Here is a 57671-nt window from a genome sequence, read left to right as displayed (position 1 = left end):
GTGATCACGAGACCGCGGGTACGGGGGCTCAGCCGGTGCTGTGCGGGCTTGTCCCGAGGTGCGCTCTCCGGCGGAGCCGGAGGCTGGAGGCGCAGCAGGCTACGGCACGCGAGGGCGGTGACGAGCAGGCCGATCCCGGCGAGGCCGAGCAGGTGTTGCGTGGGAGACAGCGTCCCGGCGACAAGGCCGCCGAGCCCGGCGCCCAGGGCGATGCTGAGGGAGAGGAGGACGGCGCAGGCGACGGTGACCTGGTGGTTGCCGTAGCGGCGGCAGAGGCGGCCGGTGAGCATCATCGTGATGACAGCGCCGGCGGAGACGCCGAGGAGGGCGAGGCCCAGGGTGGTGGCGGAGGCGCCTGTCTGTTCCTTGATGGCGGGGATGCGGACGACCCAGTCGGCGAAGATGAAGCCGTCGAGGGCGAAGAAGGTGGTCAGCGCGATGCGGAGTTGGGTGAGGGTGTTGCCCGGCACGGCGTTGTGCGTTCGGGTTTTGTTTATTGGCGGCACAAAGTCAGGCTAGGTGCGTGCGACGGAGAGGGCAAGGAGTTGGCCGAACCGTGGGTCGCGGCCGATGCGGCGCTGTGCCTGAGTGCGATCGCCTACGTCCTTCGGCTTCACGTGCCAGGGCCTGGGTCGCTCACGGCGACCACCTGCGGTGGGTGGACTCCGGCGCTGTGGGCACGGGCGCGGATCCCCTCGTTCGAGCAGTAGCCGTTTCCGTCTCGCTTCAGGCAGAGCAGCCCCAGTAGTCGACCGAAATCATCGACCACCGCCAACCGGCGTCGCGCCTTATTTTTCATCGCTGATGTCGCGGCATCGAGCGGGTACGACGCCGGCACCGTTCTGCCGACGAGAGTCCCGAACTCTGTGACTGCCGCGGAATGCGAGGCGGCTTCGTGGATGTCGGGTCGCTCGATTGTCGTGATGAGCCGTCCGTCGGCGGCGACGACAAGGGCCATGTGGACGTGGTCGTCGTCGAAAAGGGATCGGAGGTCTTCCACCCTTGAGTCCGGCTCCAAGGTTTTGGGGCAAGTGACCATTACCTCTGCAACGCGATTCTGAACGGTGGTTTCACAGGTCGGGGTGCCCATGGCGCTGCTCACTGCAGGTACCTGTCCTCGTTTCGGGAGACGCGGCGCTGATCATCCGCCGCTGATCGGTGGCAGCACGGCGATCTCGTCGTCTGCCTCGCACGGTGCGCCGCGCATGTCGTCGTACAACATCTCTCCGTTGAGCCACACCCGGGAGTTCGCCAGCACTTGGGCGAACTCGGCGCCGTAGCGCCGTAGTGCCTCGTCGAGCACCTCGCCGAGTGTGCTGCCGGGGATCATGTCGCACGCTCGGCCTGCCGCATCCCGCGCGGTCGCGAACAGAAGCATGGTGGGCATGAGCCGATCCACCTTTCGGTCCAGGTCATCCGCCGATGTAGGACATCTCCACCCGATCGCTGCTCGATCGTGTGCGGCGCCCGCGCAACTCCGAATAGCGGTCCTCCCGGGCGCCCCAGAGTGCGCGGACGGCCGAGTGCAGTTCCTCGTCGGAGGCGCCTGCTCGCAGCAATGCCCGCAGGTCGGTCCCGCCGGAGGAGAACAGGCACGTGTGCACCTTTCCGTCGGCTGACAACCGGGCTCGCGTGCAGTCCCCGCAGAACGGCCGCGTCACCGAGCCGATGACACCGATCTCCCCGGCGCCGTCCCTGTAGCGGTAGCGGGTGGCCACCTCGCCGGCGGCGGTCGCGCCGAGCGGTTCGAGCGGGTGACGGTCGTCGATCAGGCGCACGATCTCGGCGGCGGGCAGCACCTCACCGAGCTGCCATTCGTTTGTGGCCCCCACGTCCATGTACTCGATGAAGCGGACGATGTGGCCGCTGCCCCGGAACCGCTCGACCATCGGCAGCACGCACCCGTCGTTGACTCCCCGCTTCACCACCATGTTCACCTTGACGGGAGTCAGGCCGGCGCGTGCCGCTGCGTCGATCCCGTCGAGGACCCGGCGCACCGGAACCGCCGTGTCGGCGATGGCCCGGAACACGGTGTCGTCGAGCGAGTCCAGGCTCACCGTCACCCGGCGCAGCCCGGCCTCAGCGAGTCCTTCCGCCATAGCCGGCAGCAGCAGACCGTTGGTCGTCATCGCGAGATCGAGCCCGGGTATCGCGGCGAGCTGCGTCACGAGGTCCGCGACGCCGCGCCGCAGCAGCGGCTCGCCCCCGGTGAGCCGGATCTTGCGCACGCCGAGGGAGGCGAACACCCGAGCCAGGCGCGCGATTTCGTCGAAGGTCAGCAGGACGGCGGGCTCCAGGTAGGGGTGTCCCGGGCCGAAGTGCTCGCGCGGCATGCAGTACCGGCAGCGGAGGTTGCACCGGTCGGTGACGGAGATCCGCAGGTCGCGCAGGTGACGGTACCGGCGGTCGACGAGAGGCTGGATCATCACGCCCCACTTTCCGGGGTCCGGGTGAGGTCCCAGCGGTGCGCCGCGGCGGTGACGTCGTCGATCTGGTTCCCGGTCGCCACCCAGCCGTTCATGCCGTCCCCGCTGTGTTCACGCTTCCACACCGGAACGGACGTCTTGAGCACGTCGATGCAGAAGCGGGCGGCCGTGAACGCCTCGCTGCGGTGGGGTGCGGACACCACGACCAGGACGCTCGCCTCGGTGACCGGCACCGGCCCGATGCGGTGGAACAACGCCACGCGCCCGAGGGCGGGCCACCGGTCGTGGGCGGCGCGGGCGATCTGGCGAAGTCGCGGTTCGACGTGCCGGTCGTACGCCTCGTAGTCGATCCCGATGATCCCGGTACGGCGACCCGCCAAGTCGTCGTTGCTGTCGCGCACCATGCCGGTGAACGTGACAACCGCGCCGCAGTACGGCACGGTCACCCACTCGATCGCCTCGGCAACCGGGACGCGGTCGCGGGTGAGGCCCACTCGGACGTCCTCGCCCCGTTCCTCCGGTTCTTCCGGACAGCGGATCTGATCATTCACGGTGGCAATCACGATGCGTTCCCTCGGATTCTGGATCTTCGGCACTGGCATTCATCCTCACGGGCCTGGGCCCGCGACCACAGGGGCCTTCGCGACAGGCATTTGACCGGCGGCGACGGAATGCACCGCGGAATCGGAGTTTTCCGGCTTTTTACATGGCGACAACGATCCGCCTATGGAGATGGCCCAAGAATGCGCGAACGAGCACTCCTCCAACGCCGGGTGGGCACGGGATTCGAGCGAGGTACGGTCATGACAGGGGCGGGGTTGAGCGAGACGATCACCAGTCGGCGGGAGAGCTGGCGGGACCTCCTTCGGGACCATTTCGTCAGCCTCGACGTGGACGTCGAACGGGACTGCGGCATGTTCGACGGTGCCGTGCGCAGCGGCTTCCTCGGCCACCTGAGGGTGTCGGGAGTCCGCTCCGTGGACCAGGACGTCATCCGCACGCAGCAACTGCTGCGGCGCGACGGCGAGCGCTACTTCCAGGTCTGCCTGGTCCGCCGGGGTGAGGCACGCGCCGCGCAGGACGGGCACGAAGCGACCCTTCGCCCCGGCGACTTCGTCGTTTACGAGACAGATCGCCCCTTTCACTGGTGGCTGCGTTCGGATGCCGCCTCTCCCCACTGGGACCTCGCCGTCTTCACCTGGCCCCGCGACACGATCAAGCTCAGCGACAGCGAGTCGGCCTCGCTCACCTGCCGGACCCTGGACGGCGCCAGCGGCATCACCGGCGTGCTGAGCAGGATGCTGACGGACCTGCTCGTCGAGAAGCCGGCCGTCAGTGAGGGCGGCGCCACCCGGATCGCAGACGAGATCGGCGATCTGGTGGCGACCATCGCGACAGAGGCGCACGGCCTCGGTGCCGACACTGATCGCCACGCGGGCCTGTTGCGGCAGATCGACACCTACATCGACGAGCATCTCGGTGATCCGGACCTGTCCCCGGAACGCGTCGCGCAGGCGCACTTCGTGTCGACGCGCCAGCTCCAGCGCATGTTCGCCCGCCGGGGACAGACGGTGTCCCAAGTGATCCGGCGTCAGCGGCTGGAGCGGTGCCGACGTGACCTGCTGACGCTCCGGGGAGGCGACGCCACCCTCACCGAGATCTGCGTCCGCTGGGGGTTCACCGACCTCGCCGTGTTCAGCCGCGCGTTCCGCGAGGCCTACGGCACCTCGCCCACCGTCTACCGCTCGCGGGCCCGGGCGTAGGACCCTGCGTCACAGGCCGTCGCTGGAGTGTCCCGGCACCGCGCCCAGCGTGGGGTCGACCAGGGGGGCGAGATTGTTCACCGCGAGTGCGGCCTCGCCGAAACCGACCGCGATCAGCGCGACCTTGCCGTCGTAGTCGGCGATGTCGCCCGCTGCGTACACGCCCGGCCGGCTCGTGCGCATCCTGCGGTCGACCACGATGTGCCGGCCCCGCATGTCGAGCCCCCACGTCGCGAGCGGGCCGAGGTTCGCGACGAAGCCGAGCGCGGCCACCACGGCGTCCGCCCGCAGACTCTCGGTCGCCCCGGTCTCCAGGCTCCTCAACTCCACCTGTTCGACGCGGGGTTCGCCGCTGATGCCATGCACCTCGTGCGGGGTGTACAGCCGCACGGACGAGGCGCGCAGCAGCGCCACACTGTGTTCGTGCGCGCGGAAGCGGGGCCGGCGGTGGACGAGCGAGACGGTGCGGGCGAGGGGTTCGAGCGCCAGCGCCCAGTCCACCGCGGAGTCCCCGCCGCCTACGATCACCACGTCGGCGCCGGTGAGTTCGGCCGGCTTCGGCACGAAGTAGCGCAGGCCGCGGTCCTCGTACTCGGAGCCCGCAGGCAGCGGGCGCGGCGTGAAACTGCCGATTCCGCCGGTGACCAGCACGGCCTTCGCCGTGACCACCGTGCCCCGGTGGGTGGTGACGGCGATGCCGTGCGCGGTGTCCTCAAGGGTCTGCGCGGTGTGGCCGAGCAGGTACCTGGGCTTTGCCTGCGATGCCTGCTCGACCAGGGCGTCGACGAGGTCCTGCGCCTTCACGGCGGGGAATCCGGCGACGTCGTAGACCTTCTTCTCCGGATACAGCGCCGCCAACTGGCCACCGGGCTGGTCGAGGGCGTCGATCAGCGTGACCGACATGCCGCGGAACCCGGCGTAGTAGGCCGCGTAGAGACCGACCGGCCCGGCGCCGACGATCAGCAGGTCGCTGTCGTACGCACCCTCGGTCTCAGCCCTCACCACTGCCGCGCCTTTCCCCCAGCAGGGGATGGTCGACACCGACCGGTCCGCGCGCGGCCGCACCACCGGCCGCGTCCTCGTGCGTCTCGAAGAACTCGACGGCGGCTGTGGTGAACGGGGCCAGTTCCACCGGGATTTTGTGTTCCCAGTGGATCGCGTCGCTCGGGCAGACGGTCATGCATTTCCCGCAGTCGACGCATTCGTCGGGGTGGATGTACATCATCCGGTCCCCTTGGTAGATGCAGTCCACCGGGCATTCCTCGACACAGGACTGGTCGAGGATGTCCGCGCAGGCATCGGTGACGACGTACGTCATGTGTCAGGCCTTCTCTATCTGGACGAGGGTGTCGGAGAAAGTGGGTGCGTTGCCCAGGTCGGCGAAGACGGTGGGGTTCAGGGCCGCCATCGTGGACAGCGACTTCGTGTGCATGCGCCAGCCGCCGTACGCCGACACGGCGACGCCCGCCAGGACGGACTTGTCCACCTTCGCCTTGACCACGAACGAGCCGCGGTCGTTGAACACCCGCACGTCGTCGCCGGTCGCGATGGAGCGCTCGGCGGCGTCGTCGGGGTGGACGAGGACGGTGGGCTCCCCCTGCACGCGCCGGTGCATCGGAAGGTTGGCGCTGCTGGAGTTCAGGTAGGCGTGCGGCTTCGGGGTGATGAGGCTGAGCGGGTGCCGTGCGGCCAGCTCGGGGTTGGTGCGCGCGGACTCGCGGGGCTGGACGTAGTGCGGCAGCGGATCGACCGGGGTGCCGGGCTGGTGGTCGTTGGAGCCCTGCCGGAACAGCGGAACGACGAAGTTCCCGACGGTCTCGGCGATGGAGGACTTGAGCTCGACCTTGCCGGACGGGGTGGGGAAGTTGCCCTGCGCGTACGGGGCGTACTGGTCCGGGGGCGGCACGGTCAGCCGCTGCCAGCCCTTCTCCTTCAGCGAGTCGAGGGTGATGCCCTGCATGGCGGGCGCCGACCAGTCGAACGCCTCCGCGATCATCTCCTCGTCCGTGCGCCGGAACACCGGCTCAGTGAAGCCCATCCGTGCCGCCAGCCGCCGGAACATCTCCGTGTTGGGGACGGCCTCACCGAGCGGTGTGATCGAGCGGTGGTTGTAGGTGACGTAGAGGTGGCCCCAGGAGAACATGATGTCGTCCTGCTCCAGCTGGGTGGTGGCGGGCAGCACGATGTCGGCGAACTGGGCGGTGTCGGTCATGAACTGCTCACTGACCACAGTGAACAGGTCCTCCCGCTTCAGCCCCTCGATCAGCTTGTCCTGATCGGGGCAGACGACCACGGGGTTGGAGTTGTACACGACCAGCGCCTTGATGGGCGGATCGAGGTCGAGGCCGCCGGTGAGGGCTTGTCCCAGGAGGTACTGGTTCACGACCCGCTTGCCGGGCTGCAGCATCTCCGGATGCATCATCGCGCCCCAGTTGACCGGGAACGCCCACAGCGGCAACTGCAGAATCCCGCCACCGGGGTTGCGCCACGCGCCGACCAGCGCGGGCAGACAGGCCAGCGCCCGGACGGCCTGGCCACCGCCGGCGTGCCGCTCCACCGCCACCCCGATACGGATCACCGACGGCTGCGCGGCGGCGTAGCCGCGGGCGAGCCGGCGGATGTCCTCGGCGGGGACACCGGTCTCCTCGGCGGCCCATTCGGGGGTGTACTGCCGTACGCGTTCGACGAGTTCGTCGTAGCCGACCGTGTATTCGGCGATGTAGTCGTCGTCGGTGAGTCCCTCTTCGATGATCACGTTCATCATCGCCAGCGCGAGAGCTCCATCGGTGCCCGGCCGGATCGGGATGTGCCAGTCTGCGGCCCGCGCGGTACGGGTCTTCACCGGGTCCACCACGACCACTGTGGCGCCCCGCTTGCGGGCTTCGGCGATGAACGGCCACAGGTGAAGGTTGGTGCTCATGACATTGCAGGCCCAGATCAGGATGAACTTCGAGTGGACCAGGCTTTCAGGGTCCACACCCGCGCAGTCGCCGATCGTCATCGTGTACGCCGTGCACGAACCGGAGTCGCAGTAGGTGCGCTCGGCGATGGTGGCGCCGAGCCTGGCGAAGAACGGGTCGCCGACGTTGAGCCCGTTGAGGATTCCCTGGGTACCCAAGTAGCTGCACGGCATGACGGCTTCGGGTCCGAACTCCGCGGAGATCGCACGGAACCGGTCCGCGATCTCGTCCAGCGCCTGATCCCAGGTGATCCGCTCGAACCGCCCACTGCCCTTCGGCCCGGTGCGCCGCATCGGGTACAGCACACGGTCCGGGCTGTACACCCGGTCCAGGTAGTTGTCGACCTTCACACACAGGCCACCGTTGGTGTACGGATGCTCCCGGTCGCCTGTCACGCTGACGGCCTTTCCGTCCGTGACGGTGATTCTCATCGCGCAGGTATCGGGGCAGTCGTGCGGACACGCACCCTGCACCACGACAGTGCCGGTCGCCGCTGTTGCGCTCATCTGTCTTCCCCTCGGATCGTTCCTGCCTCGATCGTCGAAGGTCCGACAGCCAACTGGTGGGCAACAGGCGACAGGCTCTTGACCATCTGCGACAGACCCGGGTCACGTGTCTGCGCGCCGGTCTGTCTGCGGCCGCAGGGCGATGCTGAGGGAGAGGAGGACGGCGCAGGCGACGGTGACCTGGTGGTTGCCGTAGCGGCGGCAGAGGCGGCCGGTGAGCATCATCGTGATGACGGCGCCGGCGGAGACGCCGAGGAGGGCCAGGCCGAGGGTGCTGGCGGAGGCGTTGGTCTGCTCTTTGATCGCGGGGATGCGTACGACCCAGCCTGCGAATGGGAAGCCGTCCAGGGCGAAGAAGACGGTGAGGACGACGCGGAGTCGGGTGAGGGTGTTGCCCGGCACGGCGTTGTACGTTCGGGCTTTGTTTATTAGCGGCACAGAGTCGGGCTAGAAGGCGGACCAGTGTGAAGCAAGGGTGCGCATTGGTATGGACCTGTCCATGATCAACGGCTAGGCTCTGCTGCGCCACAACACTGAGAGCGCTCTCAGAGAACTCTGCTGTTCCACCCACCCAGTTGGAACGACGAAGGGCAATCTCTCCATGAGACGCACCAGATTCACACGCGCGGGCTTGGCCGTGCTGCTCGTGCTCGGCGCCGGCGTCACCGCGGGCACCCTGCCCGCAACCGCCGCCGACGAGGCATCCGCTACCGCCGCACCCGCCTCCGCCGGGCTCCTCTCGGCGATGCAGCGGGACCTCCATCTGTCCAAGGAGGACGCCGAGGCAAGGCTCGCCGCCGAGCAGCGGGCCACGGCCCTGGAGCCCAAGGCGCGCCGGTCCGCCGGGGCTTCCTTCGGCGGTTCCTGGTTCGACGCCTCCAGCGGCACGCTGACCGTAGGCGTCACCCCGGACACGTCCGCCGCCACCCTCCAGGAGATACGGGCCACGGGCGCGACCGTTCGAACCGTCGGGCACAGCGCCCGCGAACTCGCCGCCACCCAGGCGCGACTCGACGAGCTCACGGCCCCGGACGGCGTCAGCAGCTGGCACGTCGACCCCAAGGCCAGCACGGTGGTCGTGAACATCGTCGGTGGCAAGCAGAGCGACAACGATGTCCAACGCTTCGTCGCCCGCGCCCGTGAGACGGGCCCCGTCACCGTGAAACAGGCGGCCGGAGCACCGACGACCCTCGCCGCCGGAACCGTCGGCGGCGACCCCTACTACACCGGCAACGTCCGCTGCTCGATCGGCTTCTCCGTGTACGGCGGCTTCGTCACCGCCGGGCACTGCGGACAGGCCGGCGCCGGTGTCAGCGGCTGGGACGGAAGCTACATCGGCAACTTCCAGGGCTCATCGTTCCCGGACAACGACTACGCCTGGGTCAACGTGGGCAGCGGCTGGTGGACGGTTCCGGTCGTGCTCGGCTGGGGCACCGTCTCCGACCAACTCGTGCGCGGCTCGAACGTCGCTCCCGTCGGCGCGTCCATCTGCCGTTCGGGATCGACCACCCACTGGCACTGCGGCACGGTCCTCGCCATGAACGAGACCGTCAACTACAGCCAGGGCGCGGTCCGTCAGATGACCAAGACGAGTGTCTGCGCCGAACCCGGTGACTCCGGCGGCTCGTTCATCAGCGGCGACCAGGCCCAGGGGGTCACCTCCGGCGGCTGGGGCAACTGCAGCAGCGGCGGCGAGACCTGGTTCCAGCCCATAAACGAGATCCTGGGCCGCTACGGCCTGACACTCCACACCGCCTGAACACCGGTGTGGGCCCGGTCGACCGGCCGGGCCCACACCCCTGTCACTTCGGCAGACCGGCCGGGTCGGTCGCCCACGCGGTGTTCGGCTGCTCGGCGAGCCGGAAGGTCAGGGTGCCTCCCGAACGGATCAGACCGGCGTCCGTCCAGGACCTCTGATACGCCCGCCCGTCGAGCCGTACGGCGTCCACGTAGACGTGCGTGTCGTCGGCGTCGGGCGCGCTGATCGTGATGTCCCTCCGGCCGGGCCTGTCCACCACCGCAGTGGGGAAGACCGGCGCTCCCAGCAGCAGGTTCGCGCTGCCCGGGGTCTGCGGATACAGGCCCAGGGCGGAGAAGACGTACCAGGCGGACATGGTGCCCAGGTCGTCGTTGCCGGGCAGGCCCGAAGGACCGGTGCCGTACACGGTGTCGAGGATCTGGCGCACGGTCGCCTGGGTCTTCCAGGGCTGTCCGAGGGCGTTGTAGAGCCAAGGGGCGTGGATGCCGGGCTCGTTGGTCGGGTCGTAGCGGAGCGCGTCGCCGCCGCGGACCGACCAGGAGCCGTCCGCCTTGTGGAAGAAGCCGTCCAGCCGGGCGGCGGCCACGTCCCGGCCGCCCATCGCCTCCGCCAGGCCCTGTACGTCCTGCGGGACCATCCAGGTGTAGGTGGCGCTGGTGCCCTGGGCGAAGCCGACGTCACTGGCGGGGTTGAAGGGAGTGACCCAGGAGCCGTCGAGCTTGCGGGCCTGGATGTAGCCGGTGTCGGGGTTGAAGACATTGCGCCAGTACGCGGCGCGCTCGGTGAAGACCTCGGCCTCCGTCGCCCGGCCCAGCAGCTCCGCCCACTTGGCGAGCGCGGAGTCGGCCACGGCGTCCTCCAGCGTCTCGGTGGCACCGCCCCAGCAGTGGCACACGTCCTGGGCGGCGTAGTGCGAGCTCAAGTACTGGGCCAGATTGGGGCGTTGGCCCACGCACTGGCCGGGGCAGCCGGCGTCCGAGAGACCGTCGGGATGGGGCACGGTGGCCTGCCGGACGAGCGAGTCGAAGGCACCCTCGTAGTCGAAGTTGCGTACGCCCATGGCGTAGAACGTGGCCAGCGTCGCCGCGGACGGGTCGCCGGTCATGACATGGGTGGCACCGCTGATGTGCACCCAGCGGTCCCACACCCCGCCGTTCTGCTGCGCGAAGTTGTACAGCGACTGCGCGAAGTCGCCCGCCACGGTGGGCTTCAGCAGGGCGAGCAGCTGGATCTGGGCCCGGTACTGGTCCCAGCCGGAGAAGTTGCTGTACTGCGCCCGCTGCCCGCTCGCCAGTCGATGGACGGCTTGGTCCATCCCCCAGTAGCGGCCGTCGGTGTCGCTGATCAGGTTCGGCTGCATGAGGGAGTGGTAGAGCGCGGTGTAGAAGGTCCGGCGACGGGCGGGGCTGCCGCCCTCGACCCGGACCGTGCTCAGTTCACGGTCCCAGGCCCGCGCTCCGGCCGCGGCCACGTCGGCCACGCTCGCCTCCGGTGCGATCTCGTGCCGCAGGTTGGCCTCGGCGCCGTCGAGACCGACGTACGAGATGCCGATGCGCATGCGGACATCGTTGTCGTCACTCGTGTCGAAGCCGACCCAGCCGCCGGAGCCGCGACCCGCGCGGTCCGCGCCCGTCGCGTAGCCCTCTCCTCCGGAGGCGCTGGTCGAGCCGGGGGAGAGCGTGCCGTCCTTCCACGTGCCCACCGAGGAGAAGGCGCGGTCGAAGGAGGCGCTGAAGTACAGCTTGTAGTAGCTCTTGCGGTTGTTGACCCCGCCGTTGGCGCGGCGGCCGCAGAAGGCGCCGGTGAGCACCCACCCGGTCACCTTGCGATGGGCGGCGTCGATGTCGACGTGCGCGTCCTCGCTGCCGTTGAGGGAGTTGGAGACGCGGAAGAGGAGGTTGGCCGGCCGGTCGCTCGGGAACGTGAAGTCCGCGACGCCCGCTCGCCTGCTCACCGCCAGGTCGGCGGCGGCACCGGACTTGAGGCCGAGCGTGTAGCGGCCCGGTACGGCCTTCTCGTCGGCGTGCGAGAAGTCGGCGGCGTAGACGGCGTCCTTGGTGTCCGCGGAGGGGGAGGACGTGACGTCCCCGACGAACGGCATGATCGGTACGTCACCCGCCGCGCCGGGATTGCAGCCGGCGCCGTTGACATGGGTCAGGCTCAGCCCGCGGACGCGCGTGGTGTCGTACTGGTAGCCGTTGGCCGCACCCGTGCTGGTCTGGTCGCCCGTGGTGCTCGTCGGGGACCAGGCGATCATCCCTTGCGGGAGGGTGGCACCGGGAAAGGTGTTGCCGCCGTTCGCGGAACCGATCAGCGGGTCCACTAGGGCGGAGGGGCGCTCGGTGGGTGGGGCGGCCGCCGTGGCCGGGAAGGGGGTGGCCACGGCGAGCGCGGTGGCGACCAGAGCGGTCGCGGATCTCGTGCCGAAGCGTCTTGCGGTGCACGGCCGTTGAGGGCGCATGTCGGCAATTGCCTTTCGCTGAGGGGCATATGGAGGACGGAAGGCGCAGCCCGGGAGCCGACGATGTGCCACGGCCACCGGTCGGGGCCGAGGCTAGGAGGCTGCGCGGAGGGAGGACAGTGGCTTGCGCGTCCTGGTGGTGAAGGTGGGGTGAACGGTGCGGGGCGGCCCACCGTCCCGCGGAGCGGAGTCAGGTGAGGGCGTTGTCCGTTGTCCGGCACCGCGTTGTGCGTTGGGGCGAGCGGAGTGTCGCGTCGGCGGCCGATGAGTTCTGTGGGGTTGCTCGGTCTACCTCCATGAAAGGCATACCGATCCCGAACGCCGAACAGGAGAACGCCCCATGAGCGTGACCGTGTCCCAGACTCAGACCGCCGCCCAGTCCGTCTCCACGCCTCACTCCACCCGCTCGCTCGCCACGCGCCCTGTATGGCTGGTCGGTGTCCTGGCGACCCTCGCCGGTGCCGTTGTGACCGAAGCATTCGCGCTCGTCGCCAGGGCGGCCGGCGTCCCGATGGACGTGGCCGGCCCTGGGCAAGCGGAGGCCGCGGAGATCCAGGTGGGCGGCTTCGCCGGTGGCGTGCTGTTCTGGTCGATCGCGGGGATCGTCCTTGCGGTGGCCCTCGCCCGGTGGGCCGAGCGGCCCGCCCGCACTTTCACGGTGATCACTGTCGTACTCACCGCGCTGTCCCTGGTGGGCCCGGCCCTCGCCCCGCACACGGCCACCTCCACTCAGATCGTCCTGGCGGTGTCGCATGTCGTGGCCGCCGCTGTGATCATTCCCGCGCTGGCGCTGCGGCTGTCCCACCGGCGCGGGTGACCCCCGCCGGGGTTCCGCCCGCTCTCAAGGCCTACGGCCCCGCCCTCGGCATCTGCCGAGGGCGGGGCCGCGTATGCGCCACGCAGAGTCGACTACGGCTTGATGCCCACCGCGGTCCAGAGGCTGACCTCGATGTCCGTGGGCTCCGTCGTCCCCTGCTCCCGTGGGTCGGGACGCCAGCGGTGGCCCACCTCGACGCCCGGTTCCAGCAGATCGAGGCCCTCGAAGAAGCGGCCGACCTCCTCCCGGGAACGGACCTGGACGCGCGTGCCGGCGGCGATGTAGATGTCGCAGAGCGTCTGCCAGGTGACCGGGTCGAAGTCCGGCGTGCAGTGGCTCAGGGCGAGCGCGCTGCCCGAGGGGAGCGCGTCCAGGAGACGGGCCACGATGCCGTACGGGTCCAGGTCGTCCGGCACGAAGTGCAGCAGCGCGTTCAGGGACAGCGCCACCGGCTGCGTCAGGTCGAGTGCCTCGTGCAGTTCGGGGGCGCCCAGGATCGCCTCGGGTTCGGTGAAGTCGGCCTGGATGTACGTCGTCCGGCCCTCGGGCGTGCTGCGCATGAGGCGTTCGGCGTACTTGAGCACGAGCGGGTCGTTGTCGGCGTAGACCACCCGGGCCTCGGGGACCACGGCCTGGGCCACCTGGTGCAGGTTCGGCTCGGTGGGGATACCGGTACCGATGTCGAGCCACTGCCGTATGCCGTGCTCCCGGGCCAGGATGCGGGTGGCCCGGTGCATGAACGCGCGGTTCTCCCCGGCGCACACGAAGATGGCCGGAAACACGTCCGCGACCTTCCCGGCGGCCTGCTGGTCCACCTCGAAGTGGTCCTTGCCGCCGAGGTAGTAGTCGTACATGCGGGCGGAGTGCGGCCTGCTGGTGTCGATGTCCCGCGCGGCGTGCGAGTCGGTCATCCTGTCCCTTTCGGAGCTGGGGGTGGGGGTGGGAGGTGTCGGGCAGGCTCGTGGCCGGAGCCGGATCAAGTCCCCTGCTGGGTCAGCCAGTTGCCAGGTGGTCGGCGAGACCGCGCTTGACCCCCGCGACGAACGCGGCGATCTCCTGAGGGGTGTAGATCAGCGCGGGACCGGCGGGATCGGTCGACTGCCGCAGGGCCACGCGGCCGTCGGCGAGTTGCTTCGTCTGCACGCACTGGCCCCCGTTGGGACCGCTCCACGGCGACTCCCAGCCCTGCTCGCCGAGGTCGGAGGCGGGCATCCCGTTGTAGACGTCGCAGACACTGCCGTCGATGGTGGTCATGAGTACTCCTTGCGCATGCGGTTCAGGAGTGCCCTGTTGTCCGCGTCCGAGGTCAGCAGGGACATGCGGTTGTGGGCCTCGAGATGCGCCGCGACGTCGGAGCGCTGGTCCAGGTACATGGAGCCGGAGAGGATCTCGCTGTAGACGATGTCCGGCAACTCCCGTTCCTCGAAACGGAAGTAGGTGAACGGGGCGCACGCGCCGACGTGAGCACCGGCGGTGAACGGCACCACGTCGACGCTGACGTGCGCCAGCTCCGAGACCTCCAGGAGCCGCTCGATCTGCTCCCGCATGACCTCGGGGCCGCCGACCATCCGGTGCAGTACGGCTTCCTCCATCACCACCCACAGCGTGGGCGCGTCGGGCCTCTCCAGCAGGCTCTGGCGGCGCAGCCGCAGATCGACGCGCTTCTCCAGATCCTCGTCGCTGACGTTGGGGAAGCCGCCGCGCAGGACTCCGCGCGCGTACCGGTGGGTCTGCAGCAGCCCCGTGACGTAGTGGGGCTCGTAGGTGCGCAGGGTCTTGGCCCCGGTCTCCAGGCTCACATAGGCGCTGAACCAGTTCGGCAGCACATCCCGGTACGCGTGCCACCAGCCGGGTTCGTTGGCCCGCTCGGCGAGGTCGACGAACTCGTCGATCTCCTGCCGGTCGGCCCCGTAGGTCTCCAGCAGCTTGTCGACGTACACGGGCTTGAGGCCGACCTCCGCCTTCTCCAGGCGGCGGATGGTCAAGGTGGTCACCCGCAGGGCTCTGGCCGCGGCCTCCAGGGACACCCCCGCACCCTGGCGTCGTTCCTGCAAACGCCGGCCGAGAATCATGCGGAGCACGGTGGGCGCACTGGTGCTGCCCGTGCCCGAACGGCCTTCGCTCACGCCCCACCTCCTGAGGGACCGTCACCAAGACGAGTCTCACGGTGACTTGGTGAAGTCACCGGACGGATATCGGCTTGCTGAAACTATCAGGGAGTCTGTTGCAGCTTGAACTTCGTTGAGAGCATAGTTACTCGTGTGAATCGCTTCGACGATCACATGGAACACCCTCTACCCGCTGGCCCGTTGCTCACCCTCCCCTTTCTCCTGGTTCGCCTGGCTGCCCGCCCCCCACGGAAGGCACCCGCCGTGTCCCCCCACACGACTTCCTCACTCCAACTGTTAGACGTCTCGAGCCCGGACCGAACGCACTGGCTCGAACTCCCCGCACACCGCTCCAGCGTCCCGATCGCCCGCCGCTCCGTGAACGCTCGGCTGGCCGGCTGGCGCCTGCCGGGCGAGCTGTGCGCGGACGCCGTGCTGCTCGTGTCCGAACTGGCCACCAACGCCGTACGCCACACGCTCAGCGCGCGCTTCCTGTGCGGCATCGGGCTGGTCGCCGCCGGATGCGTCCGTCTCGAGGTGCACGACCACGACCGCACCGGCCGCGGCCTGCCCCGCTGCGAGCCGGGCCCCGACGACGAGGGCGGCCGCGGACTGCTCCTTGTGGAACAGCTCGCGGATTCCTGGGGAGTCGACCGGTCGCGACTCACCGGCGGCAACGCCGTGTGGGCGACCCTGACGACCTGAGGCGGCGATTCCCCCACCACTCAGCGGGACTTGGCTTTGGGGGCCGGTCCGCGGCGGTGTCACGCTCCGAGGCGAACGGGTCCTCCCACGGGAGCAGCGGCCCAGTCCCCGGGTCGGTTCCTTCCGTCGGAGAGGCGTTCAGAGCAAGGCGATCACTCCCCAACGCCTATCCGAGAGAGACAGAGATGTCAGCATCTCCAGAAACCGGTACCGGTGTCCGCCGCCCCTCCCGTCCCCTCCCGCTCCTTATCGGGCTCCTGGTCTTCGCGGGCGCCGTCAGTGGCTTCGCGGCGACCGCGATGGTCGGCGCGCTTCCCGTGCTGATCAGCCGCTTCCGTTCCACCCTCGACCACGCCGGCTGGACGGTGACGGCGTTCATCCTGGTCGCCGCCGCCTCCGCGGTGCTCTGCGGCCGACTGGGAGACCGCCACGGGCGCCGCAGGGTGCTCGTAGCCGTGCTGCTGGTCTCCGCACTCGGCTCGCTCATCAGCACCTTCTCCACGGACATGCTGGCCGGGGTCATCACCGGGCAGGCGATCCTGGGCGTGTCCGGCGGCGTCCTTCCCCTCTGCTTCGGTCTCGCCCGTGAGACCGTCCCGGGCCGGCAACTGCCCGTGGCGGCCGCGATGATCGCAGGAGCCGCGACGCTCGGGGGAGCGACGGGAGCCGTCGTCGCCGGCCCGCTGATCGATTCCGCGGGCTGGCGTTGCATCCCCGTCGCCACCGGCGCCGTCGCCCTGCTCGCCGCCATCGGCTGCACGCTGCTCCCTCGCCCGAACGCGGTCGCCGCAGCGCAACGCGTCAACTGGCTCGCGAGCCTGCTGTTGATTCCGGCGATCACCTTGGTGCTGTTCGGCGTTCAGAACACCATGACCCGGTCCTGGTCGGACAGCCGTACGATCGCCTCGATGACCGTCGGTGTCGTACTGCTGGCGATCTGGGGGACGTGGGAGCTGCGCGCCGAGCACCCCATGATCGACGTGCGCCTGCTCGCCGGGCGGAATTCCGTCCTGACGATGCTCGCGACCGCCGTGCTCGCGGCAGGCATCGTGGGCGCCGCAGGCCCCCTTCTCCAAGCCCTCATGCAGACCCCGGAGTTGGCACCTGTAGGCCTCGGTCTGAGCGCGACCGAGGCGGCATGGGTCCTGTTCGGCGCGGCGGCCCTCGGCTTCCTGCTCTCCCCGGTCAGCGGCTGGACGGCCGCGCGTGCGGGCGCCCGGCAGACACTGGTCGTCGGCAGCGTCTTCGGCCTGATCAGCGCCCTCGCCCTCGCGCTGCTCCACGGGACCCTCGCGGGAGTGGCCGTCTCGGTGGTGTTCCTCGCCGTGGCGACGTCGTTCGCACTGGCCGCGATCCCGATCCTGATCATGGAGGACACGCCGGAGGAGAACACCGGTGAGGCCACGGGAGTGAACGTGGTCGTGCGGATGGTCTTCGGCATCGTGGGTACGTCGGTCGCGACGGTGGTCCTGAGCAACTCCCTTGTGCCCAGTACGCCGTTCAGCACCAGCGATGCGTATGTGCAGGGCTTCGCCCTCATCGGTACCTGCTCTGTCGTGGGGCTCGTCCTCGCCCTGTTCATCCGTCCGGGAGCGCGCGCGGGCGTTGAGGTGCCCTCGGCGGTTCTGGCGACGAAGGTGTGAGCTGTCGGGGTCCCGTACCCGGACGTGATTCACGTGGGTACGGGATCCCGCGGGCTGCGAGCGGGTTCACCCGCCCAACTCCGTCGCGACGTCCCGACGCAGCACCTTCCCCGTAGCCGTTCGAGGTATCTCGTTCCATACGACGATGCGGTCGGGCGTCTTCGAACCGCGCAGCCGCCGCCGGACCTCCGCACGCAGCTCCTCGGGGTCGAGCGAAGCCCCCCGGGCAGGGACCACGACGGCCTCGATGCGCTGGCCCCACTGCTCGTCGGGGACGCCGACCACCACGGCGTCCGCCACCTCCGGTCGGCGCAACAGGACGTCCTCGATCTCGGCCGGTGCGATGTTCTCGGCGCCGCGGATGATGGTGTCGTCCTCGCGGCCCCTGATGAACAGGAAGCCCTCGCGGTCGAGTTGACCGAGGTCGCGGGTGTCGAACCAGCCGTCGCCCGCCCCAGGGGCTCCGGCGTACTCCCCGGACACCTGCGCGCCGCGGACCCGGACCCGCCCGGGCACGCCGTACGGCACGGGTGTGCCGTCGGTGCCGCGGATCTCGATCTCGACGCCGGGGATCGGGCGTCCGGCGGAGTGCAGGCGTGCCCGCACCTCGGGGTCCTCGGAGGCGGCCGCCTCACGGTGGTCGTCGGGGCCGAGGACGGCGATGGTCGAGCTGGTCTCCGTCAGGCCGTACGCGCCGACGAACCCGACGTCCGGCCATGCGCGCAACGCCTGTTCGATCACCCGAGGGGGCATCGCCGCACCGCCGTAGGCGAGGGTCCGCAGCGTCGGCACCGAGCGCCGGCTCTCGGGCTCCTCCATCAGCCGGGCCAGCATCGTCGGCACCACCATGGCGTTCGTGACGCCCTCGGCGCGCACCAGCTCCAACCAGCGCGTCGGCGAGAAGGCGTCGAGCACGACCAGTCGCCGTCCCGCGTAGAGGTTCGTCAGGACGTTCGACACGGCGGCTATGTGATACGGCGGTACGCACATCAGCGCCGCCTCGTCCGGCCCCGCGCTCCCGAACTCGACGCCGCCGACGACGTACGAGACGAGGTTGTGGTGGCGCAGGAGGACGCCCTTGGGGGCGGATGTCGTTCCGCTGGTGTAGATGATGACGGCGGGGTCGGAGGCGCGTGGGACCCGGTCCGAGGGAGCCCGCGTGAGGGTTGTGTCGAGCCACGACCGCGGTGTGTGGCTGTGCGGGACCAGGGGACCGTGACGCTCGTCGGCGATGATCCACGCGCCGGGGTGATGGGTGAGCAGCGTACGCAACTGATCTGTGCCCAGGCGGTAGTTGAGGGGCACGAAGGGCACTCCCGCCGACGCGGCCGCGAACAGGGCCACCGGGAAGGCGGGGCCGTTCGCCGCGAGATGCACGACGGAGGTGGCGCCCGACTCCGCGAGGAGACCGGCGCCCGCACGTGCCGCGTCGCGCAGTTGCCGGGTCGTGAGCCCGTCCACCAGGGTGCGGTCGGCGAACCCCTCGGCCGCCATGTCGAGGAGCACCGTGAGGTCCATGCGCGTCAGTCCGACGCCGGCAGCGGCTTGGCGCTCTTCACGGCCAGCGGCACGCCGCCGACCGCGAGGGTGCCCTTTCCGGGTTTGGTGCACAGCAGCTCGACCGTGCCGTCATCGGTGGCATAGCGCTTGCCGAGGAGGGTGCCGGCCGACTGGTCCGGATCGAGGGGCTGTTGGGGCCCGGTGCCGCCCTTCGCGGCGTCGACCATCGGCGTGCCTCCGCAGGTCACCTGCTGGTCACCGGCTGCCCAGCGGACGACCACCACGCTGGTGCTGTCCACCGTGCTCGTGAGCATCATCCCGATCCGCGGTGTCGTCATCGCGACTCGTTCCTTCCTTTCGTCCTAGCGGGTCGGCGCACGGCCGATGATCCCGTCGGCCTCCAGGGCGGCGATCTCCGCTTCCGTCAGGCCGAGTTCGGTCAGCAGCTGGTGGTTGTGCTCGCCGAGCAACGGGGCAGGGCGCGCGGGGTCGGAGGAGAGCCGTACCGGCCAAGTGCTGTAGCGGGCCGGGCCGTTGACGGGGTGGTCGATCTCCTCGAAGAAGCCGCGGAACCGCAACTGCTCCAACTCTGCCTGGCGATGCGGCTGCAGGACCTTCCCCACCGGGACTCCGGCGGGCCACAGCCGGTCGACGATCTCGTCCGCGCCGCGCTCACGGCACCAGGCGGTGAGACGCTCGTCGATGTCGTCGTGGTGCGTGCGCCGCCCGTCGGCGGTGGACAGGTCCGGGTCCATCGCCCAGTCGGGGCGGCCGAGGGCGTCGCGCAGCGCCTCCCACTGCCCGTCCGTGGCCACGGCGATCGCCACCCAGGAGTCCTTGCCGCCGAACTCGTCGGTGTCCGCGGTCGGATACAGATTCTGCGGGGCCGCGGCCGGGCCCCGGTTCCCGGCCCGCTCCAGCAGTGCGCCGTAGGCCGAGTACTCGATGACCTGCTCGGCGGCCACATTGAGCGCGGCGTCGACCATGGCCGCCTCCACCAGCGCTCCTTCGCCGGTGCGGCGCCGGTGTTCCAGGGCCAGCAGGAGACCGCCCAGCGCGTGCACGCCGGCGTTGGGGTCGCCGATCGAGTAGGGCTCGACCGGGTTCTGGTCCGGGTGGCCGGTGAGCCAGGTCAGCCCCGACGCGTCCTCGATGACGAAGGCGAAGGCGGCGTTGTCGCGCCACGGTCCGTCGAGGCCGAAGCCGGGCATGCGGACCATGACGGCGTCGGGGCGGATGGCCCGTACCGCCTCGTAGTCCAGGCCGAGTTGGTCCAGAACCCGCGGGGTGTAGTTCTCGACGATCACGTCGCAGGTCGCGATCAGCCTGCGCAGCAGTTCTCGTCCCCGCTCGGTCCCGAAGTCGAGCGTCAGGCTCTTCTTGCCGGTGTTGAGGCCCGAGAAGATCGGCGACCTCTCCCACCACCGGTCCACGGTCGGCGGCACGCCCGCGATCAGCCGGGTCCCGTCGGGCCGTGAAGCGGACTCCAGATGGATCACCTCGGCGCCGAGCAGGGAGAGGGCGTGCGTGCACGACGGTCCGGCCCAGAAGGCCGTCATGTCCAGGACCCGCAGTCTGCTGAACGACAGGGGATCCGGGGTGGCCTCCCGCCGTGTGCGACGGCGGCCGCCGGTGTGTTCGCCGAGGCGCGGCGGCGGGCCGGGCGGCCGGAGGCGTGCCGGCTCCAGACGGTAGGGGGGAGCGGGCTGGAGGAAGCCGTCGCGGGGGTTGGGCCGGAAGCTCCGCCGCTGCTCGAAGTGGTCCAGGGAGGGGGCGTTCGCGCCGTCGGTCACCACGGAGTTGGGGATCCGGAACGCCGTGGCCAGCTCGCGGATCTCGGCCACCGTCCGGCCCGCGATCCACTCCTGGATCACCGGCGCGACCTCGGTGGCACGCTGGATGATCGAGAACGGGTTCTTCTCGTCGATCCACTCGGGGTGGCCGACCATCGCGCAGAAGTCGAAGAACTGCTGGGCAGTCGCGCAACCGAGCGCGATCAGGCCGTCCTTGGCCGTGGCCACGCCCGGCATGTTCAGCCTGCGGGTCGTCTGCCACGGCCGGTCGAGCATGTCGTGGAACGTGACCGGGTGGTACGTCAGCGACAGGATGTGCGCTTCCAGCATCGAGAGGTCGACGAGCTCGCCCGGCCCGCGCAGCCGCGAGGCCATGGTCGCGGCGGCGGCGTACGCCCCCGACACCCAGTCCCCGACCTGGCCCCCGACGAAGACCGGCGCCCGGTCCGGTGCGCCCCGGCCGAGGCCGACGATGCCGCCGGACCACGCCTGCAGGGTGAACTCGGTGGCCGCACGGTCCCGCCACGGACCTTCCAATCCGAACGGCGTGATCGACGTGACGACCAGGTGGGGATGGGAGCGGTGGATCTCCTGTGGGGACAGCTCCGGATGCCCGGCGACGGGCGGGCCCGGGGACCACACCATCACGTCCGCCGTTTCGAGGAGCTCATGTACGGAGCGGGGGTCGCCTATGACGCTCTTCTTCGAGCAGGCCAGGAAGCTGAACAGGGCCCCGTCGCCGCCGGGTTCGATCGTGGCGCCGGACGCCGACCAGCGCCGTAGCGGATCACCCTCCGGCGCCTCGACCTTGACGACGTCCGCACCGCCGTCGGCCAGCAGCTTCGTGCAGTAGGCGCCGGGGATGCCCGTGGACAGGTCTACAACGACAAGACCGTCGAGGGGAGTTGGGCTCATGACTCCCGATCTCCTTGCCTGCGGCCCGACTTGCTCAGCCGGAAGTCCGGCGGGAACTGGTCGTCGTTGCCCCTGACCGCGTTGGCGATCCCCCCGTCGACCGTCTCCTCGTCGAGCATCAGGTCGTCGCCGTCGGCCCGGGCGATGCCGCCGATCGACTCGAAGAGGCCGGTGAGCAAGGAGCCCATGTACTCGCCCTGGTGCTGTTTGAAGATCTCGAAGAAGACCTTCTGCATGAACACCGTGTCGGTCGGCCGGGTGCGTGCGCAGGCCAGCGCGTACTTCTCCACCTCCGCTTCCAACTCGCCCCGCGGGACGACGCTGTTGAGGAAGTTGCACTCGTACATCTCCTGCGCGGTGAACGGCCTGCCGGTGAAGACCATCTCCTGGAACTTCCGAAGCCCCATCGTCTGCGCCCAGGTCCACATCCGGGGCGCCCAGCCGATGTACCGGAAGGAGGGATGGCCGAAGAGGGCGTCGTCGGAGGAGATCACCAGGTCGGCGTCGGCCGCCTGGTAGAAGTGCCAGCCGTAGCAGTAGCCCTTGACCTCCAGGATGCTGATCTTCTTGAACTCCTGGAGGCTGCGGCAGCCGCCCGGGGGAGTGGCGTACCACTGGGAGGGGGTCCCGCCGTAGCGGTAGGAGCCCTTGGGGGGATAGCGGACGCCGTCCTCCTCGCCGAGCCCGAGCTCGGCCAACAGCGGTCCGGAGGTCGGCGCGGCATGCATCTCCATGGTCTCCGCGATGTCGGCGCCCGAGCCGAGATCGTCGCCGACGCCCCGGATCACCAGGACTTTCACCTCGTCGTCGACGTTGGCACGGTGCAGGAGCTCCGCGAAGCGCAACCGGGCTGCCGCGGTGGGGGCGTTGAGGGCGTCGGGGCGGTCCAGGGTGAGCGTGGCGATCTTCGTCTTGGGGTCCTTCTCGTAGCGGATGATCTCCTCCGCCGAGGGACGCGTGCTGTCAGCCATGTGCTGGGGTTCCTTTCCCCTGCTGGGAGGCAGCGGGCCGGGGCCGTGGGGGGCGTGCGGTCCCGGCCCGCCGGTCTACGGCGTCCAGATGGGACTCGACGTGAGCAGCTCGGCTCCGTCTTCGGTGATGAGCACGGCCTGTCGGCCCAGGACGGCACCCACGCCCTCCTGCCAGACGTAGCCGGTCACGGCCAGCGCCATGCCGGGTTCGAGCCGTTCCTCGGCCGCGGTGGTCGGCAGTCCGGAGGCGACCACGGGCGGGTCGAAGCCCAGGCCCAGGCCGCGGGCCACGGGCATCGGGGGCAGGGGCTCGCCGGCCGAGTCGTACGCGGTGAGCAGGTCGCCGGCCGGTGCGCCGGGCCGGCAGGCGTCGAGGAGCCGGGCCCACAGTTGGTCCCACCGCTCGTACAGCGGACCCGGGTCCCCGCCCTCGACCGGCCAGGTACGCGCCACCTCGCCGATGTATCCGCCGGCGACCACGCCCGAGGTGAAGGCCACGAGGTCGCCCGGGCCCACCCGCCGGTCACCGTTCACCTTCCGCCACGGGTGTTCCCGGGAGGTCACCCAGGCCACCTCCTGGGTCGCCGGTGTGCTCACGCCTCCGGCCGCGGCTGCCTCCAGCAGTACGCCGGAGAGGTGCTGCTCGGTGACGCCCGGCCGGAGTTCGGCCACCGCCTTGGCCAGGCTGGTCTCGGCGACCCCGATCGCCTCCCGGAGGGCCACCACCTCCTCGGCCGTCTTGACGCGGCGGGCGGCGCGCATGGCCGGTTCGCCGTCGACCAGTTCGGCCACGGGGAAGGCGTAGGGCAGGAGCTGGGCGAAGGTCGGGGAGATGGTGTCCGTGCCCACCCGTCGGGCCGTGGCCGTACCCTCGATGCCCTGCAGTGTCGTCACCCAGTTGATCGGGTTCCAGGTCAGGCCGTAGAGGTGCTCCCGGGGGATGTCGTCGGGCACCCCCTCGTCCCAGGTCATGAGGGCGTGGACGGCCCCGGTGGCGCGGACCACCACCGCGCCGGGCGCGAAGGGGTGGGTTCCCGCGGTCCACAGTCCCGGGGAGCCGGTGACGTAACGGACGTTGGCCATGCGTCCGAGGACGAGGACGTCGAGGTCGTGGGCTTCCATGTGTGCCAGCACGCGCTCCCGCCGCCCGACGCGGAGAGCACGGTCGTCCGGCAGGACCTCAGTCGCCATAGGGGGCGTAGGTGTAGTCGGTCAGGGCCGTCCAGCCCTCTTCCTCGATCACGAGGACCTCCTCGGAGCGGTAGCCGCCGGTCCCGTCCTCCCAGACGACGGGTTCGAGGACGAGCACCATGCCGGCTTCGAGGACCAGCTGCTCGTCGAACTCCTCGCCCAGGTCGGTGCCGACGAAGGGCATCTCGGCGGGGTCGGTGCCCATGCCGTGGGCCAGGTAGAAGTGGGGGAGCCAGGGCTTGCTGCCGCCGTTCGCGGCGATGGCGGCCCTGGTCAGGTCGGCGGCGGTGGCGCCCGCCCGCAGCACGTCCTTCACCGCGGAGTGGATCTCCCACCACTTCCCGAACTGCGCCTGCTGGCGCGGGGCCGGATCCTGCCCGACGATCCACGTCCGGCCGAAGTCCGAGCAGTACCCGGCGTAGCTGATGCTCACGTCGGTCCACAGCACGTCGCCCTTGGCCAGCTCCCGCTCGGTCGTCAGCAGCGGGAGGGCCAGATCGCCGTGGGTGGTCCACACCCCGGCTTCCCTGGACGCCGGCATCACCTGCCAGATGGGGTCGAGTACGTTGGCCAGGGCGCCGTGCTCGTATGCCTGGCGCACGAAGCCGGCCGACAGGTCGATCTGGCGCATCCCCGGCGCCAAGGACCCCGCGATGTCGGCCATGGCCTGCTCGGTGATCCGCAGAGCCGTGCGGATGCAGGCCAGTTCGTCGGGGGTCTTGATCAGCTTCGCGGCGGCCAGGACGAGTGCGGCATCGCTCGGAGACCCGCCCGGGAAGAGCGACTTCCCCGCTCTGCGCATCGCCCCGGTCAGCTCGTCGGCCGCCACCGTCGCTCCGGCGGGTACGAGATCGGCGAGGACGGCGGCGAAGTTCCGCACCCCTTCGTCGTACTCCAGGTAGACCGGCGGGTGGAGATGGTCGGCGGGCAGCGGCTCCTGAGCGGAGGTGCCCGCACGGAACGGCATGAACAGATGGGCCGACGGGTCGTCCGCCACCACCACGGCGACGGGACGGTCGGCGTGGGCCAGGCCGGAGTCGCCGAGCGGCCAGCTCACCCCGGTCGCATAGCTCACCGCGGTGTTGCCGAGCAGGATCAGGGCGTCGACGCCCTGCTGGGCCATGGCGGCCCGCAGTTTCGCGCCGCGTGCACGGCCCATGCGGGTCAGGTCGGGCACGGCCGGAATGTCGATGACGGTCATTCCCGCCTCCCTACAGGCCGAGGTATTCCCTGATGTTGCCGCTGACGATGCGAGCGGCCTTCTCGGGGCCCACGGCGTCCGTGACCAGCGAGACCGACTTCTCCGAGTAGCCGAACGTGCTCTCGTTGTGCGGGTAGTCGGCGGACCACATGACCCGGTCCACCCCGATGTCCTCCAGCAGCTTGAGCCCGAGCGGGTCGACCATGAACGACGCGTACATGTGGTGGTCCCAGTAGTGCCGGATGTCGTGCTCCAGCGGGCGGTCCAGCATGTGCCGGTAGGAGGCGAGGATGTGCTCGGCGTCCTGGAGGGCGGAGGGGACCCAGTTCGCTCCTCCTTCGAACCAGCCGACGCGCAGGCCCGGGTGGCGGTCGAGGATGCCGCTGAAGAGGTACTTCGCCCAAACCTCCCTGAACGGCGAGACGTTGACCACCATGCCGACGGCGATCGCGTTGGACTCGCAGGGGGCCTTGAGCGTGCTCTCGCCGATGTGGTGCGAGACCGGCAGCCCCGACTCCTCGATCGCCTCCCAGACGGGACGCATGGAGGTGCTCGCGTAGTCGACGGGATTGCCCTCCAGGTCGTTCCCCGCCGACAGCGGCATCAGGAAGGTCCTGATCCCGAGGCTCTTGAGCTCCTCCAGGGTCCGGCGGGCGCCCTTGCCGTCCCACCAGTTGATGAGCCCGACGCCGTAGAAGCGGCCGTGGGAGCGTTCCTGCAGTCCCGCGATGTACTCGTTGTAGATCCGGAAGGTGAGCTCGCGCACCTCGTGGTCCGGGTAGAAGAACATCGCCAACAGTGCGTTGGGGAAGGCGAGTTCCCTGTCGATGCCGTCCGAGGAGAGTTCCTCCAGGCGGCCTTCGAGGTTGTCCGAACCCGAGCCCGTGAGCGGGTCGTACTGCATGAGGACGCTGCTGAACTCCTTGGGCAGGAACGACTGGCCGCCCATGCCCAGTTCGTAGGCGCCGTCCTCGTACCAGATGCGCGGTGCCTGGTCCTTGAGCCGCTCGGGGAACTTCTCGACGAAGATGTCCTCCGCCAGCGAGATGTGGTTGTCGGCGGAGAAGATCTCGGTGCCCTGCGGGAGATTCAGGGCGCTGCCCTTGTGGCCGTGCCGGTCCTTCGGCGCGCCCAGTCCTTCGGGCGGGTAGAGCGTGTCTGCCTGGCTGGACATCATTGTCCTCCATTGACGGGTCTTACGACGGGGCTGAGATCGTGGGTCCTACGAGGCTGAGGCGGGCCGCATCGGCTTCAGGCCCGCCGTCGTCCCGCCGTCGACCGTCAGCACGGTCCCGGTGACGTGCAGCGACCGGTCACCGCCCAGGTAGGCGACGGCTTCCGCGACGTCCCTGGCGGTGCCCTGCCGTTTCAGTGGCTGGACGGCGGCCATATGGGCGCGGATTCTCCGGGTGACCTCTTCGGCCGCGGTCGCGGAGGCCAGCAGTCCCGTCGGAATGCCGCCCGGTGCGACGCAGTTGACGCGGATGCCGTACTCGGCCAGATCGAGGGCGACGCACTTGGTGAAGTGGATGACCGCGGACTTCGAGGCGCGGTAGGACAACACCCCGGGTCCGGCCTGAACACCGCCTATGGAACTGATGTTGACGATGGAGCCGCCACCGTTCACGGCCATGTGCCGGGCGGCCGTCTGAGTGCCCGTCATCACGCCGAACAGATTCACCGAGAGAATGCGCTGGAAATCGGCGAAGTCCTCGTCCAGGAGGGTCTGGTGCATGGCCCCCGAGATACCGGCGTTGTTGACCATGAGGTGCAGTCCGCCGAATTCCTTCACCGCGAAGCCGACGAGGTCCTGGACCTGTTCCGCGACCGCGACGTCCGTCTGCCGGAAACGGACGTCCGGGCCGTAGTCGGTGGCCAGGGACTCGCCCGACTCCCGGTCGAGATCGGCGATGACGACTCGGGCCCCGTCCTCCAGCAGCCGCTCGACGGTCGCGCGCCCGAGGCCCGCCGCACCGCCGGTGACCACGGCGACTCTTCCCGACAGTTCTTCGGCCATGACGGTCACCCCCAGGTGACGGGCAGCGAGTAGACCCCGTAGGCGAGCCGGTCGTGCTTGAACACGATCTCGTCCAGCGACTTGGCCAGGCGCAGCGTGGGGATACGGCGGAACAGCGTGCCGTAGACGACCTGGAGCTCCACCCGGGCGAATTGCTGTCCGACGCACTGGTGGATGCCGAAGCCGAACGCGTTGTGGTGACGGGCGTTGGCGCGGTGCAGATCCAGCAGGTCGGGCTCGGGGAAGACGTCCGCGTCGCGGTTGGCGCTGAATAGTTCCACGACGATGCCCTCGCCGGCCCGGATCAGCTCACCGCCGATCTCGATGTCCTCCTTGGCGATGCGCCGCTGGCCGCCGTGGATGATGCCCAGGTAGCGCAGCAGCTCCTCCACCGCGCCCGCGACGACCTTCGGATCGTCGGTGTCGCGGAGGACCGCCAGTTGGTCGGGGTGCTCGAGAAGTGCGACCGTGGCGAGACCGATCATGTTGGCGCTGGTCTCGTGCCCCGCGATGAGCAGCCCTGTGCCCATCATGGCCGCCTCGGGCACGGTGAGGTCCCCGGCGGTCACGCGGGCCGCGATGTCGGACAGCGCGTCGTCCGCGGGCTCGGCGGCCTTCTGCTCGACGAGCCGCACCAGATACTCGTTGAGCGCCATGAAGTTCCGCCCGCTCTCCTCGGCGGACACGTTGTGGGCGATCCCGCGGGAGGCGTACTCCTGGAAGAACTCGTGGTCCTCGTAAGGCACTCCGAGCAGCTCGCTGATCATCAGCGTGGGCAGCGGGAGCGCCAGCGCCTCGACGAGGTCGGCCGGATTCGGGCCGGCCAGCATCTTGTCGATGAGGTCGTCGGTGATCTTCTGGATGGTCGGGCGCAGCGCCTCCACCCGTTTGAAGGTGAACGGGCCGGTCATGATCCGCCGGTACCGGGAGTGTTCCGGGGCGTCCGAGTTGAAGACGGAGCGCGGGCGGTACGCCAACCCGGCTGCCATGCCTTCGTTCCAGTGCGGGAAACCGGGCAGCCGCTCGTCGACGCTGACCCGGGGATCACTGAGCAGCGCCCGCTGTGCTGCGTGGCCGGTGACGATCCAGTGGGCGCTGCCGTCCCAGATCCGCACTTTCGCGAGCGGCTTCTCGGCGGTGAGTTCCCGCAGGCCCGGGGGTGGATCGAACGGGCAGCCCGCCGCCCGGGGCATCGGCCACTCGGGGACCTGGGCTTCGGGTGCGGCGCCGGTCGGGGCGTGGGACATGTCCCTCCTCAAGGTGTCGGCCGGGTTGTCATTCCTCGATGTGGATCGCCAGCGCGGGACAGACGGCGGCCGCGTGCCGGGCGTCGTCGGCCCGTTCGGCGGCCGGGTCGTCGGTCAGGAGGACGACGACACCGTCCTCGTCACGCTGGTCGAAGACATCCGGTGCGGTGGCCGCGCACTGGCCGGCCGCGACGCACCTGTCCTGCTCGACGGTTACTTTCACGGGCTGCTCCTCATCGCCGAAGGGAAGAGCGGTGTGGTCCGTCGACCGCGCCCCTGAGTGAACTCCCGCTCAGTTCCTAAGTCAATCGATTGATTCAAAATATCTTGAGAGGGCGCGATGGATCTTTCGCGGGGGTCTGGTGATGGGCGGAGCCGTCTGTGACGGACCGTCAAGAACCTTCTGTGACAGGGGCCGTCCACACTCCGACGATCGCGTCGACCAGGCCGGTGGCGGCGCCGCGCCAGCTCGCCCTCGGCGTGGGAGCGCCGACGGCCAGCGCGCGCTCACGCTCGGCGCACATGTGCAGGATCAAGTGCCGGGTCATGGCGGTGCGTTCCGCGCGCACCTCGGCCGGCAGGTCGGGCAGGCACCGGTGGAGGCCGTCGAGGATCTGCCGCCACACCGGCGCGTCGAGCGTCTCGTCGACCAGGATCTCGTGGAGAGCCGGGTCGGCCATCACCTGGGCGCAGAACCGCGCGAACCAGGTGGGGCTGCCCAGCTCCGCCAGGTACTCCGTGGTCGGCCGCACCAAGCACGCCACCCAGTCCCGGAGTTCGGTGGAATCACCCGTCTCGGCCAGCAGCCGCTCGCTCACGAGGGCGAGCTGCTCGGTGTGATGGCGGGCGATCGCTCGCACCAGGTCCGCCTTGGTGCCGAAGTGGTAGCCGACCACGGCGGTGTTGCCCTGCCCCGCGGCCTCGCTGATCTGACGATTCGACACGGCGTAGACCCCGCGCTCGGCGAACAGCCGCTCCGCCGTGTTCCGGATGAGCTCCCGGGTCGCTCGGACCTGCTCGGCCCGGACACTTCTGCCCGCCATGCCGCCACCGTACCGGGGGCAATGCCTGTGGTCCCCTGGACGGAAATCAATTAAGTGATTTAAGTTTTGGGCTCGTTGGTCCACGGGGCAGGTTGTCGCGGGGGCGGGATGTCCCGGAACGGTGGTGGTGATGGCAGGCAGGACCAGACGGGACGAGCAGGTCAGGGCGACCCGGGAAGCGCTACTGGACGCTGCGGAGCGGCTGTTCGCCGAGCACGGGGTGTACGCGGTCGCCAACCGCCAGATCAGCGAGGCGGCCGGCCAGGGCAACAACACCGCGGTCAGCTACCACTTCGGCGCCAAGGCCGAGCTGGTGCGGGCGATCGTCCGAAGGCACGCCGAGCAGATCGAGGTCATTCGCGTACCCATGCTGGACGCCATCGGCGACTCCTCCGACCTGCGGGACTGGGTGGACTGCTCGGTCCGGCCCGTCACCGAGCACCTGGAGGCGCTGGGCTGTCCCAGCTGGTACGCCCGGTTCATCGCGCAGGTCTCGGCGGATCCCGCCCTCTACGCGATCACGGAGGACGAGTTCTACGGAGCCTCCCCGTCGCTGGGGAAATTGGAGGAGGGTCTCACGCGTTGTGTGCCCGGACTGCCCGCAGAGGTGCGCGCCGAACGCGCCGTCATGACACGGCACTTGATCGTGCAGATGTCCGTCGAGCGGGAACGGGCCCTCGCCGACCACACCCCCGCCCCCCGGTCGACGTGGCACGACGCCGCCACCGGTCTCGTCGACGCGATCGTCGCGCTGTGGCAGGCACCGGTGACGGGGGAGGAGTGGTGAACCGGATCGTGGTCGTGGGGGCCTCGGCCGCCGGTCTCGCGACCGTCGAGACCCTGCGCCGGGAGGGCTATGACGGCACGCTCACCCTCATCGGCGACGAACCGCACCCGCCCTACGACCGTCCGCCCCTGTCCAAGCAACTCCTCACCGGCCAGTGGCCCGCCGGCCGGCTCACCCTGCGCTCCGCGGCCGACATCGACGCACTCCGCCTCGACCTGCGCCCGCACACCTCCGCCACCGGCCTGGACCCGGCCGACCGCGCGGTGCGCCTGGCCGACGGCACGCGGGTGCCGTACGACGGTCTGGTCATCGCCACCGGAGTGCGCCCCCGTCGCCTCCCCGGCAACGGCGCCCATGTCCTGCGTACCCTCGACGACGCCCTCACCCTGCGCGAGCGGCTGCTGCCGGGCCGCCGTCTCATCGTGGTCGGCGCCGGATTCCTCGGCGCGGAGGCCGCAGCGGTCGCCCGGTCCCGGGGCTGTGAAGTGGTCCTCCTCGAACCGGCGCCGGTTCCCCTGGCGCACGCGGTCGGAGAGCAGGTCGGGAAGGTGCTGGCGCAGGCCCACCTGGACCACGGTGTGACGCTGCGCTGCGGGGTCACGGTCAGCGAAGTGGCCGCGGACGGGGTGAAGTTGGCGGACGGCGAAGTGGTGGAGGGCGACGAGGTGCTCGTCGCGGTCGGCTCCGTGCCGAACACCGAATGGCTGGCGGACAGCGGTCTGGCCGTGGGCGACGGTGTGGTGTGCGACGAGTACTGCCGGGCCGCGCCGGGGGTGTACGCGGCCGGCGACGTCGCACGCTGGCACAACCCGCTGTTCGGCGTCTCGATGAGGATCGAGCACCGGACCAACGCCGCCGAGCAGGCCATGGCGGCCGCGCGCAACCTGCTCCGCCCGGAGAGCTCCAAACCGTTCGCACCGGTGCCCTACTTCTGGTCCGACCAGTACGACGTCAGAGTCCAGGCGTATGGCTATCTGCGCGGTCACGACGAAGTGGCCGTCATGGAGGGGGACTTGGCGGAACGCCGGTTCGTTGCCGCGTACCGAAGCGGCGACCGGCTCGTCGGCGCCCTCGCGGTCGGGATGCCGCCGAAGGCGATCCACCGGTGGCGGCAGGCCATCGCGGCGCGAGCGGCGTGGCGGGAGTTCGTGACGACGTAGGCCGTGACGACGTAGGCCGTGACGACGTAGGCCGTGACGACGTAGGCCGTGACGACGTGGGTCGTGCGGCGATTCCCCTCAATTCCACTCAGTGGGAGCGCGAAGGAGCCGCCCGATCTTTCGTACCTACGGTTGAACTCACCTGTCGGCACCCGGAATCGGGCTGCCACGCCGAGCAACGGAGGAGGCAGGTCCCCTTGACCGACTGGGATCACGCGACCGACTTCTTGGTGGTGGGGAGCGGCGCGGGCGTCGTGGGAGCGGTCCGGGCACGCGCGCTCGGCAAGGACGTTCTCGTCGTGGAGAAGACCGACCGGTTCGGCGGGTCGACCTGTATGTCGGGCGGCGTGATGTGGCTTCCCCGCAACCCGCTCATGCGACGCGAGGGTGTTCCCGACTCGACCGATGCCGCGCTCCGTTACTTCGAGACCGTTGTCGGTGACGCGGGGCCCGCGTCGTCGCCCGCCCGCAGGCTGGCCTACATCAACTCCGGTGTCGAGATGGTCGACTTCCTCGAGTCCGAGGGCCTGGAGTTCCGGCGCTGCGAGGGATACAGCGACTACTACTCCGGCGTCCGGGGCTGCGAGGGCGGGTCGGCGCGCGGCAGGTCGATCGAGGCGAGGGCCTTCGACAAGAAGCTGCTCGGGCCCTGGCAGGACAGGATCCGCCCCGGCTTCTCGGGCGGCCTCACCGTCTACACCGGTGAGGCGGGACCGATGATGCTGATGCGGACACGGATCGGGCTGACGGTCCTGGCCAGGGTGGGTCTGCGTACGGGGCTGGGGCGGATCCGCGGGCAGCGGCTCGTGACGAACGGGGTGGCACTGACCGCCCGGCTGCTCCAGGTGCTGCTGCGGCAGGGCGTCGACGTGTGGCTCGAGTCCGCGCTGAAGGACCTCGTCGTCCGGGACGGCCGGGTCGTCGGCGCCGTCCTCCAGCAGGGGGGACGTGACGTACGCGTCCGAGTGCGCGAGGGTGTGCTGCTCGCCGCGGGCGGATTCGCCCACAACAAGGAGATGCGCGAACAGCACTCCGGTGGGCGACCCACCAGCGACCGGTGGACCTCGGCCAACCCGGGCGACACGGGAGAGACGATCCGGATCGCCATGGAACACGGAGCCGCGACGGACCTGCTGGACGAGGCCTGGTGGATGCCCTCGTGGATCATGCCCGACGGCACCCCCAACATGTGCCTCTCCGAGCGCAGCAAGCCGGGAGCGATCGTCGTCGACGCGGAGGGCCGCAGGTACTTCAACGAGGCGGTCGCCTACCAGGAGGCCGGCCAGCAGATGTACGCACACGAGCGGGAGTTCGGGGGCGCCCTTCCCTCCTGGCTCGTCGTCGACTCCCGGCACCGAAGCCACTACCCGTTCGGGATGTCACCGCCCGGCCGGACGCCGCGGGAGTGGATCACCGGCGGCGCGATGAAGCGCGCCGACAGCCTGGAGGATCTCGCCCGCCAGTGCGGCATCGACGCCGGTGGACTCCTCAAGACGGTCGAGCGGTTCAACCGGTTCGCCGCGGAGGGCGTCGACGAGGACTTCCACCGGGGAGAGGGCGACCACGAGAAGTACTACGGCGACATCACCCATGGGCCCAACCCCTGCCTGGGGCCCGTCTCGCAGGCGCCGTTCTACGCGGTCGCCCTGTATCCCGGTGACATCGGCACCAGCGGGGGACTTCTCTGCGACGAGTTCGCCCGGGTACTCGACACCGAGGGAAACCCGGTCGACGGGCTCTACGCCACGGGCAACTGCACCGCGTCCGTGATGGGCCGCAAGTACCTGGGCGCGGGAGCCAGCATCGCCGCCTCGGCGGTGTTCGGATACGTGGCGGCCGATCACGCGTCCTCGGTACGGCGGAGCTGACGGATTTCCGCGCTGCTAACGTGGGGACGGGACGATCAGGCAACCCCCTTGGACAACGCGCTGCTTGGGGGCGATGTGGGGAGAGGCACCGAGCCGCGGCAGCCGGCCGCCCCGGTCTCGGGGCGGCAGGTCGCCCGCCGTATCCGCATCCTTCGCGCGGCCTCCGAACTCGCCGCCCGTGACGGGCTCGCCGGCATCCAGATGCAGGACGTCGCCAAGGAGGCGAGCGTCGCCCTCGGCACGCTGTACCGCTACTTCCCCTCCAAGCCCTATCTGTTCGCCGCCGTGTTCGAGTGGCACATCGAGACGATCCTCGAAGGCCACGGCGCGGACACGGTCGTCGACGCGACGGCGGACCGGGCGGCCGAGGTGGCGGACACGCTCATCGCGCTCAGCGTGAAGCTGCTGGACAGCCCGCTGCTGGCCTCGGCGACGGCGCTGTCCGCGTTCAGCGAGTACGCGGCGGTGACTCCGACCCGGTTCGAGATCGTCGAGAGCTGCCTCGGACAGACGCTGCTGCGTGTGCTGGGCGTCGACGAGGTCCGGGAACAGGACCGCAGCGTGGTGCGCCTGCTCATCTACAGCTGGTGGGGGCTGTTCGTCGCGATGCTCACCGAGGAACTCACCGCCCGGCAGGCCGAGTCGGACCTGCGGCTGGCGGCGAGGCTCATCCTCGCGCCGTACGACCAAGGCTGAGCCGGCGTCACACCGCGGCAGGTCCTGCGAACCTGCCGATTTCCCGGTGCACGCCCCTTGGGCCGTGCACTGCCGCGTTGGTACTTTGGCGTCGGCACCAAACTGGAATAGATTCTAGTTTCAGCAGAGAGGCGCCGACGATGACGTCTGCCCTTCGCTTCGACCCGCGTCTCGAGCCCGAACGGCCCGTACTGCCTCCGTCGATGATGGAGCGCGTGACGTTGATCATGGACCTCTTCGAGCACCCCCGGACCCGCCTGACGCTCGAGACGGTCTCCCGGCGGACGCTGCTGCCACGCTCGACCGCCCACCGGATCCTCGACCAACTGGTCCGGCTGGACTGGCTCCACCACACGGAGTCCGGATACACACTGGGGCCACGGGCGCTCGGCCTGGGCGGACGGGAGATCGGGCACAGCACCCTGCGCGCCGCCGCGGCACCCCAACTGCTGGAACTGGCCATGCGGACCAAGATGGTCGTGCATCTCGCCGTGCTCGACGGGCTGGAGATCTACTACCTCGACAAGATCGGGGGCCGCGCGGCCGTGGACGTCCCCTCGCGGGTCGGCGGCAGGGCCGTCGCGCACTGCACCGGCCTCGGCAAGGCGATGCTCGCATGGCTGAACCCGGAGGAGGTCGACACGCGGTACGCACAGGCGATGGAGCGGCGCACCGACCACAGCATCGACCGGCTCGACGCCCTGCACCGGGAACTCGGTGCGATACGCCGTCGAGGCGGTCTGGCCGTCGACCAAGGGGAGTGTTTCGCGGAGATCGCGTGCCTCGGACTCGCGATCCGCGGGCCCGAAGGACCGGTCGGGGCGATCTCGGTGGTCGGCGAGGCGCGCTCCGCGGTGGAACGCGTCGCACCGCTGGTCGTGAACGCGGTCCGGGCGGTTTCCGACGAGTTCTTCGGCGGTCGGCGTTCCTGCCCCTCGGACGTGCCGGCTCGGCGGGGACGGGGTCCGATCCACCTGGAAAAGTGAGGGTTGTGCAAAACGTTTTGGATGCCTAGCTTTTGCGCCATGAGCGAGACAGTGCCCGCGACGTCGGGCCGCCTTGTGGTGACCGGGTGCGATCTGCTGCGCGTTCCGGCGCAGGGCGAGTGCGAGGTCCTCCGGGCGCAGGACATCGTCGTGGCGGACGGCCGCATCCAGGACGTACGGCCGACCGGCGCCACCGGTCCCGGGAATGCCGCCGAGGTCATCGACGGCCGGGGCCTGCTGGCCGTACCGGGCCTGGTCAACGCGCACACGCACAGCCCGATGGTGCTGATGCGCGGCGCGGCCGAGGACGTGAGCGTCGAGGGCTGGTTCAACGACCGCGTCTGGCCGATGGAGAGCAACCTCACCCCCGCCGACGTACGCGTCGGCGCCCTGCTGGCCTGCGCCGAGATGATCCGCTCCGGGGTCACCACCTTCGCCGACCACTACTTCTTCCCCGAGCGGATCGCCGAGGCGGTGGCCGAGACCGGGCTGCGCGCCGACATCGCGCCCACCTACTTCAGCAGCGGCGGCCCGGAGGCACTCGAAGGCACGGTGAAGTTCGCGGAGGCCTGGCACGGTGGAGCCGAGGGCCGGGTCACCGTCTCGCTCGGACCGCACGCCCCGTACACGGTCGACGACGGCGACCTGCGGACCCTGTCGGGGCACGCCCGGCGGCTCGGTCTGCGCCTGCACATCCACGCCGCCGAACACCTGGAGCAGACCGAGTCGAGCCTCGCGCGGCGCGGCATCACGCCCATCCGGGTGCTGCACGAGACCGGGGTACTGGACGCGGGCGCCCTCATCGCCCACGGCTGCGGCATCGTCGCCGACGACCTGCCGCTGCTGGCCGAGCACGCCGACCGGACCGCCGTGGCCTGCTGCCCCAAGGTGTACCTCAAGCACGCCCTGTCCCCGCTCACCCCGGTCCGGGAGCTGCTCGACGCCGGAGTGACGGTCGCGGTCGGCACGGACGGCGCCGCCGGACACAACACGCTCGACGTCTGGGAGGCCTTGCGGCTGGTCGCCCTGACCCAGAAGCAGGCGGAGCGGGACGCCACGTGGATGACGGTGTCCGACACCCTCCGGCTGGCGACGCGCGGCGGGGCCCGCGCCCTCGGCCTGGAGAACCGGATCGGGGCGCTGGAGCCGGGCATGCGGGCCGACATCGTCCTGACCGACCTGTCCGGACTCCACTGCCGCCCGCTGCACGACCCGCGCGCCGCCCTGGTCTACAGCGCTCGCGCCAGCGACGTCCGTACGGTGATCGTCGACGGCCGCGTCCTGATGCGCGACGGCGAGCTGCTGACCGTGGACGAGCACGCCCTGGTCACGGAGGCGGACGCCCGCGTGGCCCGGATCCTCGACACCTCCCACGGCAGGGCGGTGCAGCACTATGACCCGTGAGCCCTACCGAGCGGAACGTCAGTCGGTCGTTCGCAAGCCCGCCTCCATCAAGGACGTGGCCGCCGTGGCCGGGGTCAGCCCCACCACCGTCTCCCACGTCCTCAGCGGCAACAGGCCGGTCAACGAGCAGACCGCCGCCCGCGTCCGCAGCGTCGTCAACCGGCTCGGGTACGTCCCGGCCTCGCTGGCCCGCAGCCTGCAGGCCGGCTCCACCTCCGTCATCGGCCTGCTCATCCCCGACATCAGCAACACGTTCTTCGCCGAGCTCGCCAAGGGAGCCGAGGACGCCGCCCACGACCTGGGCTACGGGCTGATCCTGTGCAACACCGAGTTCGACACCGACCGCGAGGACCGCTACCTCGGCATGATCCGCAGCCGGTTCATCGACGGCATGGTGTACGCCTCCGGGTCGCCGCCCTCGCGCAGGCGGCTGGAGGCCCTGATGGGCAAGTTCCCCATCGCGCTCGCCGACGAGGAGGTCGAGGGGCTCGAAGGCGCCCTGATCGCCACCGCCGACCATGAATCGGGCGGCCGCCTGGTCGGCGAGCACCTGCGCGAGCTCGGCCACCGCCGGGTGCTGATGCTGACCGGACCGCGGGCCCTGAAGAGCAGCGCCGCCCGGGCGGCCGGCTTCGTACGGGCCTTCCGCGGCGAAGTCGTCGAACGCGTCGGCGACTTCAAGGAGGCCTCCGGCCACCGCCTGGTCGCGGGGCTCCTCGGGGAGGGCGGCCTGGACTGCACGGCCGTCTTCGCGGCCAACGACCTGATGGCCTTCGGCGCCCTCACCGCCCTCAGGGAAGCCGGACTCTCCGTCCCGCGGGACGTCTCCGTGGTCGGCTTCGACGACATCCGGGCCGCCTCCCTGTCCCACCCGCCCCTGACCACCGTCCACCAGCCCGCCTACGACGTGGGCCGCACCGCCACCGCGCAGCTCCTCCAGTACGTCTGCCGGGGCGAGGTACCGCCCGCATCCCGGCACACCCTCCCCGTCGAACTCAAGGTGCGCGGCAGCACGGCGCCGCCCGCCCGCTGACCTCCTGATCCACCAGGCGCGGTGTCGCGCTGTCCCTGTGCCCAAATTCCCTTCCTGGAAAGGCGATTCGCCATGCCCAGAGTCCTCGTCGTCGGCGAGTCCTGGTTCACGTACACGGTCCACCAGAAGGGCTTCGACGCCTTCCACACCGCGGAGTACACCGAGGGCGGCGGCGTCTTCCTCGACGCGCTGCGCTCGCGCGGCCACGAGGTGACGTACGTCCCCGCGCACGAGATCCCCACCAGGGTCCCGGACTCCGCCGACGGCTTCGACGCGTACGACGTCGTGGTCATCAGCGATGTCGGCGCCAACAGCTTCCAGCTGCCGCCGCAGACCTTCGGCGCGTCCGTCCCCTCTCCCGACCGCTCCGAGCTGGTGCGGGCCTTCGTCGAGCGGGGCGGCGGGGTGCTGATGATCGGCGGCTATCTGACCTTCAGCGGCATCGACGCCCGCGCACGCTGGGGGCGTACACCGCTGGCTCCCGCATTGCCGGTGGTCATGCTCGACCGGGACGACCGGGTGGAACTCCCGGCAGGTGCCGTGCCCGAAGTGGTGGCCGACCACGCGGTCGTACGAGGTCTGGAGCGGCGCTGGCCCGCGCTGCTCGGCCTCAACGAGGTCGCCGTACGGCCGGAGGCGTCCTTGCTGGCCGAGTGCGGCGGGCATCCGCTGCTCGTCGTCGGCGGCCACGGCGCGGGCCGCTCGGCCGCGTTCACCTCCGACGTGGCACCGCACTGGGCGCCGCCGCCGTTCCTGGGCTGGGACGGCTACGCCGAACTGTGGGACCGGCTGGTGCGCTGGCTCGCGGGGGCGGAGCGGGGACACCTGGTTGCCGATGTCTGAATTTCTCCCTGCGGAAATCCAACAGAAACCGGGCGCCGTAGCCAAAACGTTTTGGACTTCTTACTGTCAACGCAGCCACACACCAGATACCCGCCGATGCACATGATCAGGAGACGGAAGATGAGGAACGGAATAGGCGCCGCGGCCGCGATGGTGGCGGGGATGCTCGCACTCGCCGCCTGCGGAGGATCCGACGGGGATTCCGGGACGTCGGGAGCCTCCGGCAAGACCCGCATCAAATTGGTGGTCAATGGCGGACTCGGCGACAAGTCGTTCTTCGACTCCGCCTACGCGGGGCTGAAGCGGGCCGAGAAAGATCTCGGTTACGAACTCAAGGTGGTCGAACTCGGCTCCGACCGCACCAAGTGGGAGCCCGGCTTCGAGGACGCCGCAGCCGCCGACGACTACGACATCCTCGCCGCCGGCACCTTCGAGGTCACCGACTACATCGGCGAACTCGCCCCCCAGTATCCGGACAAGAAGTTCTGGGTCTTCGACGCCCCGGTGGACTACACGGGCAAGAACGGCACGTGTTCCGACAAGTGCAAGAACGTCTACTCCGTGACCTTCAAGCAGAACGAGGGCGGATATCTCGCCGGATTCCTCGCCGAGAAGCTGGTCGCGGACAAAGCACTGAAGGGCGCCGAATCCCTGAAGAAGGTCGGTGTCATGGGCGGGGTGAAGACCCCGCTCATCGAGGACTTCGTCGTGGGATTCAAGGCCGGATTCACGGCGGCCGGCGGCGCGAAATCCGACGTTCTCGTGCAGTACGTCGGCGGCGACAAGCCCTTCGGCGACCCGGCCAAGGGCAAGGAGATCTCCACCGCCCTGTACGGCCAGGGTGCCGCGCTGGTGTGGCCGGTGGCCGGGCTCTCCGGGCTCGGCACCTTCGAATCCGCGGTCAGCACCAAGCGGTACACCTTCGGCGTCGACTCCGACCAGTACCAGACCCTCACCGACCAGGCGCAGAAGAACACCGTCGTCACCTCCATCCTCAAGAACGTCGGCAACGCCCTCTACAAGGCCGCGCAGGACGACCAGAAGGACTCCCTGAAGTACGGCGCGGTGGAAACCGTCGGTCTCTCCGAGGACGCCGTGGGCTACGTGAACGACGAGCACTTCGAGCAGCTGGTTCCGGAGCGGATCCGCAGCGAACTCCAGGCGGCCGCGGACCAGGTGAAGTCCGGCTCCGCCAAGGTCCCCAGCGCCCTGTAGCCGACGAAAGCCAACGAAAGCCGATGAAACGGTCCCGACGATGAACGAGTCATGGCACACCGCAGGTCCAGCCGTCGCCGCCCGCGCGGTGACCAAGACCTACGGCAACGGGGTGCGCGCGGTCCGCGGCGTGGACCTGGAGGTCCCGCCCGGTGAGATCCGGGCGGTGGTGGGCGAGAACGGCGCCGGCAAGTCCACGCTGATGAAGCTGTTCTACGGCCTGGAGCAGCCCTCGTCCGGCGAGATCCTGATCGGCGGACGGCCCCGCGTCCTGCGTGGCCCCTCCTCGGCGATCGCGCTCGGTGTGGGCATGGTGCACCAGAACCTCATGCTGGTGCCCTCCTTCACGGTCGCCCAGAACGTCGTCCTCGGCGTCGAGCCCGGCCGCCGCGGCCTCGTCGACCCCAGGGCGGCCGTCGAGACCACCGCCCGGCTCGCCGAGGAGTCCGGCCTCGCCGTCGACCCCAGGGCGCGCGTCGACGAGGTCTCGGTCGGCATGCGCCAGCGCACCGAGATCCTCAAGGCGCTCCACCGGCAGGCCAAGGTGCTGATCCTCGACGAGCCGACCGCCGTCCTCACCCCGCAGGAGACCGAGGACCTCTTCGCCGCCGTACGACGGCTGCGCGACGGCGGGATGACCGTGCTGTTCATCTCCCACAAGCTGCGCGAGGTACGCGAGATCAGCGACACCGTCAGCGTGATGCGCGCCGGAGCACTGGTCGGGACCGTCGCCACCGCCGACGCCACCGAGCACTCCCTCGCAGCGATGATGGTCGGCCGCGATCTGATCCTGGACGTGGACCGCACCCCCGCCCAGACCTCGGAAGTCACCCTGAGCGTAAGGGACTTGGCCTACACGGCCCCGGTCGGCCAGTCCCTGCACGGCCTCGACTTCGACGTCGCCGCCGGAGAGATCGTCGGCGTGGCCGGCATCGAGGGCAACGGCCAGAGCGAACTGGCCGAGATCCTCGCCGGGTTGCGCCGCCCCACCGCGGGCACGATCCGCGTCGGCGGCACCGACACGGCCGGCCTCGACGTCGCGGGCCACCGCCGGGCCGGCATCGGCTACGTACCGGAGGACCGGCTGCACAACGGCGCCGCGCTCGACGAGTCGATCGCCGACAACCTCGTCGTCGACCGCCACGACCGCCCGCCCCTCGCCCGCCGCGGCATCCTGCACCCCAAAGCGGTACGCGCGCACGCCGAACGGCTCATCTCCGACTACGCGATCCGCACCCCCGACCCCTCGGTCCCGGTACGCGCCCTGTCCGGCGGCAACCTGCAGAAGGTCGTCGTCGCCCGCGAACTCTCCGCCGGGCCAAGGCTGTTGATCGCCTCCCAGATCACCCGCGGAGTGGACATCGGCGCCATGCGGTTCATGTACGAGCGACTGGTCGCCGCCCGGGACGCGGGCGCCGCCGTCCTGCTGATCTCCGCTGACCTCACCGAACTGCTCGCCCTCTCCGACCGGTTGCTCGTCCTCAGGGACGGCCGCCTGGTCGCCCGCTTCGACGACACCACCGGCCTCACCGAGAAACGGGTCGGCCTCTATATGCTCGGCGTCGAACAGCACGACCGGGAGCACCTCACAACGGGCCTCGGGGAGATCTCTTGACCGCCACCCTCATCGAGAGCGAGGACCGTCGGGAGTACCGCACGACCCGGCGCCGCGACCTCGCCGTCGACCTCAGCATGACCCTGGCCACCATCCTGGCCGCCCTCGCCATCGGCTTCCTCGTCATGCTCGCCACCGGCAAGGACCCGATCGCGGCCTACGAAGCCCTGCTCACCGGACCGATGGAGCGCTCCTTCCGCGTCGGCCGCTGGCTGGAGGACGCCACCACCCTCACCCTGCTCGGCCTGTCGGTGGCCATCCCCTTCCGCGCCCGCCAGATCAGCCTGGGCGCCGAAAGCCAGGTCTACGCCGGGGCGTTGGCGGCCGCGGTCGTCGCGATCCTCCTGCCGCTGCCGCCGGTCGTCGCCGTCATCGTCCCCCTGGTCGCCGCGGCCGCGGCGGGAGCCGGCATGGGCTTCGTCCCCGGGGCCATGAAGGCACGCCTCGGCGCCAACGAGATCGTGGCCACGCTGATGCTCAACGCCATCGTCGTCCGCGTCTACGACTACCTGGTCAACGGCCCCCTGAGACAGACCGGCAGCAGCGCGGTGCACTCCGAGCGCATCCACCCGGACTCCGCACTCACCCCGCTGACCGACTGGTTCGGCATCCCGCTGGGCCGGTCCAACATCGGCCTCGGCCTGATGCTGCTCACCGCCGTCGCGCTGTGGCTGCTCATCACCCGCACCCCGCTCGGCTACCGCATCCGGATGACCGGCTCCAACCCCGACTTCGCCGAGTACGGCGGTATCCGCGTGCCCCGCGCCATCGAGTGGAGCTTCGTCATCGGCGGCGCCGTCGCGGGCCTCGCCGGAGCCCACCTCGTCCTGGGCGTCTACGGCCGCCTCGAACCAGGAATGGCCGGAAGCCTCGCCTTCGAGGGGATCGTGGTGGCGCTGCTGGCCAGGAACAACCCGCTGGTCGTCGTGGTCGCCGGGCTCTTCTACTCCTACCTGCGCGCCGGGGGCGACATCATGGAACAGCAGACCGACGTCGGCACCGAGATCGTCGTCGTCATCCAGGCGGTCATCGTGCTGCTGGTCACCGCCCAGGCCCTCCCGGACCTGCTGAAGAGACGCCTCGCACGCAAGCAGGTGGGCGCCCGATGAGTTCCGTGCTCGACGTCGTCCTCAGCAGCGCCTTCCTCGCGGCCGTGCTGCGGGTCGCCACCCCGTACCTGCTCGCCGCCCTCGGCGGACTGGTCGCCGAACGCGCCGGCATCAGCAACATCGCCCTCGAGGGCCAGATGCTCGCCGCCGCCTGCACGGGCGCGCTGGTCGCCGGATACAGCCACTCCGTGGCCCTGGGCGCGCTGAGCGGGATCACCGTGGCCATGCTCCTCGGCCTGCTGCTCGCCGCGCTGCGCCTGGAGTTGGGCGCGGACGCGATCATCGCGGGCATCGGCCTCAACCTGCTCGCCTCCGGCGCCACCGCCTACGCGGTCTACACCCTCCTCGACGACAAGGGCGGCACCACCGGCCTCAGGAGCGGCACCCTGCCCACCGTCACCCTGCCCGGCATCGAGAGCATCCCCGTGCTCGGCGACGTGCTCAGCGGTCAGAACATGATCACTTGGCTGGCTTTCCTGGCCGCCCCCTTCGTCGCCTGGCTGTTCTTCCGCACCCGCTTCGGCTTCCATCTGCGGGCCGTCGGGGAGATGCCGGACGCGGCCGCGTCGGTCGGCATCGCGGCACGGCGCGTCCAGTACGCCGGTCTCGCCCTCAGCGGCGCGCTCGCCGGCCTCGCCGGGGTCTTCCTCAGCATGGGCTATGTCTCCTTCTTCGTACGGGACATGACGGCCGGCCGCGGTTTCATCGCCCTGGCCGCGGTGTTCCTCGGCGGACTGCGCCCCTGGGGCGTCTTCCTCGCCGCCCTCGGCTTCGGCGCGGCGGAGGCCCTGGCCGTACAGCTCGGCACGCTCGACGTGCCGCCGCAGCTGGTGTCGACGATCCCGTACGCCATGACCCTGGTCGCCCTCGCGCTGTACGCGTGGCGCCGTAAGCGCCGGGGCGCGGGAGAGGTCGCCGCCGTCTCCCTCTGAGCCGACCTGCCACGCGAAACCCACACCCGAATCGCCCTTCGGAAGGACAGCCATGCCCCGACACAGACCCCGAGCAGTGCTCGCCCTGACCACCACCGTCGCCGCCGTCCTCGGCAGCCACGCGCTCACGCCCGCGTATGCGACCGGACCGGCCCCGGAAGCCGCCGGGACCCAGAGGACACAGCACGGCGTGACACTCCTCGACACCCTCACCGTCCCCGCCGGAACCACGGAGTTCGGCATGCCCTTCGGCGGGCTGTCCGGCATCGACTACGACCCGAGGACCGGCGAGTACGCCGCCATCAGCGACGACCGCTCGGAGAACGGCAAGGCCCGCTTCTACACCCTTCGCCTGCCGCTGGACTGGGCCCGCTTCGCTGGTGACAAGCCCGTCCTCGACGGCCTCACCGTCCTGGCCGACACCACCGGTGAACCGTTCACCGCCAAGTCCGTCGATCCGGAGGCGATCCGCTGGACTGCGGGCGGCGACAGCCTGCTGTGGACGAGTGAGGGCGCCTCGAACTCCGGACAGCCCGCCTTCGTCCGGGAGGCGTCCGCCTCGGGCGCGTACCTGCGAGAACTGCCCCTGCCCACGGCGTACGCCCCGGTGAGGTCGGCCTCGGGCACGCTCACCTCGGGCGTCCGCAACAACCAGGCCCTGGAAGGCCTCACCCTCTCCCCGGACGGCACTAAGGCCGTCACGATCACCGAGAACGCCCTGGTCCAGGACGGCCCCGCGGCCACCCTGACGACCAGGAGCCCCTCCCGGCTGCTGGTGACGGACCTGCGTACGGGCCGGCCGGAAGCCGAGTACGTCTACGAGGTCGATCCGGTCTCGGACGCGCCCACGGCACCGCTGCCCCCGCCCGTCAACACCTACTCCGCGGACCGGGGCGTCTCCGAGATCCTGGCGATCGACGAGACCGATTACCTCACCGTCGAGCGGTCCTTCGCCTCCGGTGTCGGCTTCGCCATTCGCCTGTACTGGACCAGCACCCTCGGCGCCACCGACGTGGGCGGCGAAGACGCCCTGTCCGGCACCGAGACGCCCATGCGGAAGAAACTGCTGTACGACTTCACGCTCTCCGGCACCGACGCCGACAACGTCGAGGGCATCACCTGGGGACCCACCCTGCCCGACGGCTCCCGCTCCCTCGTCCTCGTCTCCGACGACAACTTCGGCTTCAATGGCGGCGTCACCAAGTTCCACCTGCTGTCCGTTCCGGCCGCCGGGAGGACCGGACGGGAGCTCGTGGACCTCGGGGGTCAGCCGTCCAGCAAGGAGCGGCCGAGCCAGTCGGAGCGGTCGCGTACGCCGGGGAGGGCGAAGAAGTAGCCACCTCCGGTGGGGGTGATGTAGTCCACCAGCGGCTCGTCGATCAGCCGTACCTGCGTGGCCTCGAACTGGCGGACCACGTCCTGCTGGTAGCAGCAGAACACCAGGCCCATGTCGAGGTCGCCGACTCCGTCGACGCCGCGGTCGTAGTTGTAGCCGCGGCGCAGGATGCGCGAGGAATCCGCCTTGGCGGTACGCGGGTTGGCGAGGCGGATGTGGGCGTCGAGGGGGATCGCCCGGCCGTGCGGATCCTTGGAGTAACGGGGTGTGTCGGTCTCCTGGGCGCCGTCGAGCGGGGCTCCGGTGTCCCGTCGTCGGCCGATCATCTGCTCCTGCTCGGTGAGCGAGACCCGGTCCCAGAACTCCACGCGCATGCGGATGATCCGGATGACCTGGTAGCTGCCGCCGACCGCCCAGGACGGTTCGCCGTCGGCTGCGGTGGCCCACACGAGCCGATCCATCTCACGGGCGGAGGAGGTGTCGGGGTTGGCGATGCCGTCCTTGAAGCCGAGGAGGTTGCGCTGCGCCCCGGTCGGGCGGGAGGGGTTCTGGAAGCCGTCGACGCGCCACTTGACCTGCATGGCTCCTCTGGTGTGCCGGGCGATGTCACGCAGCGCGTGCAGCACGGTGTCGGAGTGACCCGCGCAGATCTGCAGGGACAGGTCTCCGTGGCACTCGGCCGCGTCGAGGTCGTCGTTGGGGAAGGTGCGCATCGCTGTGAGACGCCGTGGCCTGGCGGCGGCGAGGCCGTAGCGGTCGTCGAAGAGGGAGGCGCCCAGGCCCACGGTGACGGTGAGGCTGTCGGCGGGGGTGTCGGGGCCGAGGATGCCGCTGTCGGACGGCGGGGCGCCCACACCCAGGTCCTCGGGGGTGCCGCCGGCGGTCAGGAACCGGGCCCGCGTGGTCAACGTACGCAACAGGTCGGTGAGTTCGGCGCGGTTCTCGGCGACGACGTCGAAGGAGACGAAGGCGGCGGCCGGTGGCTGCGGGGTGACGATCCCGGCCTGGTGGACGCCGTGGAAGGGCACCGTGTCGCCCTCCGCTGCGTGGGCGCGCCCGCCGGTGAGTTCCGCCCCGGCGAATCCGGCTCCGGCCAGCGCCGCGCCGGCCGCACCGACACCGAGGGCGGTCCGGACGAACGTACGACGGTCCGCTGGGCGGGAACCCTCGTGCGCTGCCGCGGGACCCGGTTGCTGGGTCGTCATCTCGGTGGTCCTTTCCTGGCGTTACGGCGGTGCGAGCGATGGCGGGGCGCGGGGGAGTTCAGGCCGCCTTGCGGATCTCCAACAGGTCGGGGATCGGGGCGAGTTCCTCGAGCAGTTGGCTCATGGCGCCGTCCAGCTTCTGGTGCGTGGACACGGGAAGCCTGTCGACCGGCGTCCAGTTCCCGTCCTTGTGACGGGCGGAGAGCACCAGCTGCTCGGTGCGCCGCATCCAACTGTCCACCGCTGTGGGGACCTTGGGGTCGCGCTTGTCGATCAGCGGGCGCAGCAGGCCGAGGAGCTCCCGGGTGCCCTTGATATTGGCGTCGGCGGTGGCCAGGGTCGTGCCGCTGCCGTAGTCGGTGGCGCCGGTCAGCTCATGCTGGAGGGTGCCCTCCAGGATTTCGTGGGTGCGCAGCGGCAGGTCGCCCGGGTCGAAGTCCTGGCGGGGAAAGTCCTTCTGCAAGGCGGCGACGTCGGTGGTGAGCCGTCGGGCGGCCTTGGTGAGGGAGGCGGCCGACTCGCCGTGCCACAGGCCGTACTCGACGCGGTGGAATCCGGTGAAGCCGGCGTCCTGCACCCCGTGGGGCAGCCCGGCCGTCGTTCCGTTGATCTTCGCGTCGAAGTCACCGAACGTGCCGTAGGCGGCGCCGAGCGAGGCGTACTCCACGTGCGCGGGCAGCCAGTCCTCGCGGGCTCGGCCGAGCCGGTCGGCCTTGATGTCGTGCTGCAGGGTCCGGGTGCCGGCCAGCAGAACGGCCAGTCCCCTTTGCACGTAGGCGCGGTAGGAGGCCAGCGGCGCGGCGAGATCCTTCTCGGTCACGGGCAGTACGGCCGTGTCCGTGCCGTGGCCGGAGACCCGTACCGCGGCTGAGGTGACGGCCCTGCCGTCGGCCGGCACGCAACGCCAGGCGTAGCTGCCGCCGCCGATCGTGGCGATCAGCGCGCGGGTGGTGCCGGGCGCGATGCCCTCGGCCTCGCCGTAGACGGCCGCCGTGGCCGGGTCGATCAGGTACGCCTCGACCGTGGTCCTTCCGGTGTTGCGCACCTGGAAGTACCGGCGTCCCGGCTCGGGTGCGGTGAAGCCCTTGCCGCAGTCCGCGGGGGAGACCGTGATCGTGGCGGCGGAGGCGGGCTCGGCGTCATCGAGCGACACCAGCACACCCGCCAGCAGGGAGGGAACGGCGAGGGCGGCGACCGGGACCACCCAGCGGGGAACGCGCGGACCTGCGGCGGGTTCGGGGGCGGGGGTCGGCGGAGTCGTCACCGCGGCGGGCGCGTCCGCACCGCGCACACCGCGGACGAACAGCGCCATCACCACGGCGAGATACGCGCCGTAGGCCAAGACCTGAAGCCACGTCATCTGCGGCGTCAGGTTGAGCGTGCCGCTGAGCAAGGTGGTGTACCAGGAGCCGGAGTCGATGCTCCCCGACAGGTCGAAGGCGTACGTCGTCGAGCCCGGCAGGACGCCGCCCTCCTGCAGGTCGCGCAGCCCGTAGCCGAGCACCCCGGCCGCGATCACGATGAGCGCGGCACCGGTGACGGTGAAGAACCGGGTCAGGTTGAGGTGCAGCACCCGTCGGTACAGGGCCCAGCACACGACGGCGGCCAGCAGCAGCCCCGCCCCCGCACCGACGAGCGGCCCGGCGGACTCCCCGGCCGCCTGCCCCGTGGTCCACAGGAACAGCGCGGTCTCCAGCCCCTCGCGTCCGACGGCGAGGAACGAGGTGAGGATCAACACGCCCGCACCGGTGCCCAGGGCGGCGGTGACCTTGTCCTTGATCTCGCCGGAGAAACTCCGCGCCGACCGGCGCATCCAGAACACCATCGCGGTGACGAAGGCGACCGCGACCACGCTGAGCACACCGCCGAACGCCTCCTGCGCCTGCCCGGACAGGCCGGCCGAGGTGAACGTCAGCACCGCCCCGAACCCCATCGACACGCCCACCGCGGCGAGCACCCCGGTCCAGACGTGGGGCAGCCGGGAGCGGTGACCGGAGCGGACGAGGGTGGCCACCAGAACCGAAACGATCAGACCGGCTTCCAGGCCCTCACGCAGGCCGATCAGGAAGCTCGGGAGCGCGTTGTCCCACACCGGGGAACTCCTCTCGGGCACGCCCGGCACGGTCGCCTTCCGGCCCGGGCTGGCTGAGTGTAGGCAAACCTAAGTTGTTGTGACGACGGTGCACCGAGGGGATTTCGCGGCACCCGGGGCGAGGTGGTCTGCCAAATGAGCTGCTCGGGAGGGGAGTTGGGGGACGGGTAAGAGTCCGGTGGGAAGCTGGCATGTACCGCCCGTACTCATGCATTTCGGGCGCTGCTCGTCGTCTTCGGGTCATGGGCCTGTCCCAGGAGGTCCTGGGGCCGCTCGCGTAACCGCGTCACCCACGCTCGGGCACTCGGACGGTCGATCCAGCTGTACTGTCGACGCCGCAGCGCGCACAGCTGATCCTCAGGGGACTATTACCGTCAAAGTGTCGACAGAGTACGGGAGATGATGAACCATCAGCGATGCGCAGGGACACGCGACGCCATCACCCTCAGGAGCCGTCATGACCGCGACTGCCCCCGGCACCAGCAGAAGAACCCTCCTTACCCTCCTCGCCCTCACAGGTGCGACCGGTCTCCTACGACCGACCCGCGCCGCCGCCACAGCCACCGTCTTGGTCGCAGGCCAGGAGCTGGCCGCGATCGCCGCCAATCCGTCCTTCGTCTTCGCCACCGACCTCGCCGGCACGGCGGGCTCCGGCGAGGCCTCGCCCATCGACACCGCCTACTGGCTCGGTGTCCACGAGGTCACCAACGCCCAGTACCTGGAGTTCATCACCGACTCCGGCCAGGCCGCCCCCTCCTACTGGGACAGCGGCACCTACCCCGAGGGCAAGGCCGACCACCCCGTACTGATCGTCTCCCTCGACGCCGCCACCGCCTACTGTGCCTGGCTCAACGCGCAGGCGGACGCCGACGGCTGGACCTTCCGTCTGCCCACAGAAGCCGAATGGGAGAACGCGGCCTCCGGGCCGGACGCCCTCACCTACCCCTGGGGCGACGAGGCCGGGACCACCTACTCGGACCTCGTCCTGACCAGCAATTACAACTACATGGCGGTCTGCGCCGTCTACGAACTCGCCGAACACGGCGACGAGTCGGCCACCTACACCGCCACCGGCTCCGACCTGTACGGGCAGAGTTTCCCGATCTCCGAGATCCTCTCCATCGGCGGCACCGGAACGGTGGCCGGCTGGAACGTCACCGCGAGCCGCACCGGCTTCATCTACACCGACGTCTACGACGCCCTGACCGCCACCGGCGGCGACACCACCCCCGTCACCACCTACCCCGGCGGGGTCAGCGCCGACGGCGTCCGGGACCTGTGCGGCAACTGCTGGGAGTGGACCACCTCCGTCATCACCGCCACCCACGGCGGCGAGATGGGCCAACAGGTCAACGCCATCCGCGGCGGCTCCTGGTACGCCAACCTCAACAGCTGCACCGCCGTCTACCGCGGTGAGGGCCGGAACCCCTCGGGTGGCTACCCGACCGTCGGCTTCCGCGTCGCCGCCACGGCGGTGTGACGACCTGACCGACCGACTGACGGCTTCGTATCCGCCTACCAAAGTCGGACGGACAGCGACGATCGACCGACGCGCGCACCGCTCCTCCCGCTCGACGATGAAGACCCGACGAGCGGGAGGAACAGGCGCATGGCGGAGGTACGGGCTGGTGCGGAACGCGGGTGGCGGCGGTGGACCAGGGCCGGGCTGATCGTCTCGACGGTGCTGGCGGCGGCCTGGGCGGTGCCACCCACCGCCTCGGCGGCCGGTGACCGTCAGGAGCTGTACGTGGCGCCCTGGGGGAACGACACCTGGCCGGGCACGATCGAGCGCCCCTTCGCGACCCCGGCCCGCGCCCAGCAGGCGGTGCGGGACAGGACGGCCGGGATGACCTCGGACATCGTGGTGAACCTGCGCGGCGGCACGTACCGGCTGGCCGCCCCGCTGCGGATGGCGGGCGGTGACTCCGGCCGGGGCGGCCATCGCGTGGTCTACCAGGCGTACGGCTTCGGGACGTCGTACGAGGAACAAGTGACGCTCAGCGGCGGCCGGCCGGTCACCGGATGGCGGCCCGATCCGGGCCGTGACGGGGTCTGGCGGGCGGACGTCGGTGATCTCGACACGCGTCAGCTCTACGTGGACGGCAGGCGGGCCGCGCGGGCGAGCCTGGGCTCGGGACTGCCCGGAAAGGTGAAGGCGACCGCCGGCGGTTACACCACCACCAGCAGGATTCCTCTGTCGTGGGACAACCCTTCCGATCTCGAACTCCTCTACCGCTTCGACTACGTCGAGGGCCGCTGCGGTGTCGCGGGAGTCTCCCGCGGCCCGGGGAACCGGACCACGATCACGATGGACCAGCCCTGCTGGAAACTGGCCCGCGACCTGTACGGCAAGGAGTCGCTGGGCGCGCCGACCGAGGTCGAGAACTCCCCGGACTTCCTGCAACGGCCCGGGAGTTGGTATCTCGACCGTTCCCGGGCCGGTCACCATGAGCTGCTCTACCGGCCCACGCCCGGTCAGGACATGCGCCGTACGCCGGTGGTGGCGCCCGAGCTGGAGACCTTGCTCGGCGGGACCGGTGTGCACGACATCGCCTTCCGGGGGCTGACGTTCGCCGACGCGACCTGGCTCGCGCCGAACGAGCCCGCCGGGTTCGTCGCCGCCTGGAGCATGTACATGCGGCGGGGGAAGGGCGGCGAGATGACAGCGCTCACGGTGCCCGGGAACGTCGCCTTCCGGACCGCCGAGCGCATCACCTTCCAGGGCAACCGGTTCACCCGTCTCGGAGCCCAGGGACTGGAGTTCTCCGCGAACAGCTCGCACAACACGGTCGACGGCAACGTCTTCACCGACATCTCGGACGGTGGCGTCGTCCTGGGGGTCCTGCCGCCCGACGCGTCGGGGACCAACCGCGGCAACCGGATCACCGACAACTGGATCCACCACATCGCGGCCGAGTACCACGCGGCCTCCGGCATCTGGGACGCCGGATCCCAGGACACGCTGATCGGGCACAACCAGGTCGACCACGTGCCCTACACCGGCATCCTCTCCGGCCCCAGCGAGGACCTGCGCGGCCTCATGCACCGCAACCGCATCGTCGGCAACAGGGTCTTCGCGACGAACCGGCTGCTGGTCGACGGCGGCGGGATCTACCTCCGCGGCGAGCAGGGCACGTCGTACGCGGATGGTGCGGTCGTCAGCGGCAACGCGGTCACCGACAGCCGGTACGGGATCTGGAACGTCGGCATCTACACCGACGACGGCAGCAAGTGGATCACCGTGCGCCGCAACGTCGTCCACAACTACCGTGCCTCGATCGGCGGTTGCAGCGAGGAATGGGGCAACCGTCCTGTGCGGAACGTCCGTTACCACGGCAACTTCTGGGACGACGCGGTGCCCGACTGGCTGGCGCGACGGGACTACCCCGGAGCCTGGCCGCCGGCCCCGGACTGCGGCAACCCGCACGACCTCGAGTTCAAGGCCAACACACTCCTGCCCCCTGCCCACCCCGCCGCAGCCTGCGCTGCCCGCTCCACCTGTGCCGGGATCCTGGACCGGGCCGGCCCGAGGGCGGCCCGGTGGGGCAGCGCCATGGCGCGGTGACCGTGGTCACCGCGCCACAGGTGCGGTTCCTGTCGCCGTTATCCGGGAGCCACGGCGCGGCCGGTCTGCGGGGAGATCATCCCGGCACACAGGCCGCGACCGGCCAACCCCTGCGCGATACGCGGGATCGCGGCGAGGGAGTTGGCGGACCAGTCGTGCATGAGGATGATCTGGCCGCCGGTGAGCCGGGCAGCGGCCGCCACGATCGCGTCGGTGCTCGCGCCGTTCCAGTCCTGCGAGTCGACGTCCCAGATGATCTGGGTCAGACCGTACTTGGCCGCGACGGCCTGCACCGTCGAGTTGGTCTCGCCGTACGGCGGCCGGAACAGCTTCGGAGTGCCGCCGCCCGCGCCCGCGACGGCCTGCTGGGTCCGGGAGATCTCCGAGTCGATCACCGACTGGCTCTGCTGGGTCAGGTGCGGGTGGGTGTAGCTGTGGTTGCCGACCCACATGCCGGCGTCGACCTGGGCCTTGACCTGGGCCGGGTAGGCGGCGGCGTACTGGCCCTGGTTGAACATCGTGGCCCGCAGCCCGTTCTGCTTGAGCGCGTTGAGCAGGGCCGGTGTGTTGCCGGAGGGGCCGTCGTCGAAGGTGAGCCCGACGTACCCGTTGCAGGCGGCGGCCTGCGCGGGGGCGGCGGCGTCGACGACGGTGAGGGTGCCCGCGGCCGCCATCGAGACGACGGCCAGTCTTGCGATCCGGGAGCGTAAGTTCATCGTCAGCCCACCGTGATGTTGGAGTTGCCGCTGCTCTGGTAGCCCTCGGTCGCGAGGATCATGTAGTAGCTGAAGCTGCCGAGGGGCATCCCGGCGCGGGCCCAGGCGTCGAAGTGGTTGCCGGAGGTGATGGTTCCCCCCGTGCGCTTCGACTGGCGGACGCTCCAGTACTGGTTGAAGGTCCTCGTGCCTTCGACGGACGGGGCGTTGTACCGCGTCGTCTGGTAGATGTCGTACGTACCGCCGTCGCTGGTGACCGTGCCCTTGTAGGTTCCCGTGGGCCGGTAGGTGCCCCAGTTGTCGACGACGTAGTACTCGACGAGTGGGTTCGACGTCCATCCGTAGAGCGTCAGGTAGGCGTTGCCGGACGGGTTGAAGGTGCCCGAGTAGGTCACGGTCCTGCGGCTGCCGTTGCTCCAGCCCTTGCCGGCGACGAAGTTGCCGGTGTTGCTCCATGAGGTGCGGTAGTTGCCACCGGAGCTCAGGGTCATGGAGACCGTTCCGGGCGCGTCGGTCCAGAACGAGTAGTAGTAGCCGTTGTCGGTGCCGGTCTGGTTCGTGGTGATGACCGTGTCCGCGTGGGCGGTGCCGGGCAGGGCCATCGTGGCCGCGGCGGCCAGCGCGGTGGTGCCGACACCGCTGACGAAGGTCCTGCGGCTCATGAAGTGTGCGGGTGCGGGTGCGTCGTTCATGTGCGTGCTTCCTCCTTCTTGAGGCGACGGCGAACAGTTTTGGGATGGCCCTGTCAACTGTCAACTGTTTCGACAATGATCCCGAAACATTCGAAATGTTGCGAGCTTGCCTGGCGGGCATTTTGCCAGGTCATCGGTCACTTATGGTCAGGCGGAACAGTGGTGATCGTTAATGCTGGCCGTCGTGAGATCAATAAGTTGATCTGAAATCTCGAATGTTTCGAAGAGTTTCCGTTTTGAATGGGCGGAGCGTCGCCCGAGTTGCCGGTCGATCGGGGGCGTGCCGTCATGGAGGGGCGTGTCCGTGCGCGGAGTCCGGGAGTGTGTTCATGGTCAGTGTGTCGACGCCCACCGACAACAGAGCGACCCCCGACGGCGGTGACCGGCCGACGGCCGCGGCCTGGCGCAACCTGGTGATGGCCACGCTCGGCTTCACGCTCACGTTCTGGGCGTGGAGTCTGGTCGCGCCGCTGGCCGCCGACTTCGACGACAAGCTGCACATGAGCTCGTTCGCCCAGTCCCTCCTGGTCGCCGTCCCGGTGCTGGTCGGCTCCCTGGGTCGGGTACCGGTCGGCGCGCTCACCGACCGCTACGGTGCGCGGCTGATGTTCCCGCTGATCACCGCCCTGACGATCGTGCCGGTGCTGCTGCTGATCCCGGCCCACTCCTCCTACGTGGCGCTGATCGTCGTGGGCTTCGTCCTCGGTCTCGGCGGCACGACCTTCGCCATCGGTGTCCCGCTGGTCAACGCCTGGTTCCCACCCGCCCACCGAGGTGCCGCGCTCGGCGTCTTCGGTATGGGTATGGGCGGGGTCGCCCTGTCGGGCTACTTCACTCCCCGGCTGTACCGGCACAGCGAGAGCCTGCCCTTCCTCGTCCTGGCCGTCGCCCTCGCCGTCTACGTGGTGCTCGCGGCCCTGCTCATCAACGACCGGCCGGGGCGGCCCGTCCCGGCCACCCCGCTCACCACCCGGCTCGCCCAGGCCGGACGGCTGCGGGTGACCTGGGAGCTGTCCGCCCTGTACGCGATCGGGTTCGGCGGCATCGTCGCGTTCGGCGTCTACCTGCCCACGTATCTGAAGACCTGGTACGAGCTCGACGCCACCGACGCGGGCACCAGGGCGGCCGGATTCGCCGTGGTCACCGTGGTGTTCCGGCCGATCGGTGGCTGGCTGTCGGACCGCGTCCACCCGGCCGTGGTCACCTCCTGGGCCCTGGGTGCGGTGGCCGTCCTGGGCGTCGTCCAGGCCTTCGATCCGGCCTTGATGCCGGGCGCCACGATCTGCCTGCTGGTCATGGCGGCCGCCCTCGGCGCCACCAGCGGCGCGGTGTTCGCCCTGGTCGCTCGCGTCACCCCGCAGCCACAGGTCGGCAGCGTGACCGGCATCGTCGGCGCGATGGGCGGGCTCGGCGGATTCGTGCCCCCGCTGGTCATGGGCGCCGTCTACAGCGCCAAGGACTCCTATTCCATCGGCTTCATGCTCCTGTCGAACCTCGCGCTGGCCGGCTGCGTCTATGCCTACGGTCGTATGCGCAGCACCGAACGGCCACCGTCGAACCGCTGACCCAGGGGCGACCTGCCCACGTCTCCGCTGCGCGATCCGTTGGTCGTGGCGCTCCCCGTCGACCATCCGTCGGCCACTGGGTCGGCCGCCGCCACCGGGCTGCGCCGGAAGCAGTTGCGTGACGACTCATGGGTGACGATCGTGGCCGCCACGGCGCCCGGTGCCAGTCGGCCGGGCCGCGAGGGAAGCCGGATTCAACCCCCCCGGGGTGCGCTTCGAGTCGGAGTCCTGATACATCGTGAGTGAGGCTGAGCCCCACCTCTTCACAGCACCCGCACAGAGTCCGCCATATGCTTTAAGTTTCAAATGCTACGGTCCACTCGTTCCCCCCCCACACCAGGCACAGGAGACCCGTTGTGCAAGACGGCAACGTAGTGGTGATCGGCGGCGGCTACGCGGGTGTTCGTCTCGCGAAGCGGCTGGACGCGACGGCGCGCGTCACGCTGGTGGACCGCAAGGAGGTCTTCTTCCATCGCATCGCCTCCCTGCGCGCCGGTGTGCGCCCGGACTGGTCGGTGACACCCGTCATCCCTTACGACCGGCTGCTGCGCAACGGCCGGGTGGCCGTGGGCAAGGTGGTCCGCGTCGACACCGCCGAGCGGCAGGTCGTCCTGGCCACGGGCGAGCGGCTCCCGTACGACGTGGTGGTGATCGCCACCGGCGCCGACTACCCCGAACCGGCCCGCTTCTCCGGCACCACCGCCGAGGAGGCCGTCAAGTCGTTCTCCGCGCACCAGCGGAAGATCGCCACCGCCGGTCACGTCCTGGTCGTCGGCGGCGGCCCGTCCGGCGTCGAGCTCAGCGCCGAGATCCGCCTGGCCCGGCCGGACGCCAGGGTCACACTCGCCCACTCCGGACCGGCGCTGCTCCACTCCACCGGGAGCGCGCGAGCCGGGCGCAAGGCGCGTGCCTGGCTGGAGTCCCACGACGTGGAGGTACGACTCGACGCGTTCATGTCTCCCGGGAACGACTTCGGCACCTACCGCGACGCCCACGGCCGCATGGTCGACGCCGACCTCTCCTTCTGGGCGACGGGCACCACGCCCAACACGCTCTGGCTGCGGCTGGGCGGGCACGGCGACTGGCTGAACCCGGCCGGGCACGTCAAGGTCGACCGGACGCTCCGGGTCGGGGGACACCCGGACGTGTTCGCGGTCGGCGACGTCAACGACGCGACCGAACTGAAGATCACCCCTGCCGCACTCGCCCAGGCGGACCTCGCGGCCTGGAACATCCGTGGCTACCTGCAGAACTCCGGCAGACACCGCAAGGAGCCCCGCTTCTACCGGCCGATCCACCGCACCCCGCTCATCGTGCCGTTCGGCCCGGCCGACGGCGTGACCATGGTGCCCGTGCCGGGCGGCGAGACCGCGGTCCTCGGCGGCCGCACCACCACCCTCGCCAAGGCGAAGACCCTCATGACGCCCTACATGAGGCGCCAGCTCGGGTACACGGCGGCCTGACGCCGACCGCACCGCTCAGGGAACGTCGGCCACCGAGAAGATCCCCGGCCCGCTGACCCCGTACAGCACGCCGCCCGCCAGCAGCGGCGGCACCGAGCTCGGTGTCAGTTCCTCGAAGGAGCGGCCCTGCGTGTCGAAGGACGGGGAGGTACGGCCGATCTCCTTGCCGGTGCCCGGATCGAGAGCCAGGATGCTGGTGTCCGGCATCGTGACGTACAACCGGCCCTCGTGGAAGGCCGGTTCGCTGAAGACGCGCAGCTCGCGGGAGCTGGTCCACAGCGGCTTCCCGCGTTCGACGTCGAGGGCGAGCAGGGTCTCGTTGCCGTAGTCGAAGATGTACATGGTGTCGCCGTGCACCAGCGGCGGCGCCTCCGGCTCGACGCTCCAGGGGAAGTCGATGCGGCGGGTCTTCCCACTGCCGAGGTCCTGGACGAAGAAGGCCGCGGAGACCCCGGTGTCGTCCTCCCAGCGCGCGTAGTACGCCGTGCCGTCGTGGACCGTGGCCAGCCACAGGTCACCCTTCGGCGCCTCGACACTGCCCAGCGTCCGGCCGGTGCGTGCGTCGAGGCGGGCGATTCCGCCGGAGCCGCCGCGCAGATCGGCGTAGAGGGTCCCCTCGGGCCCTTCGTAGAAGGGGCTCGATGAGGTGGCGGTCAGCTCGCGCCGCCACAACTCCTCACCCGTGCGCGGCTCGTACGCCGCATAGCGCGCGGTGTCGGAAGTCCCGAGCTCGTCCAGCCGTACGACCAGCACCCCGCCGAGGTGGTCGAACTCGCCCAGTGGACCCCGCAGGCGCCACAGCCGCTTCCCGGTCCTGCCGTCGAAGGCGTCCACTCCCTCGGAGCGGTCCGCGCTGTTGACGAACACCAACCCCTCGTGGACGACGGGCTCGCGCAGCGAGAAACTGCTGACCTGCTTCCGGCTCATGGACTTCGTCCAGTCCACATTGCCCGTCGCGGGGTTCAGCCGCATCAGGGCGACCTGCTCGGAGGAGCAGAAGACGCCGAGCGCGTCCGGTGTGCACGCCGGGCCGAAGGACATCGCCTCGTCCTCGTCCGGCTCCAGCGCATTGTGCCACGGCTTCCAGCCGGCCGGCGTCGCGCCACGGGGCGTGGCCTGCGATCCGGCTTGGTCGGCCTGGTCGACCGTGCTCGCCGGGTCGTCGTTCACCACGGTGACCGAGGCCGCCCCGGCCACGACGAGGAGGGTCGCGCCGGCGAGGGCGGCCCACAGTCTGCTTGTGCTTCTACGGCGCTTCGGTTCGGACGGCGGCGTCGCCGGTTCCGACAGCACGGTCACCGGGACCCGGGACGGCTGTTCGGTGTTGGTGCGCTCCTCGTCGGGCAGTTCCTCCGGCAGTCCCGCCAGTCTCTCCAGCACCTCGCCCGACGTCGGACGGTCCGCCGGTTCCTTCGCGAGGCAGGACGACACCAACGGCCGTAGCGGCTCGGGCAGTCCGCCCAGCACGGGCTCACCGTGCACGGTGTTGTACGCGGCGAGATAGGCGTTCTCCGCCTCGAAGGGGCTGTGCCCGGTGGCCGCGTACACGAGGACCGCGCCCAGTGAGAAGACGTCCACGGCGGGGCCGACCTCGTGGGGGCGGCTGAACTGTTCCGGTGCCATGAACGGCGGCGAGCCCATCACCATGCCGGTCTGGGTGCGGACGTCACTGTCGGCCGCGCGGGAGATGCCGAAGTCGATGACGCGGACCGCCCCGTCGTCGCCCTCCAGCAGAAGTACGTTGCTCGGCTTGAGGTCGCGGTGCACGACCTCCGCGCGGTGGATCTCGCGCAGCGCCTCGGCGAGTTCGGTGCCGAGACGGCGCAGTGCGTGCCAGTCCAGGGGGCCGGCCTCGTCGACCCGCTCGGCGAGGGTGCGGCCCGGGACGAACGCGGTTGCCATCCACGGCCGTTCCGCTTCCGGGTCGGCGTCCACGACCGGTGCGGTGAAGGCACCGCTGACCCGGCGCGCGGCCACGATCTCCTGCCGGAACCTGGCCCGGAACTCGGCGTTGTCCGCATACCTCGTGTGGACGACCTTGACGGCGACGACCCGTCCCGAGGCCGACCTGCCGAGGTAGACGACGCCCATGCCGCCGGTACCGATCCGCGATTCGATCCGATAGCCGCCGACGGACCGCGGATCGTTCTCGCGCAGGGTCACCGTGTCTCCTTCACCAGTTCTGGCCTGGACGGTTCCGGGCCGGACACTTTTGGCAGGGACCGCTCACTCTAGTGTCCGGTCGCCCGGGTCCGTGGGGGTTGGGAACTGCTGGGGTGTGGCTGGGTGGGAGTGTGTTCTGGCATGTGTGGGTGAGCGTGGAGGGTCCCGGCGGGCGGCTGGGTGCTGTCGTCCCGGGAGGT

Annotated in this window: 50 protein-coding genes and 1 pseudogene (1 of these 51 running past the window's edge); 22 read left to right on the top strand and 29 right to left on the bottom strand. The window is 70.2% G+C overall.

Annotated elements, in window-relative coordinates; genetic code table 11:
* From IG08_RS0144680 to IG08_RS0144660, 5 genes are all read right to left on the bottom strand, one after another.
* Window positions 1-470, bottom strand: partial view of an MFS transporter gene (locus tag IG08_RS0144680; protein WP_030617568.1) — the 5' end (the start) only. The gene continues 523 nt to the left of window position 1, outside the view; only the first 470 of its 993 coding nucleotides appear in the window; the start codon lies at window positions 468-470; its stop codon lies beyond the left edge, outside the window.
* Window positions 471-613: 143 nt separating this feature from the next.
* A complete protein-coding gene (locus IG08_RS0144675; protein WP_158812348.1) occupies window positions 614-1090 on the bottom strand; it encodes a CBS domain-containing protein in 477 nt (158 codons plus the stop codon).
* A gap of 51 nt (window positions 1091-1141) precedes the next feature.
* Window positions 1142-1387, bottom strand: a complete 246-nt coding sequence (locus IG08_RS0144670) for a MoaD/ThiS family protein (RefSeq protein ID WP_030617563.1) — start codon at window positions 1385-1387, stop codon at window positions 1142-1144.
* 25 nt (window positions 1388-1412) lie between these two features.
* Window positions 1413-2426, bottom strand: a complete 1014-nt coding sequence (gene moaA / locus IG08_RS0144665; protein WP_030617558.1) for a GTP 3',8-cyclase MoaA — start codon at window positions 2424-2426, stop codon at window positions 1413-1415.
* Window positions 2426-2989 carry a molybdopterin synthase catalytic subunit gene (locus IG08_RS0144660; protein WP_199821048.1) on the bottom strand — a complete coding sequence of 188 codons (564 nt, stop codon included), beginning with the start codon at window positions 2987-2989 and terminating at the stop codon, window positions 2426-2428. The genes moaA and IG08_RS0144660 overlap by 1 nt, the downstream gene beginning before the upstream one ends.
* A 180-nt stretch (window positions 2990-3169) precedes the next feature.
* On the opposite strand from IG08_RS0144660, the gene IG08_RS0144655 reads away from it, so the two are divergent.
* The gene (locus tag IG08_RS0144655) at window positions 3170-4189 is read left to right on the top strand and encodes a helix-turn-helix domain-containing protein (protein ID WP_052425140.1); all 1020 of its coding nucleotides are present in this window, start codon (window positions 3170-3172) and stop codon (window positions 4187-4189) included.
* A 9-nt stretch (window positions 4190-4198) separates the two neighbouring features.
* Here IG08_RS0144655 and IG08_RS0144650 read toward each other — a convergent pair whose 3' ends face one another.
* The 4 genes and pseudogenes from IG08_RS0144650 to IG08_RS0144635 all read right to left on the bottom strand — a co-directional run.
* A complete protein-coding gene (locus IG08_RS0144650; RefSeq protein WP_030617549.1) occupies window positions 4199-5191 on the bottom strand; it encodes an NAD(P)/FAD-dependent oxidoreductase in 993 nt (330 codons plus the stop codon).
* The gene (fdxA, locus tag IG08_RS0144645) at window positions 5181-5507 is read right to left on the bottom strand and encodes a ferredoxin (RefSeq protein ID WP_030617546.1); all 327 of its coding nucleotides are present in this window, start codon (window positions 5505-5507) and stop codon (window positions 5181-5183) included. The genes IG08_RS0144650 and fdxA overlap by 11 nt, the downstream gene beginning before the upstream one ends.
* 3 nt (window positions 5508-5510) lie before the next feature.
* Window positions 5511-7655: a molybdopterin-containing oxidoreductase family protein gene (locus IG08_RS0144640; protein ID WP_030617545.1), complete on the bottom strand. Its 2145-nt coding sequence runs from the start codon at window positions 7653-7655 to the stop codon at window positions 5511-5513.
* Window positions 7656-7778: 123 nt separating this feature from the next.
* Window positions 7779-8057, bottom strand: a pseudogene (locus IG08_RS0144635) (MFS transporter); the annotation flags it as partial.
* Between the two features lie 199 nt (window positions 8058-8256).
* Here IG08_RS0144635 and IG08_RS0144630 point away from each other — a divergent pair.
* Window positions 8257-9414 carry an alpha-lytic protease prodomain-containing protein gene (locus IG08_RS0144630; RefSeq protein WP_030617539.1) on the top strand — a complete coding sequence of 386 codons (1158 nt, stop codon included), beginning with the start codon at window positions 8257-8259 and terminating at the stop codon, window positions 9412-9414.
* A 43-nt stretch (window positions 9415-9457) separates the two neighbouring features.
* Here the strand turns inward: IG08_RS0144630 and IG08_RS0144625 are convergent, their stop codons facing one another.
* Entirely contained in the window at window positions 9458-11875 is a 2418-nt protein-coding gene (locus IG08_RS0144625) for a GH92 family glycosyl hydrolase (protein ID WP_030617536.1), read from the bottom strand.
* Window positions 11876-12215: 340 nt separating this feature from the next.
* Between IG08_RS0144625 and IG08_RS0144620 the strand changes: the two genes are divergently transcribed.
* On the top strand, window positions 12216-12692 hold the full coding sequence (locus IG08_RS0144620; protein ID WP_106981139.1) for a DUF6069 family protein: 477 nt from the start codon (window positions 12216-12218) through the stop codon (window positions 12690-12692).
* A gap of 92 nt (window positions 12693-12784) precedes the next feature.
* Here the strand turns inward: IG08_RS0144620 and IG08_RS0144615 are convergent, their stop codons facing one another.
* The 3 genes from IG08_RS0144615 to IG08_RS0144605 all read right to left on the bottom strand — a co-directional run bounded on the left by IG08_RS0144615 (window position 12785) and on the right by IG08_RS0144605 (window position 14818).
* Window positions 12785-13603 carry an SAM-dependent methyltransferase gene (locus tag IG08_RS0144615; RefSeq protein ID WP_030617532.1) on the bottom strand — a complete coding sequence of 273 codons (819 nt, stop codon included), beginning with the start codon at window positions 13601-13603 and terminating at the stop codon, window positions 12785-12787.
* A gap of 82 nt (window positions 13604-13685) precedes the next feature.
* Entirely contained in the window at window positions 13686-13946 is a 261-nt protein-coding gene (locus tag IG08_RS0144610) for a DUF397 domain-containing protein (RefSeq protein ID WP_030617530.1), read from the bottom strand.
* Window positions 13943-14818: a helix-turn-helix domain-containing protein gene (locus IG08_RS0144605; protein ID WP_030617528.1), complete on the bottom strand. Its 876-nt coding sequence runs from the start codon at window positions 14816-14818 to the stop codon at window positions 13943-13945. Before IG08_RS0144605 ends, IG08_RS0144610 begins: the two co-directional genes overlap by 4 nt.
* Window positions 14819-15064: 246 nt before the next feature.
* Here IG08_RS0144605 and IG08_RS0144600 point away from each other — a divergent pair, with 246 nt between their 5' ends.
* Together IG08_RS0144600 and IG08_RS0144595 are read left to right on the top strand one after the other, a co-directional pair.
* Complete coding sequence (locus tag IG08_RS0144600; RefSeq protein ID WP_030617526.1) at window positions 15065-15505, top strand: ATP-binding protein; 441 nt, start codon at window positions 15065-15067, stop codon at window positions 15503-15505.
* Between the two features lie 185 nt (window positions 15506-15690).
* Window positions 15691-17148: an MFS transporter gene (locus IG08_RS0144595; protein WP_030617523.1), complete on the top strand. Its 1458-nt coding sequence runs from the start codon at window positions 15691-15693 to the stop codon at window positions 17146-17148.
* A 66-nt stretch (window positions 17149-17214) separates the two neighbouring features.
* Here the strand turns inward: IG08_RS0144595 and IG08_RS0144590 are convergent, their stop codons facing one another.
* From IG08_RS0144590 to IG08_RS0144540, 11 genes are all read right to left on the bottom strand, one after another.
* The gene (locus tag IG08_RS0144590) at window positions 17215-18666 is read right to left on the bottom strand and encodes a class I adenylate-forming enzyme family protein (protein ID WP_030617520.1); all 1452 of its coding nucleotides are present in this window, start codon (window positions 18664-18666) and stop codon (window positions 17215-17217) included.
* A gap of 5 nt (window positions 18667-18671) precedes the next feature.
* Window positions 18672-18986, bottom strand: a complete 315-nt coding sequence (locus IG08_RS0144585; RefSeq protein WP_043456695.1) for a hypothetical protein — start codon at window positions 18984-18986, stop codon at window positions 18672-18674.
* A 24-nt stretch (window positions 18987-19010) separates the two neighbouring features.
* A complete protein-coding gene (locus tag IG08_RS0144580; RefSeq protein WP_030617516.1) occupies window positions 19011-21356 on the bottom strand; it encodes a CaiB/BaiF CoA-transferase family protein in 2346 nt (781 codons plus the stop codon).
* Entirely contained in the window at window positions 21353-22327 is a 975-nt protein-coding gene (locus IG08_RS0144575) for an enoyl-CoA hydratase/isomerase family protein (RefSeq protein ID WP_030617513.1), read from the bottom strand. The genes IG08_RS0144580 and IG08_RS0144575 overlap by 4 nt, the downstream gene beginning before the upstream one ends.
* A gap of 75 nt (window positions 22328-22402) precedes the next feature.
* Window positions 22403-23518, bottom strand: a complete 1116-nt coding sequence (locus IG08_RS0144570) for a M24 family metallopeptidase (RefSeq protein WP_030617511.1) — start codon at window positions 23516-23518, stop codon at window positions 22403-22405.
* On the bottom strand, window positions 23508-24719 hold the full coding sequence (locus IG08_RS0144565) for a M24 family metallopeptidase (RefSeq protein ID WP_030617508.1): 1212 nt from the start codon (window positions 24717-24719) through the stop codon (window positions 23508-23510). The genes IG08_RS0144570 and IG08_RS0144565 overlap by 11 nt, the downstream gene beginning before the upstream one ends.
* Window positions 24720-24729: 10 nt before the next feature.
* Entirely contained in the window at window positions 24730-25893 is a 1164-nt protein-coding gene (locus tag IG08_RS0144560) for an amidohydrolase family protein (protein WP_030617505.1), read from the bottom strand.
* Between the two features lie 48 nt (window positions 25894-25941).
* A complete protein-coding gene (locus IG08_RS0144555; RefSeq protein ID WP_030617502.1) occupies window positions 25942-26736 on the bottom strand; it encodes an SDR family NAD(P)-dependent oxidoreductase in 795 nt (264 codons plus the stop codon).
* A gap of 5 nt (window positions 26737-26741) precedes the next feature.
* Window positions 26742-27983: a cytochrome P450 gene (locus IG08_RS0144550; RefSeq protein WP_030617499.1), complete on the bottom strand. Its 1242-nt coding sequence runs from the start codon at window positions 27981-27983 to the stop codon at window positions 26742-26744.
* Between the two features lie 28 nt (window positions 27984-28011).
* Window positions 28012-28206: a ferredoxin gene (locus tag IG08_RS0144545; RefSeq protein WP_030617496.1), complete on the bottom strand. Its 195-nt coding sequence runs from the start codon at window positions 28204-28206 to the stop codon at window positions 28012-28014.
* Between the two features lie 169 nt (window positions 28207-28375).
* Complete coding sequence (locus IG08_RS0144540; protein ID WP_030617494.1) at window positions 28376-29026, bottom strand: TetR/AcrR family transcriptional regulator; 651 nt, start codon at window positions 29024-29026, stop codon at window positions 28376-28378.
* A gap of 130 nt (window positions 29027-29156) precedes the next feature.
* Between IG08_RS0144540 and IG08_RS0144535 the strand changes: the two genes are divergently transcribed.
* The 13 genes from IG08_RS0144535 to IG08_RS0144475 all read left to right on the top strand — a co-directional run bounded on the left by IG08_RS0144535 (window position 29157) and on the right by IG08_RS0144475 (window position 44010).
* Window positions 29157-29813: a TetR/AcrR family transcriptional regulator gene (locus IG08_RS0144535; protein ID WP_030617490.1), complete on the top strand. Its 657-nt coding sequence runs from the start codon at window positions 29157-29159 to the stop codon at window positions 29811-29813.
* Window positions 29810-30973, top strand: a complete 1164-nt coding sequence (locus IG08_RS0144530) for an NAD(P)/FAD-dependent oxidoreductase (RefSeq protein ID WP_030617486.1) — start codon at window positions 29810-29812, stop codon at window positions 30971-30973. Before IG08_RS0144535 ends, IG08_RS0144530 begins: the two co-directional genes overlap by 4 nt.
* Window positions 30974-31170: 197 nt before the next feature.
* A complete protein-coding gene (locus tag IG08_RS0144525; RefSeq protein WP_030617483.1) occupies window positions 31171-32841 on the top strand; it encodes an FAD-binding protein in 1671 nt (556 codons plus the stop codon).
* Window positions 32842-32916: 75 nt separating this feature from the next.
* Window positions 32917-33537 (top strand): TetR/AcrR family transcriptional regulator, encoded by a 621-nt coding sequence (locus tag IG08_RS0144520; protein WP_030617481.1) that lies wholly within the window; start codon window positions 32917-32919, stop codon window positions 33535-33537.
* A 140-nt stretch (window positions 33538-33677) separates the two neighbouring features.
* Window positions 33678-34523 (top strand): IclR family transcriptional regulator domain-containing protein, encoded by an 846-nt coding sequence (locus IG08_RS0144515; protein WP_052425139.1) that lies wholly within the window; start codon window positions 33678-33680, stop codon window positions 34521-34523.
* A gap of 39 nt (window positions 34524-34562) precedes the next feature.
* Window positions 34563-35927, top strand: coding sequence for an amidohydrolase (locus IG08_RS0144510; RefSeq protein ID WP_030617475.1), 1365 nt, complete (start codon window positions 34563-34565; stop codon window positions 35925-35927).
* A complete protein-coding gene (locus tag IG08_RS0144505; protein ID WP_043456690.1) occupies window positions 35917-36960 on the top strand; it encodes a LacI family DNA-binding transcriptional regulator in 1044 nt (347 codons plus the stop codon). Before IG08_RS0144510 ends, IG08_RS0144505 begins: the two co-directional genes overlap by 11 nt.
* Window positions 36961-37032: 72 nt before the next feature.
* Entirely contained in the window at window positions 37033-37803 is a 771-nt protein-coding gene (locus tag IG08_RS0144500) for a glutamine amidotransferase (protein ID WP_030617468.1), read from the top strand.
* Between the two features lie 120 nt (window positions 37804-37923).
* Window positions 37924-39018: a BMP family lipoprotein gene (locus IG08_RS0144495; protein WP_030617465.1), complete on the top strand. Its 1095-nt coding sequence runs from the start codon at window positions 37924-37926 to the stop codon at window positions 39016-39018.
* A 40-nt stretch (window positions 39019-39058) separates the two neighbouring features.
* Window positions 39059-40633 (top strand): ABC transporter ATP-binding protein, encoded by a 1575-nt coding sequence (locus IG08_RS0144490; RefSeq protein ID WP_030617462.1) that lies wholly within the window; start codon window positions 39059-39061, stop codon window positions 40631-40633.
* A complete protein-coding gene (locus IG08_RS0144485) occupies window positions 40630-41742 on the top strand; it encodes an ABC transporter permease (RefSeq protein ID WP_030617459.1) in 1113 nt (370 codons plus the stop codon). The genes IG08_RS0144490 and IG08_RS0144485 overlap by 4 nt, the downstream gene beginning before the upstream one ends.
* Window positions 41739-42674, top strand: coding sequence for an ABC transporter permease (locus IG08_RS0144480; RefSeq protein ID WP_030617455.1), 936 nt, complete (start codon window positions 41739-41741; stop codon window positions 42672-42674). Before IG08_RS0144485 ends, IG08_RS0144480 begins: the two co-directional genes overlap by 4 nt.
* Window positions 42675-42726: 52 nt before the next feature.
* On the top strand, window positions 42727-44010 hold the full coding sequence (locus IG08_RS0144475) for an esterase-like activity of phytase family protein (RefSeq protein WP_078655982.1): 1284 nt from the start codon (window positions 42727-42729) through the stop codon (window positions 44008-44010).
* Here IG08_RS0144475 and efeB read toward each other — a convergent pair.
* A complete protein-coding gene (gene efeB / locus IG08_RS0144470; RefSeq protein WP_030617449.1) occupies window positions 43941-45215 on the bottom strand; it encodes an iron uptake transporter deferrochelatase/peroxidase subunit in 1275 nt (424 codons plus the stop codon). The two genes, IG08_RS0144475 and efeB, sit on opposite strands and share 70 nt — an antisense overlap.
* Before the next feature lie 58 nt (window positions 45216-45273).
* Complete coding sequence (gene efeU, locus IG08_RS0144465) at window positions 45274-47307, bottom strand: iron uptake transporter permease EfeU (protein ID WP_030617446.1); 2034 nt, start codon at window positions 47305-47307, stop codon at window positions 45274-45276.
* 457 nt (window positions 47308-47764) lie between these two features.
* Here efeU and IG08_RS0144460 point away from each other — a divergent pair, with 457 nt between their 5' ends.
* Together IG08_RS0144460 and IG08_RS54990 are read left to right on the top strand one after the other, a co-directional pair.
* Window positions 47765-48787: a formylglycine-generating enzyme family protein gene (locus IG08_RS0144460; RefSeq protein ID WP_030617440.1), complete on the top strand. Its 1023-nt coding sequence runs from the start codon at window positions 47765-47767 to the stop codon at window positions 48785-48787.
* A 129-nt stretch (window positions 48788-48916) separates the two neighbouring features.
* Complete coding sequence (locus IG08_RS54990; RefSeq protein ID WP_106981138.1) at window positions 48917-50872, top strand: right-handed parallel beta-helix repeat-containing protein; 1956 nt, start codon at window positions 48917-48919, stop codon at window positions 50870-50872.
* Window positions 50873-50910: 38 nt separating this feature from the next.
* Here the strand turns inward: IG08_RS54990 and IG08_RS0144450 are convergent, their stop codons facing one another.
* Both IG08_RS0144450 and IG08_RS0144445 read right to left on the bottom strand, forming a co-directional pair.
* Window positions 50911-51588, bottom strand: a complete 678-nt coding sequence (locus IG08_RS0144450; RefSeq protein WP_030617433.1) for a polysaccharide deacetylase family protein — start codon at window positions 51586-51588, stop codon at window positions 50911-50913.
* 2 nt (window positions 51589-51590) lie between these two features.
* A complete protein-coding gene (locus tag IG08_RS0144445) occupies window positions 51591-52280 on the bottom strand; it encodes a glycoside hydrolase family 11 protein (RefSeq protein WP_030617430.1) in 690 nt (229 codons plus the stop codon).
* A 329-nt stretch (window positions 52281-52609) separates the two neighbouring features.
* Between IG08_RS0144445 and IG08_RS0144440 the strand changes: the two genes are divergently transcribed.
* Both IG08_RS0144440 and IG08_RS0144435 read left to right on the top strand, forming a co-directional pair.
* A complete protein-coding gene (locus IG08_RS0144440; protein ID WP_030617428.1) occupies window positions 52610-53845 on the top strand; it encodes a nitrate/nitrite transporter in 1236 nt (411 codons plus the stop codon).
* A gap of 356 nt (window positions 53846-54201) precedes the next feature.
* Complete coding sequence (locus IG08_RS0144435; protein ID WP_030617425.1) at window positions 54202-55308, top strand: NAD(P)/FAD-dependent oxidoreductase; 1107 nt, start codon at window positions 54202-54204, stop codon at window positions 55306-55308.
* 15 nt (window positions 55309-55323) lie between these two features.
* Here IG08_RS0144435 and IG08_RS0144430 read toward each other — a convergent pair whose 3' ends face one another.
* Window positions 55324-57471, bottom strand: a complete 2148-nt coding sequence (locus tag IG08_RS0144430; RefSeq protein ID WP_030617422.1) for a protein kinase domain-containing protein — start codon at window positions 57469-57471, stop codon at window positions 55324-55326.
* Window positions 57472-57671 lie beyond the last annotated feature (200 nt).

It is taken from the genome of Streptomyces fulvoviolaceus (genome assembly GCF_000718165.1).
Classification (GTDB): Bacteria; Actinomycetota; Actinomycetes; order Streptomycetales; family Streptomycetaceae; genus Streptomyces; species Streptomyces fulvoviolaceus.
This window is presented reverse-complemented; position numbering and strand designations above follow the sequence as displayed.

Bases quoted from the DNA above. Each gene is read 5' to 3' on its own strand.
- IG08_RS0144440 (WP_030617428.1), top strand. From the start codon at position 52,610: ATGGTCAGTGTGTCGACGCCCACCGACAACAGAGCGACCCCCGACGGC.
- IG08_RS0144560 (WP_030617505.1), bottom strand. From the start codon at position 25,893: ATGTCCAGCCAGGCAGACACGCTCTACCCGCCCGAAGGACTGGGCGCG.
- IG08_RS0144535 (WP_030617490.1), top strand. From the start codon at position 29,157: ATGGCAGGCAGGACCAGACGGGACGAGCAGGTCAGGGCGACCCGGGAA.
- IG08_RS0144445 (WP_030617430.1), bottom strand. From the start codon at position 52,280: ATGAACGACGCACCCGCACCCGCACACTTCATGAGCCGCAGGACCTTC.
- IG08_RS0144490 (WP_030617462.1), top strand. From the start codon at position 39,059: ATGAACGAGTCATGGCACACCGCAGGTCCAGCCGTCGCCGCCCGCGCG.
- IG08_RS0144460 (WP_030617440.1), top strand. From the start codon at position 47,765: ATGACCGCGACTGCCCCCGGCACCAGCAGAAGAACCCTCCTTACCCTC.
- IG08_RS0144495 (WP_030617465.1), top strand. From the start codon at position 37,924: ATGAGGAACGGAATAGGCGCCGCGGCCGCGATGGTGGCGGGGATGCTC.
- IG08_RS0144550 (WP_030617499.1), bottom strand. From the start codon at position 27,983: ATGTCCCACGCCCCGACCGGCGCCGCACCCGAAGCCCAGGTCCCCGAG.
- IG08_RS54990 (WP_106981138.1), top strand. From the start codon at position 48,917: ATGGCGGAGGTACGGGCTGGTGCGGAACGCGGGTGGCGGCGGTGGACC.
- IG08_RS0144625 (WP_030617536.1), bottom strand. From the start codon at position 11,875: ATGCGCCCTCAACGGCCGTGCACCGCAAGACGCTTCGGCACGAGATCC.
- IG08_RS0144595 (WP_030617523.1), top strand. From the start codon at position 15,691: ATGTCAGCATCTCCAGAAACCGGTACCGGTGTCCGCCGCCCCTCCCGT.
- IG08_RS0144480 (WP_030617455.1), top strand. From the start codon at position 41,739: ATGAGTTCCGTGCTCGACGTCGTCCTCAGCAGCGCCTTCCTCGCGGCC.
- IG08_RS0144610 (WP_030617530.1), bottom strand. From the start codon at position 13,946: ATGACCACCATCGACGGCAGTGTCTGCGACGTCTACAACGGGATGCCC.
- IG08_RS0144500 (WP_030617468.1), top strand. From the start codon at position 37,033: ATGCCCAGAGTCCTCGTCGTCGGCGAGTCCTGGTTCACGTACACGGTC.
- IG08_RS0144475 (WP_078655982.1), top strand. From the start codon at position 42,727: ATGCCCCGACACAGACCCCGAGCAGTGCTCGCCCTGACCACCACCGTC.
- IG08_RS0144630 (WP_030617539.1), top strand. From the start codon at position 8,257: ATGAGACGCACCAGATTCACACGCGCGGGCTTGGCCGTGCTGCTCGTG.
- moaA (WP_030617558.1), bottom strand. From the start codon at position 2,426: ATGATCCAGCCTCTCGTCGACCGCCGGTACCGTCACCTGCGCGACCTG.
- IG08_RS0144570 (WP_030617511.1), bottom strand. From the start codon at position 23,518: ATGGCGACTGAGGTCCTGCCGGACGACCGTGCTCTCCGCGTCGGGCGG.
- IG08_RS0144450 (WP_030617433.1), bottom strand. From the start codon at position 51,588: ATGAACTTACGCTCCCGGATCGCAAGACTGGCCGTCGTCTCGATGGCG.
- IG08_RS0144620 (WP_106981139.1), top strand. From the start codon at position 12,216: ATGAGCGTGACCGTGTCCCAGACTCAGACCGCCGCCCAGTCCGTCTCC.
- IG08_RS0144575 (WP_030617513.1), bottom strand. From the start codon at position 22,327: ATGGCTGACAGCACGCGTCCCTCGGCGGAGGAGATCATCCGCTACGAG.
- IG08_RS0144590 (WP_030617520.1), bottom strand. From the start codon at position 18,666: ATGGACCTCACGGTGCTCCTCGACATGGCGGCCGAGGGGTTCGCCGAC.
- IG08_RS0144505 (WP_043456690.1), top strand. From the start codon at position 35,917: ATGACCCGTGAGCCCTACCGAGCGGAACGTCAGTCGGTCGTTCGCAAG.
- fdxA (WP_030617546.1), bottom strand. From the start codon at position 5,507: ATGACGTACGTCGTCACCGATGCCTGCGCGGACATCCTCGACCAGTCC.
- IG08_RS0144655 (WP_052425140.1), top strand. From the start codon at position 3,170: ATGCGCGAACGAGCACTCCTCCAACGCCGGGTGGGCACGGGATTCGAG.
- IG08_RS0144615 (WP_030617532.1), bottom strand. From the start codon at position 13,603: ATGACCGACTCGCACGCCGCGCGGGACATCGACACCAGCAGGCCGCAC.
- IG08_RS0144675 (WP_158812348.1), bottom strand. From the start codon at position 1,090: ATGGGCACCCCGACCTGTGAAACCACCGTTCAGAATCGCGTTGCAGAG.
- IG08_RS0144510 (WP_030617475.1), top strand. From the start codon at position 34,563: ATGAGCGAGACAGTGCCCGCGACGTCGGGCCGCCTTGTGGTGACCGGG.
- IG08_RS0144670 (WP_030617563.1), bottom strand. From the start codon at position 1,387: ATGCCCACCATGCTTCTGTTCGCGACCGCGCGGGATGCGGCAGGCCGA.
- efeB (WP_030617449.1), bottom strand. From the start codon at position 45,215: ATGACGACCCAGCAACCGGGTCCCGCGGCAGCGCACGAGGGTTCCCGC.
- IG08_RS0144585 (WP_043456695.1), bottom strand. From the start codon at position 18,986: ATGACGACACCGCGGATCGGGATGATGCTCACGAGCACGGTGGACAGC.
- IG08_RS0144515 (WP_052425139.1), top strand. From the start codon at position 33,678: ATGACGTCTGCCCTTCGCTTCGACCCGCGTCTCGAGCCCGAACGGCCC.
- IG08_RS0144580 (WP_030617516.1), bottom strand. From the start codon at position 21,356: ATGAGCCCAACTCCCCTCGACGGTCTTGTCGTTGTAGACCTGTCCACG.
- IG08_RS0144555 (WP_030617502.1), bottom strand. From the start codon at position 26,736: ATGGCCGAAGAACTGTCGGGAAGAGTCGCCGTGGTCACCGGCGGTGCG.
- IG08_RS0144640 (WP_030617545.1), bottom strand. From the start codon at position 7,655: ATGAGCGCAACAGCGGCGACCGGCACTGTCGTGGTGCAGGGTGCGTGT.
- IG08_RS0144540 (WP_030617494.1), bottom strand. From the start codon at position 29,026: ATGGCGGGCAGAAGTGTCCGGGCCGAGCAGGTCCGAGCGACCCGGGAG.
- IG08_RS0144565 (WP_030617508.1), bottom strand. From the start codon at position 24,719: ATGACCGTCATCGACATTCCGGCCGTGCCCGACCTGACCCGCATGGGC.